We start from the raw sequence: 56,573 nt of genomic DNA, 5'->3' as shown, positions 1-56,573 counted from the left end.
AGTTCTTGTTTTCGATGAGGGAAAGGGCGAAATCGAGGACTGCAGCGCCTTTTTGCATGCCGTAGTCCATCATATTGATGGGTTCGACGCGGATACCGTATTTATCCGCCTGTTTTTGCAGATCCTGTTGCATGTATTTCACCTGCGGCCCCAGCAGCACCACCTGGTAATGGCCGACCTGTTCGGCGAACTCCGCTACGCCATAGGCGTTGATCTCTACCGGCAGGCCCCGCTGTTCGGCTTCGGCAATCATTTTTTTCATCAGCAGGCTGGTGGACATGCCTGCCGAACAACACAACATAATTTTTTTCATAAGTACCGCTCCTGATGAGGTTGGATGTGCGGACTATAGTCAAAACGGATGCATTACGGAAAGCGCTTTCCGTTTGTGGATTTATTAATTGTGACCATGATCACCTATGGCAGGCTTTCACTTTCCGGTGTTGTGGGCGATCATCCCGGCGAGACAACCATTCGCAAAGGTAGGAGTATGAACATTCAGTTAATGAATGTGGCCGTGGACATCATCGAGCAGCGGCTGGCGCCGCTGGCGAATGTTCTGACGCGCAACAACCACATTACGGCGATGCGCGATAGCTTTGCGCTGGCGATGCCCTTTGTGATTGTTGGCAGCCTGTTGGTTCCCATTTTGTTTCCGCCCGTTTCCATCGACGGCGCCTCGCGTTTCGGCCAGGTCTATTTGCTGCTGCGGCCTATCCTGCTGCCGACCTTTCAGCTAACCATTGGCCTGGTGGCGCTGATTGTCGCCTTCGGCGCCAGCGCCAGTCTCGCCAAGCAGTACCGTCTGCCGGAACGGCTCTGCGGTTTAACCGGGTGTCTGGCTTTTCTGCTGTTTATCGGCTTTCGCGAGACTGCGGTGAGCAATGTTTATCTCGGCGGTATGGGGATATTTACCGCCCTGATATCCAGCACCTATTCCATTGAGATAATTCGCTTTTTCTACAAAAAAGGCTGGTGTATTCGCTTGCCTGATGAAGTGCCGCTGATGACCCGCAATGGCTTTCAACTGCTGATCCCGCTGCTGGTGGTGATGCTGTCGATAAGCGTGATGAATGCCATACTGCTGCAGACCACCGGACGCATCGTACCGGAGTTGATCAGCGAAGCGGTGCGGCCGCTGGTGCTGGCGTCCGACACGCTGATGGCGGTACTTATCTCTTTATTTATCTGTAACTTACTCTGGTTTATCGGTATCCATGGCGCGCTGATCGTCACCGGGATCATGAACCCCTTCTGGATGACCTATCTGTTTGAAAATCAGCAGGCGCTGGCGGCGGGTTCGCCAACGCTGCCGCATATTTATCTGCAGGGGTTCTGGGATTTTTACCTGCTGATCGGCGGTATTGGCTCCACTTTGCCGCTGGTGCTGATGGCGATGCGCAGCCGCTCGCGGCAGCTGAAAAGCGTGGCAAAAATTGGCCTGCTGCCGTCGCTGTTTAATATCAACGAGCCAATACTGTTTGGTTTTCCGGTAATCATGAACCCGGTTTTTTTACTGCCGTTTCTCTTTGTTCCGCTGATAAATGCCTGTATCGCATGGTATTTAACTCAGCTGGGCATCCTCGATCGCGCGGTGGCGATGCTGCCATGGTCGATGCCTTCCCCGCTGGGGGCGGCATGGTCGGCGAACGGCAGCTGGAAAAATTTGTGCATGAGCCTGTTCGCGATGTTTAACGCCTGGATGCTCTATCGCCCCTTCTTCAAAGTGTACGAACGCCAGCTCGCGGAAACCGAACGCTGACCCCCTCGCCGTCGGCGGCTTATCCCCCGACGGCACCTGTTCACTTTCTCTTTCTTCCGCTCTGCTGCCGGCTTCCGGCGGTATTCTTGTTATTTTATGTGATCAGTCTCACGAATATATTCGTCGCAGAGCGAATTTTGTGAACCAGATAGGCAATTATGGAAAGCGCTTTCCATTGGTGGATGTACATTTCCATTTTTGATCCGTAAATTTCCCCTCCGTTATCGGTTCGTGTTAACAAACATAACGTGGGAAAAAAATAATGATAAAGCTGAAACACTCAATACCTCTGGCTCTCCTCTCGCTGGCCGGGACCAGCAGCCTGGCCTGCGCCGATCCGAAGTATGATTTTGCGCTGCATGGCTATATTCGCTCCGGGATCCTTGCCAATTCTGATGGCAACCGCGCGGACTCCGTCGGCCTGATGCCGGACGGCAAGTGGCGACTGGGCAACGAAGAAGACACCAAGATCGAACTGATCCCCACCGTAACGCTGACGGCGGACAGCGGCGTGGTGGCGAAAGTGCAGGCCAACCTCACTCACCAGTCGAAATGCACCTCCGACTGGAACTGTCAGGATGACGATGGCCATGATGTGCAGTTTCGTGAAGGGTTCGCCGAGCTGAGCAATCTGGATTTTGCGCCGGAGATGACCTTCTGGGCCGGTAAGCGCTACAGCAGCTCCAACACTTCCAGCCATCAGTTTGACTGGGAGTACATTCAATACAATGGCACCGGCGGCGGCTTCGATAACATGGATCTGGGCTTCGCCCGCTTCGACGCCGGGGTCTACGCCTTTTCGCCCACCGATGAAACCAAAGCCTACCCGGTGGATAAGGGAGATCAGGGCTACCCGGATGATTACTCCCTCAACCTGTGGCTGAAAAAGATCGCCGGGACAGGCTTCGATCTGGAGCTGATCGGCCACCACATGAACCGTAACGAAAAGCATCCGACTTCCGCCGAAAAGGGCTATGGCGTGACCGGTATTTATAACTTTGACGGTTTTTATGGCCTCACCGGGGGGTACTCCCGCCTCGCATTGCAGTACGGCAAAGGGCTGGCGGCGGGCGACTCGCTGGGTAAAAACGGCTGGGGCTGGGCCAATCTGGAAAACACCCAGTCCTGGCGGGTGGTGCTGGATAGCGTGGCCTCGATGGGCGACCTGGAAATCTCCACCTTTGCCTTCTGGCAGAAGGATAAAAACTACCGCTGGTGGACGGAAGATGACAATGGCTGGGGACGCTCGATGTGGGTCGCCGGTATCCGCCCCTATCATCAGATCACCCGCAACTTTGCCATGCAGTACGAGCTGGGCTACGAATACCTGGATGACAAAAACTACAAAGGGGTTAACGGCAAAGGCAAAGGCGGCCTGACCAAAGTCACCGTTGCGCCAACGCTGACTTTTGACTCCGGCTTCTGGGCGCGCCCGCAGCTGCGTTTCTTCGTCACCTACGCGAAGTGGGACAAAGGTGTCTCCGATGCGCTGGACGGCAACTACAACTGGGATACCAATACCATCACCGCCGGCGGTTATTCCCGCAGTGGCTCAACCGACACCGTTAACTTCGGCGTACAGGCCGAAGTCTGGTTCTAAGGAGAGACAGCGATGAAGCCGATGAAAAACCTGCTGCTAATGGGGCTGCTGTCCGCGCTGGGGGCCGGCGGGGCGCTGGCCGCCGAGCGCTCGCATTTTGAACACTTTATCACTCGCGACGGCGCCGCTCTCAAGGATGGCGATAAGGTGTTTCGCTTCGCCGGGATCCACGCGCCGGAGCTGCACCGCATTGAAGACGACGCCCGCGGCCCCTGCAGGGCAGACCCGCGCGGCTGGGGGCAATACTTTAAATGGCCGACGGCCCAGGAGCAGCAAAACTGGATCCAGGCGATGGTGCAAACGGGGGCGAAAGCCCAACGCGTCTACGTGCTGTCGGTGCAGCAGGAGTTTGACAAGGCCTGCGGCCGCGAGACCCATATTCTCGCGCCGGAAACGGCGGACGGCATGCCGCGGCTGAATGAGAAAGCCATGCGGGTGTATGACAACATGATTGCCGAAGCGGATAAACAGGGATTGCGTCTGATCCTGCCCTTTATCGACCACTGGTGGTGGTGGGGCGGGCGCGAGCAGCTGGCGGCGTTCTACCACGAAAAAGCGGAAGACTTTTATCGTACCGATAGCAAGACCTTCAAAGCCTATCTGGATGTGATCCGTCAGGTCATCACCCGGACAAATACCGTCACCGGCCGCGCCTACTTTGATGAGAAGGCGATCATGGCCTGGGAGACCGGTAACGAGCTGGAGGATACCAATGCCGATTTTCTGCAGCAGACCGCGGCGTGGATTAAAAAGTGGGCTCCCAACCAGCTGGTGATGGATGGCACCTATAAGAAAATCAATTCCTTTGCGTTGACTGACCCCAATGTGGATATCGTCAGCAATCACTATTACACCAACGCCGATAATAACCATCCCGGGCAGGTGACGCAGGATCTACGCGCCGTCGGCGGGCAAAAAGTCTATCTCGTCGGCGAGTTTGGCTTGCTGCCGGCGGATCAGCTGAACGCCATTATGCAGTCGATTGTTCACAGCGAGGTCAACGGGGCGCAAGCCGCCGGGGGGCTTATCTGGGGCTTCCGCGGCCATCGTCACGACGGCGGCTTCTACTGGCATAAGGAGTCGACCGGACACTACAGCTACCACCTGCCGGGGTTTGCAAAAGAAGGCGAAGCGAACCAGGAGCAGGCGGTGGTCGATCTGGTGCGCACCGCCGCAGCGCAGATGGCCGGACAGCAGAGGATGGCGCCGCTGCCGAAGCCGGACGCGCCTCTGCTGCGCGAGACCACCTCGCCCTTCGCGATCAACTGGATGGGTGCCGCGGTAGGACGTAGCTACGATGTCGAACGCGCTGGCTCGCCGACCGGGCCGTGGACGGTGGTGGGCCGGGATATATCCGATGGCGTTAACGAATGGAACCCGGAAACCATGGTTCTGTTCCGCGACGATTATCGTCAGCTTCAGCTCGGGCGGACGTACTACTACCGGGTGACGGCGAAAAACGAGAGCGGTCGTTCTGCCCCTTCCAATGTGATTAGCGTGAAGCATAGTGAGGTGAATCAGCCGCCGGCTATCACGCTGGAACCCGCCTTAACTACCACTCAGGACCAGGGCGTCGAGCTTACGGCCAACTGGCAGGACGATGGCCTGCCGTCGCGAGAGGTGAAAGTGGGCTGGCAGCACGCCGGCGACGGACAGGTACATTTCTGCCATGCCGATCGGCCGCAAACCCGGGCCTGGTTCACGGCGCCAGGCACCTATGCGCTGACGTTCACTGCCGACGATGGGCTGCTGAAAAGCAGCAAAACCGTGACCGTGACGGTGGGCGAGGCGACGGGGAAGGCGCCGGCGGATTTCTGTCGTTATCACGGCAAAGTCTATGGCGTGGCTGAGGGGCGCCTGACGGTAATGAAGAGTGATAAAGACGCGCTGGCAGTTGGCGAGGACGGTTTTCTCGGCCCATTTGCCAGCGAGGGGGATAAGATCAGCTGGCAGGTGCAGGCGCCGTGGAGCGGTCAGTTCCAGCTCAACGTAACCTTCAACGGCAAATGGGGCGGCAAGCAGAACTCCTTTGTCGTCAACGGGGGCGCTCCGCAGGCCGTGGCCTTCCCGCAGACGGATGAGCAGGGCCAGCAGCTGCGGATACCCGTAACGCTGAAAGCGGGGAGCAATCAGGTTGACTTCGGCCGCTTCGCCGGCGACTGGGGCTATATGTTTATTAAATCGATCGAAGTGGTCGCGGAGTAGTACGCTCAGGCTGCGCCAGACGGGCGCAGCCTTTTTTCGAAAGGAGAGGTTATGCAGCAGTATCAGTTTCCGCAAGGGTTTCTGTGGGGGGCGGCGGCGTCCGGCCCGCAAACGGAAGGGGTCACCAATAAGCGCCATCGTTCCATCTGGGACAGCTGGTTTGCTGAACAGCCGGAGCGATTTTATCAACAGGTAGGGCCGCAAACCGTGTGTGATACTTATCATCAGTATCCGCAGGACGTGGCGCTGATGAAACAGACCGGCTTCAACTCGTTTCGAACCTCGATTCAGTGGTCACGACTGATCGCGGATTTTGAAACCGGGGCGCCGGACCCGGACGCGGTGCGTTTTTATCACGCCTATCTTGATGAGATGATCGCCAACGGCATTGAGCCGATGATCAATCTCTACCATTTTGATATGCCGGAGGTGCTGCAGAAACAGTACGGTGGCTTTGAATCGGCGCACGTAGCAGAGCTGTTTGCCCGCTTTGCCCGCACCGCCTTTAACCTGTTTGGCCATAAGGTTAAATACTGGATAACCTTCAACGAGCCGATTGTACCGGTTGAGGGAGGCTACCTGTACGACTTCCACTATCCGTGTAAGAAAGATGGCCGGCTGGCGGCGCAGGTGGCGTTTAACATTATGCTGGCGCATGCCAAAGCGGTAACGGCTTATCGTGAACTGGCGCTGGCGGGCGAGATCGGCGTGGTGCTCAACCTGACTCCGAGCTATACGCTCACCGACAGCGACGCGGATAAAAAGGCCGCCTGGTATGCCGACCTGTTTTTTAACCGCAGCTTCCTTGACCCGCTGGTAAAACATGAATTCCCTAAAGCGCTGTGCGAGATCCTCGCCGCCCACGACTGCCTGCCGACGACCAGCAAAGACGACGTGGCGTTGATCCTCAGCGCGGAGATCGATTTTCTTGGGGTGAACTATTACGTGCCGCGGCGGGTAAAAGCGCGTGAGAGCGAATATGACCTCGATTATTTCACCCCGGAATACTATTTCGAAAACGCGGTGAACCCTCAGGGCCGCTTTAACCCCTATCGTGATAACAACGAGATCCTGCCGCAGGCTATTTACGACATTGCCGCCAATATTCGTGAAAACTACGGCAATATTAAATGGTATCTCGCGGAAATCGGTATCGCGATGGATCGACAATCAGAGGGAGAGCCCACGGCGGACGGGGTCATAGACGATACTTTCCGCATTCAACTGATGGAAGAGCATCTGGTGCAGCTGCACCGCGCTATTGCCGACGGCGCGAACTGCTTTGGGGTGCATCAGTGGACGTTTATCGACAACTGGTCGTGGATCAATGCCTTCAAACGGCGCTACGGCTTCTGGCGACTGGATCTGGAGACTGGCGAGCGACAGATAAAACGCAATGCGCTGTGGTTTGCCGAACTGGCGACCAGCAACGGTTTTACCCGCGACAAATAGCGCGCTGCGCCAGCGCTCCCTCCTGCCGGCGCGCAAAGAGGGAGCGTGCGAGGCTACACCAGTTCGTCTTTATTAATGCCCAGCCGCTTCATGCGCGACAGGAGCGTGGTGCGCTTCAGCCCCAGCCGCTGGGCGGCGCCCTTCGGCCCGGCCACCACGCCGTTGCTCTCCTTCAGCACCCGGACGATCAGCTGATATTCATCTTCGCCTTCTTCAGGCAGGACCTCTGGCGACCGCGGAGGCTCGACGATATCCCGCTCCGGCAGGGAGAGCTGCAGCACGTTGCCGCGGGTCAGCAGGACCGCCCGTTCGATGACGTTTTCCAGCTCGCGCACGTTGCCCGGCCACTCCATGCGCGTCAGGGTGCGCAGGGTTTCCGCCGGGATGCTGTCGATATTGCGTCCCATGCGGCGGGCGATTTTGAAGGTAAACGCCTTCACCAGCAGCGGGATGTCGTCGGGACGCTCGCGCAGCGGCGGCAGGTGGATCGGGAACACGTTGAGCCGGTAGTAGAGATCGCTGCGGAATTCCCTGTCGATAACCATTTGCTTGAGATCGCGGTTGGTGGCGGCGATCAGTCGGACGTCGGTCTGGATCAGCTTGTTGCTCCCCAGGCGTTCGAACTCCTGCTCCTGGAGGACGCGCAGCAGCTTGGGCTGCAGCTCCAGCGGCATATCGCCCACTTCATCAAGGAACAGGGAGCTTTTGTCCGCCAGTTCGAAGCGGCCGATACGCTGGGCGCTGGCCCCGGTAAACGCGCCGCGTTCGTGGCCGAACAGATCGCTCTCCAGCAGCCCGGCGGGCATCGCGGCGCAGTTCATCTTCACCATCCGCCGACTGTTTCGTCCGCTGAGGTTATGAATGGCGCGGGCGATAAGCTCTTTACCGGTGCCGGTTTCGCCGAGGATCAGCACGGTGCTGTCGCTGTGAGCCACCATCTCGACCTGCTTGAGCACATTGTTCATCGCCTCGCTGCGGCCGATGATCTCCCCGAATTCGCTCTCGACATTGTTGAGCTGCTCGGTGAGGGCGAGGTTCTCATCCACCAGTCGCTCTTTCAGGCGCTGAATTTCGCGGTAGGCGAGGGCGTTATCGATAGCGATCGACACCCGCTCGGCGATCTGCCGCAGCAGCTTGAGATTGGTGGTGGTAAACACCTGTTCGTCGCACTGCGCCAGCTTCAGCACGCCGAGCAGGGTGTTGCCGGACATCAGCGGCAGCAGGCACAGGGTCTGGATCTTGTTGCCCCACATCTCGAAGAGCATTTTCTCGTACGGCGCGAGAGTGTCATGCTCGTGCAGGTTAAGCAGCAGCATCTCTTTGCTTTTGAACACCCGCTCGGTGAGGGTGCCGGCTTCATCCACCTCGCTCTGGTCGTGAACCGGATGGCTGGCGTCAAGATAGTGGGTGGAATAGATGTTGAGCTTCCCTTTGCGGTTGCTGCGCAGCACTACGCTGATGGCATCGATCCGGAAGTAGCGATGGATCTCTTTCGCCACCTCGCTGACCAGCTCGTCGATATCCAGACGCGAGAGGACCGCGTTGGTGATCGCCACCAGGATGCGAAAGTTGTCGCGCTCGTGGCACAGCAGATCGTAATCGACGTTGTTGCTGACCCGGTTCTGAATCTGCTCGGTGACCACGGCGACGATCTGCGCAAAGGTATGCAGCCGCTGGAACTCTTTCTCGCTCCATGGCCGGTTGTCACGACGCAGAAATTCGCAACCGCCGAAGATCCGCCCGTCGGCCGCCAGCGGCAGCAGCGAGTAGTACCCGAACGGGCGATAGATCCCGCTGCGGATAAGCTGCGGCCAGGTGTCGGCAAAGGTCTCATGATCGCAATGCAGGGCATCCGGCCGGGAGAGTAAGCGGCGTACAGGGCCGTGGGCGAGCACGGTTTCATCTTCGTAGCTCACCGGCTGGCCTGCCTCATCGCAGGCGTATCTGGCCGCGCGGTGGTTGCCTGCGTTCCACAGGATAATGGCCGCTTCGTCGGCCAGCGCGGACTGTTGCACCAGGCGGGTCAGGGTTTCGCTCAGCGCAGCCAGATCGGGCTGCTGTAATAAAAGCCGGGTGATATCAAACAGACCCTGCTGGCCGAGATCGCTCATCGGTGTATACGACATGGCTTACATCCAAAACGCGCCGGCAACGCGGCGCATAAGAAAATGATGGTACAAATAATAGTATGTTAATAAGGCGGTTGTGACCGCCGTTAACCCATCCGTGGGCGCCCGCTGGTTTGGGCGGGATACTCATGCTGGCTTTTCCCGGCTTACGCTGCGCTTCGCCGGGCTACAAGTGCGCGGAGTTTTGTAGCCGGATAAGGCGCCAGCCGCTATCCGGGCCCCGACGCCGTCGTTAACAAATTCTCGGCAGCGGCTCGGCGTGGGGAAGATCGAGCGTCCGCTTCACGCCGTACAGCCCGACGGAACGCACGCCCGGTCGGGCGACCACCTCGCCGATTATCGCCGCCTCGCATCCCAGGGCGTGAGACCGTAGATGCGTCAGCACATTTTCCGCTTCTTCGCGGGCGACGGCGATCACCAGCTTGCCTTCATTGGCGAAGTTCAGGGCGTCCAGCCCGAGCAGCTCGCAGACCCCGCGCACGGTGTCGTTGACCGGCAGCTTCGCCTCGTGCAGTTCAATGCCGCAGCCGCTGGCGACGGCGAACTCATGGGCGACGGCGTTGACGCCGCCGCGGGTGGCGTCGCGCAGGGCTTTTACGCCGCGCAGCGGCCGCAGGGTTTGGATCAGCGGCGTCAGCACCGCGCAGTCGCTGGACAGCGCGCCGTCGAGCCCCATCTGCTCACGCAGATTAAGGATGGTGGCGCCATGATCCCCCAGCGTGCCGCTGACCAGCAGCACATCGCCGGCGCTGATCTGCTGCGTCCCCCAGCGAACGTCCGCCGGGATGGCGCCGATGCCGGCGGTGTTGATAAACAGCTTATCCGCCGCGCCGCGCGGCACCACTTTGGTATCGCCGGTGACGATGGCGATCCCTGCCGCCCGAGCGGTATCGGCCATGCTGGCGACCACCGCTTCCAGGGTAGTCATCTCCAGCCCCTCTTCGAGAATAAACCCGCAGGAGAGATAGCGCGGGATGGCGCCGCTGACCGCCACGTCGTTGGCGGTACCGCAGACGGCCAGCTTGCCGATATTGCCGCCGGGAAAGAACAGCGGGTCAATCACATAGCTGTCGGTGGAGAAGGCGAGGCGATCCCCCTGAGCGGCAAGCGCCGCCAGATCGAGGCGCGCCTGATCCTCCTGCTCCGCCAGCCAGGGGTTGGCGAAAGCCTGCATAAACAGGTCGCCGATCAGCTGCTGCATTGCCTGACCGCCGCTACCGTGGGCTAACTGGACGCTTTTCATGCTTCATATTCCTGACTGCGATATTGATACCAGGCGGCGCAGGCCCCTTCCGAGGAGACCATCAGCGCGCCAAAGGCGCTTTGCGGATTGCAGGTGCTGGCGAAGAGCGGGCACTGGTGCGGTTTACAGCGACCGGTCAACACCTCGCCGCAGCGGGCGCGCGGGTCGTCGCACACGCGCTGCGGCGCCGGGCGGAAATGGGCCTCGGCATCGAAGCGCTGATAGGCCGGCGTGAGGCGCACGCCGGAGTCGCTGATGACCCCCAGACCGCGCCATTCGCTGTCGCCATCAAGGCAAAACACGTCGGCCATCGCCGCCTGCGCCAGCGGGTTGCCGGCATCCGGCACCACGCGACGGTACTGATTTTCCACTTCGCTACGCTGCGCTATTGTCTGCTCAACCAGCATCACCGCGCCTTGCAGTAGATCAAGCGGTTCGAAACCGGCGACCACTAACGGGCGATGATAGTTGCTGGCGATAAAGCCGTAGGCTTCGGTGCCGATCACCATACTGACGTGGCCGGGGGCGAGAAAGGCGTCGATACCGTTGTCCGGCTGATCCAGCAGACTGCGCAGGGTCGGCAGCAGGGTGATGTGCTGACAGAAAAAGAAGAAGTTTTCGACGTTGCGCTCCCGCGCCTGACGCAGGGTGAGGGCGGTGGCGGGCATGGTGGTTTCGAAACCAAGACCGAAAAAGACCACCTCACGCTGCGGGTTTTGCTGCGCCAGCCGCAGGGCGTCCATCGGCGAGTAAACGATGCGAACATCGGCGCCGCTGGCTTTCGCCTGCAGCAGTGAGCCGTTTTTGCCCGGCACGCGCATGGCGTCGCCGAAGGTACAGAAGATCACCCCCGGGCGGCTGGCAATCTCAATGCAGGCGTCGATGCGCCCCATCGGCAGGACGCACACCGGGCAGCCGGGCCCATGAATAAATTCAATATTCTCCGGCAACAGCTGGTCGAGACCGAACTTAAATATGGCATGGGTATGGCCGCCGCAGACCTCCATAATGCGCAGCGGACGCTGCGCGGTGTGCGGCAGCAGATGGGCACGCTGCTGAAGATGGGCCACCAGCTGCATGACCTGCTCGGGGGCGCGGTATTCGTCAACGTAACGCATTATCGCTCCTCGCCGTACAGCAGGGCGCCGACGTCCGGCTCCACGTCAAACATATTTTGCAGCGCCTCGAGAGTATCGCGCGCTTCGTCTTCATTAATCACGCTCATGGCGAACCCGACGTGCACCAGCACCCACTGGCCGAGACGCGGCTGACCCTGGTCGTCAACGGCGCCCACCAGCGTCAGGTCAACGTCGCGCTGAATGCCACAGACTTCCACCTTCGCCAGCACGCCGTCGATGGCGCAAATTTGTCCCGGAATGCCTATGCACATCGTTGCGTCTCCAGCCAGGTGAGCCACTGGTCCATGCCTTCGCCGCTGGTGGCGGAGAGGAGGATAATTTCAATATGCGGATTGACCTCGCGGGCGCAGGCCAGGCATTTACCGACGTCGAAATTGAGATACGGCAGCAGGTCGACCTTGTTGAGCAGCATCAGGCTGGCGGCGGCGAACATATGCGGATACTTCAGCGGCTTGTCTTCGCCTTCGGTGACCGACAGCACCGCCACCTTATGGCGTTCGCCGAGATCAAAGCTCGCCGGGCAGACCAGGTTGCCGACGTTTTCAATAAACAGAATGCCGTGGTCAGCAAGCGGCAGGCGCGGGGCGGCGTCGGCGATCATCTGGGCGTCGAGATGGCAGCCTTTCCCGGTGTTGACCTGGATCGCCGGAGTGCCGGTGGCGCGAATGCGGGCGGCGTCATTGACCGTTTGCTGGTCGCCTTCGATCACCGCGCAGTCGGCACGCCCTTTCAGCCGGGTGAGGGTTTCGGTGAGCAGGGTGGTTTTGCCGGAGCCGGGGCTGGAAACCAGATTCAGCACCAGCTGCTGCTTTGCCGCAAAGCGCGCGCGGTTGCGCGCCGCCAGGCGGTTGTTTTTATCCAGCACGTCGATTTCCACTTCCAGCATCCGCCGCTGGCTCTGGCCCGGGGCGTGAGTCCCCGCTTCGCCATGGCCGTAATGCAGATCGCCCTCTGTCGTGCGGGTGGGGGCGAAGTGGTCAGTTTTGACGCCGGTGATGGTCATCGTCTGGCGTGGGGCGGGCGCGAAGGGGGCGCTGCGGAACGCGGAATGCGGGTTTCGTTCGTCTCCTTCAATATAGAGGTTGCCTTCGCCACAGCCGCATGTCGTACACATAATTTACTCCAATTCTAAACGCTGAATCTGTAAGCCGTCATCCGCCACGATCTGTAGCTGGTCGTTATTGCAGTGCGGGCAGCGGCGGACGTGCTGCGAGACAAGATGGACGTACTGCTGACAGCGTTCGCACCAGCATTCAGCCTGTTGTTCGGCGATATGCAGTTCACACCCCTCCGCCAGCGTGCCGCGGCAGACCAGCTCAAAGCAGAAGGTCAGGGCGCTGGCTTCGACGCAGGAAAATGCCCCGACCTTAAGCCACACGCCGGTCACCCGCCGCGCGCCGGCCTGCTGCGCCTGTTGTTCAATAATTTCCAGCGCCCGCTGGCTGAGGGTGATTTCGTGCATAGTCGCCTCCGTATCGCGATGCGCCTTTTATGCAATAACGATGCCAGAACAGACTCATGGCGGTGGGAAATGTCGATGACGACGCGCCGGGGCTGTCATCGACATGTCGCGTCGGCAGGAGATAAATATAAAAAAATAATTAAATCAAATAAATAAAATGTGGCACGGAAAATGCTTAAACGGTGCATCTCATGCTACGGAGAAACCGATATGACTATTTGGGAAATAAGTGAAAAGGCGGATTACATCGCCGACCGTCACCGGCAGCAGCAGGAGCAGTGGCATATCTACTGTAACTCGCTGGTTCAGGGGATCACCCTGTCGAAAGCCCGCCTGCATCACGCGATGAGCTGCGCGCCGGACAAAGAGCTGTGCTTCGTGCTGTTCGGCCATTTTCAGGTGTTCGTCGCCCTGGCGGAAGGCTTCAACAGCCACACCATCGAATACTACGTCGAAAACAAAGGCGGCGGTGATAAGTATCTGATTGCTCAGGCCACGCTCGCCGCGGATGGCACGGTGGACGGGCGGATCAGCAACCGCTCCCGCGATCAGGTGCTGGAGCACTATCTGGCGATTATCGCCACCGTCTATGACCGTCTGTACGACGCCATGGAGCAAGACCAACCGGTGGACTTAAGCCATCTGGCCCTGACCCACTGATCGCAAGGTGTCGACATGTGTCGAAAATGACACCTGCGCAACCTGATTTCGTCAAAAGTGACTTTCACCCGAGGATGACCCGGTGAACCGTTTTGTAATTGCTGACTCCACTGTCTGTATCGGCTGCCGCACCTGCGAAGCCGCCTGCTCTGAAACGCATCGCCAGCATGGCCTGCAGGCGATGCCGCGGCTGCAGGTGATGCGTAATGAAAAAGAATCGGCACCGCAGATGTGCCACCACTGCGAAGACGCCCCCTGCGCCGCTGTCTGTCCGGTTAACGCCATCCAGCGCGTCGATGGCGCTGTCCAGCTCAACGAGAGCCTGTGCGTAAGCTGCAAACTGTGCGGCATCGCCTGCCCGTTTGGCGCGATCGAATTTTCTGGCAGCCGTCCGCTGGATATTCCGGCCAATGCCAATACCCGACTGGCGCCCCCCGCGCCGCCGGCGCCGGCCCGCGTCAGCTCGCTGCTCGACTGGGTGCCTGGGGTGCGCGCCATTGCCGTGAAATGCGACCTCTGCCACTTCGATGACCAGGGTCCGGCCTGCGTGCGGACCTGTCCGACCAAAGCGCTGATGCTGGTGGATAGCCGTGATATCGCCCTGGCCAGCAAGCGTAAACGCCAGCTGACCTTTAATACCGACCTTGGCGACTTGTCGCTGTTCCAGGCGCAACAGGGGGAGAGGGAATGAGTGTAATTGGATTAGTCAATCAGGCGGTGACATGGTACGCCGCCAGCGCCGTGCTGGCCTTTGTGTTTGCCATGCGTAAACCGCTCAGCGGCGCCATTGCCGGGATCGGCGGCGCGGTGGCCAGCGCCATGCTGGTGGTTGCCGGCGGCGCCGCGCTGTTGATGCCGGATCGGATCCACGGCGGCATGCTGCAGTTTCTCCATCTGACGATGCGGGTGGGCGGCGTGAACGCCCTGTGGCTGCTGGCCATTGGCCTGTCGGCGCTGCCGGTGTCGCTGTTTAACATTAGCTGGCATCGCCACCCGCAGGTGAAGGCCAACGGCCTGCTGGTCAACCTGCTGCTGGCCGCCGCCACCTGTGCGGTGGTGGTGACCAATATCGGCTCGCTGGTGGTGATGGCGGAGATCATGGCGCTCTGCGCGGCGTTTCTCACCGGCTGCGCCGCCTCCGGCAAGCTGTGGTTTGCTCTGGGTCGTCTCGGCACGTTGCTGATGGCCTGGACCTGCTGGCTGGTGTGGTCGACCTACGGCACCCTCGAGCTGGCGCAGATCAATCTTCAGGCAGTGGATATGATGCAGAGCCCGCTGCTGTGGCTGCCGGGGCTGGCGGGGTTCGCCCTGCTGGCGGGGGCTATCCCGCTGCACGGCTGGGCGCCGCAGGCGCACGCCGGGGCCAGCGCGCCGGCCGCCGCGCTGTTTTCCACTGTGGTCATGAAGGTCGGTCTGTACGGCATGTTAACCGTTTCGCTGGCCGGCGGCGTGCCGCCGCTGTGGTGGGGCGTGATGCTGCTGGTGCTGGGGATGATCACCGCCTTTATCGGCGGGCTGTATGCGTTGATGGAACATAACATTCAGCGCCTGCTGGCCTATCACACCCTGGAGAACATCGGCATTATCCTGCTGGGGCTGGGCGCCTTCGTCACCGGCGTGGCCACCCGCAACAGCACGCTGATGGTGCTGGGTTTCATCGGTGGCATGTATCACCTGATTAACCACAGCCTGTTCAAAACTACGCTGTTCCTCGGCGCCGGGGCGGTGTGGTTCCGCACCGGCCATCGCGATATCGAGAAGCTGGGCGGCATCGGTAAAAAAATGCCGCTGATCTCCCTCGCCATGCTGGTGGGGCTGATGGCGATGGCGGCCCTGCCACCGCTGAACGGCTTCGCCGGCGAGTGGGTTATCTACCAGTCCTTCTTCAAAATGAGCACCAGCGACCTGTTTATTGGCCGTCTGCTGGGGCCGCTGCTGGCGGTCGGTCTGGCGATCACCGGCGCGCTGGCGGTGATGTGTATGGCCAAAGTCTATGGCGTCACCTTCCTCGGCGCGCCGCGGAGCAAAGAAGCGGAAAACGCCACCTGCGCCCCCTGGCTGATGACCCTGAGCGTGGTCATGGCGGCGGTCTTCTGCCTCGTTGGCGGCATCGCCGCGCCGTGGCTGCTGCCGCTGGTGAGCGGTGCCTTCCCGCTGCAGGCCCAGGTGTCGAGCGTGGTGTCGCAGCCGATGATCGCGCTGCTGCTTATCGCCTGCCCGCTGCTGCCGTTCTTGTTGATGATCTTCTTTAAAGGCGATCGCCTGGCGGCGCGCTCGCGCGGCGCGGCCTGGGTCTGCGGCTACGATCACGAACAGTCGATGGTGGTCACTGCCCACGGTTTCGTCATGCCGGTGAAAGAGGCCTTTGCGCCGCTGCTGAAGCTGCGTCACTGGCTGAATCCGGTGCGTCTGGTGCCGGGCTGGCAATCGGCCTCGGCGCCAGCGCTGCTGCGCGGAATGGCGCTGGTTGAGCTGGCGGTGCTGGTGGTGATTGTCATTTCGCGAGGAGCCTGAGAATGAGTTTGTTAATTGCATTGCTACAGGCGCTGGCGCTGTTTGCCGTCGCGCCGCTGTTATCCGGGATCGTTCGCGTCGCCCGCGCGCGGCTGCATAACCGCCGCGGTCCGGGCGTGCTGCAGGAGTATCGGGATATCCTGAAACTGCTGGGCCGCCAGAGCGTCGGTCCCGACGCCTCGGGCTGGGTGTTCCGCCTGACGCCGTACGTCATGGTGGGCGTGATGCTGACCATCGCCACCGCCTTGCCGGTGGTGACGGTGGACTCTCCGCTGCCGGTGCTTGGGGATCTCATCACCCTGATCTACCTGTTCGCCATCGCCCGTTTCTTCTTCGCGATTTCCGGTCTGGACACCGGCAGCCCATTTACCGCGCTGGGCAGCAGCCGCGAAGCGATGCTCGGCGTGCTGGTGGAGCCGATCCTGCTGCTGGGTCTGTGGGTCGCCGCACAGGTCGCCGGCTCGACGCACATCAGCACCATTACCGATACCCTTTATCACTGGCCGGCAGCGCGCAGCATTCCCTTGATTCTGGCGCTGTGCGCCTGCGCCTTCGCCACCTTTATCGAGATGGGCAAACTGCCGTTCGATCTGGCGGAAGCGGAGCAGGAGCTGCAGGAGGGGCCGCTTTCCGAGTACAGCGGTAGCGGCTTTGGCATCCTGAAGTGGGGCATCAGCCTCAAACAGCTGGTGGTGCTGCAGATGTTTGTCGGGGTCTTTTTCCCGTGGGGCCAGATGACCAGCTTCAGCGTCGGCGGCCTGCTGCTGGCGCTGGTGGTGGCCGTCGTCAAGCTGGTGGTGGGCGTGCTGATCATCGCGCTGTTCGAGAACAGCATGGCGCGTCTGCGTTTTTGTGCCACCTCCCGCGTCACCTGGGCCGGGTTTGGTTTTGCCTTTTTAGCCTTCGTCTCCTTGCTGGTGGCGTGATTTAAGAGAGTTTGAGCATGTCTGAAGAAAAAATCGGTCAACACTATCTTGCGGCGCTGCACCAGGCCTTTCCGGGCGTGGTGCTGGACGAAGCCTGGCAGACCAAAGACCAGTTAACCATCACCGTGAAGGTCAATTACCTGCCGGAAGTGGTGGAGTTTCTCTACTACCAGCAGGGCGGCTGGCTGTCGGTGCTGTTCGGCAACGATGAACGTAAGCTGAACGGCCACTACGCGGTCTATTACGTACTGTCGATGGAGCAGGGCACCAAATGCTGGATCACCGTGCGCGTGGAAGTGGACGCCAACAAACCGGAATACCCGTCGGTGACGCCGCGCGTGCCGGCGGCGGTGTGGGGCGAGCGCGAAGTACGCGACATGTACGGCCTGGTGCCGGTCGGCCTGCCGGACGAACGCCGGCTGGTGCTGCCGGACGACTGGCCGGACGAACTCTATCCGCTGCGTAAAGACAGCATGGACTACCGCCAGCGTCCGGCGCCGACCACCGACGCCGAAACCTACGAGTTCATCAACGAGCTCGGCAGTAAGAAAAACAACGTGGTGCCGATCGGCCCGCTGCACGTCACTTCCGATGAGCCCGGCCACTTCCGCCTGTTCGTTGACGGTGAGAACATTATCGATGCCGATTACCGTCTGTTCTATGTCCACCGCGGCATGGAGAAACTGGCGGAAACCCGCATGGGTTATAACGAAGTGACTTTCCTGTCTGACCGCGTGTGCGGCATCTGCGGCTTCGCCCACAGTACCGCTTATACCACTTCGGTGGAGAACGCGATGGGCATCGTGGTGCCGGAGCGGGCGCAGATGATCCGCGCCATTCTGCTGGAGGTGGAACGCCTGCACTCGCACCTTCTGAACCTTGGTCTGGCCTGCCACTTCACCGGCTTCGACTCAGGCTTTATGCAGTTCTTCCGCGTGCGCGAAACCTCGATGAAGATGGCGGAGATCCTCACCGGCGCGCGTAAAACCTACGGTCTGAACCTGATCGGCGGGATCCGCCGCGACCTGCTGAAAGAGGACATGATCCAGACCCGTCAGCTGGCGCAGCAGATGCGTCGCGATGTGCAGGAGCTGGTGGATATGCTGCTCAGCACCCCGAACATGGAGCAGCGCACCGTCGGCATTGGCCGGCTGGACCCGGAAATCGCCCGCGACTTCAGTAACGTTGGCCCGATGGTGCGCGCCAGCGGCCACGCCCGCGATACCCGCGCCGACCATCCGTTCGTCGGTTACGGCCTGCTGCCGATGGAGGTTCACAGCGAGCAGGGCTGCGACGTGATATCCCGCCTCAAGGTGCGGATCAACGAGGTTTATACCGCGCTGAACATGATTGATTACGGTCTCGATAACCTGCCCGGCGGTCCGCTGATGGTGGAAGGGTTCACCTATATCCCGCACCGCTTCGCGCTGGGCTTCTCCGAGGCGCCGCGCGGCGACGATATCCACTGGAGCATGACCGGCGACAACCAAAAACTGTACCGCTGGCGCTGCCGGGCGGCGACCTACGCCAACTGGCCGACCCTCCGCTACATGCTGCGCGGCAACACCGTTTCCGATGCGCCGCTGATCATCGGCAGCCTCGACCCGTGCTACTCCTGTACCGACCGCATGACCGTGGTCGATGTACGCAAGAAGAAGAGCAAAGTGGTGCCGTACAAAGAGCTGGAGCGCTATAGCATCGAGCGTAAAAACTCGCCGCTGAAATAAGGAATCGCCATGTTTACCTTTATTAAAAAAGTCATTAAGACCGGCACCGCGACGCACGCCTACCCGCTGGAGCCGATGCCGGTAGATAAAAACTTCCGCGGCAAGCCGGAGCATAACCCGCAGCAGTGTATCGGCTGCGCGGCCTGCGTGAATGCCTGCCCATCGAACGCCCTGACGGTCGAGACCGATCTGGCCACTAACCAGCTGGCGTGGCAGTTCAACCTCGGGCGCTGCATCTTCTGCGGCCGCTGCGAAGAGGTCTGTCCGACGGCGGCGATTAAGCTGTCGCCGGAGTATGAGCTGGCGGTGTGGAAGAAAGAGGATTTCCTTCAGCAGTCGCGCTTCGCTATCTGCCACTGCCGGGAGTGCCAGCGGCCGTTCGCGGTGCAAAAGGAGATCGACTACGCCATCGCGCTGCTCAAGCATAACGGCGATACCCGCGCCGAGCTGCACCGCGAAAGTTTCGAAACCTGCCCGGAATGCAAGCGCCAGAAATGTCTGGTGCCGTCCGATCGTATTGAACTGACCCGCCACATAAGGGAGGCCAGCTGATGAGCACTTTACTTGGCCCGCGCGATGAAAACGGCATTCCGGTGCCGATGACGGTGGATGAATCCATCGCCAGCATGAAGGCCTCGCTGCTGAAGAAAATCAAACGTTCCGCCTACGTTTATCGCGTCGACTGCGGCGGCTGTAACGGCTGCGAAATCGAAATCTTCGCCACCCTTTCGCCGCTGTTCGACGCTGAACGCTTCGGGATTAAGGTTGTGCCTTCGCCGCGCCATGCCGATATCCTGCTGTTTACCGGGGCGGTGACCCGCGCGATGCGCTCCCCGGCGCTGCGCGCCTGGCAGTCGGCGCCGGATCCGAAGATCTGTATCTCCTACGGCGCCTGCGGCAACAGCGGCGGCATCTTCCACGACCTGTACTGCGTCTGGGGCGGTACCGATAAAATCGTACCGGTCGATGTCTATATTCCGGGCTGCCCGCCGACGCCCGCCGCCACCCTGTACGGCTTCGCCATGGCCCTCGGCCTGCTGGAGCAGAAAATTCACGCCCGCCTGCCGGGCGAGCTTGACGAACAGCCGACCGAGCTGCTGCACGCCGATATGGTGCAACCCCTGCGGGTGCGCATCGACCGCGAAGCGCGGCGTCTGGCGGGCTATCGCTATGGCCGGCAGATTGCTGACGACTATATGCGCCTGCTCGGCCAGGGCGACAGCCAGGTGCTGCGCTGGCTGGAGGCGGAGAAAGATCCGCGTCTGACCGAGATCGTCACCCATCTCAACCAGGTGGTCGAGGGGGCGCGTATCCGATGAGCGAGACGGTGGTGTTCAGTCAGCTGAGCCGTAAATTTATTGATGAGAACGACGCCACGCCGGATCAGGCGCAGCAGGTGGTCTATTACAGCCTGGCGATTGGCCACCACCTCGGCGTTATCGACTGTCTTGAGGCGGCGCTGAGCTGCCCGTGGGAGGCGTATCTGGCGTGGATCGCCACCCTTGAGGCCGGCAGCGCCGCGCGGCGCAAAATGGAGGGGGTGCCGAAGTATGGCGAGATCGTCATCGACAGCAGCCACGTGGCAATGCTGGCCAACGCCTTTGATAAAGCGCAGTCCACGCAGACCCCGCAGCAGCAGGCGTGGAGCAAAGCGATGCTCAGCATGCTGCATGATATTCACCAGGAGAGCGCCATCTATCTGATGGTGAGGAGATTACGTGACTAACGTTTTACTCTGTGTTGGCAACAGTATGATGGGCGACGACGGCGCCGGACCGTTGCTGGCGGAGATGTGCGCGGCGAACCCGGCCGGCCAGTGGGTGGTCATCGACGGCGGCAGCGCGCCGGAAAACGACATCGTGGCGATCCGTGAATTACGCCCCGAACGCCTGCTGATTGTTGATGCCACCGACATGGGCCTTAACCCCGGCGACATTCGCGTCATCGACCCCGACGACATCGCCGAGATGTTTATGATGACCACCCATAACATGCCGCTCAACTATCTGGTCGATCAGCTGAAAGAGGACGTCGGCGAGGTGATCTTCCTCGGCATTCAGCCGGATATCGTCGGTTTTTATTATCCGATGACCCAGCCGGTGAAAGAGGCCGTTGCCCGGGTGTACCAGCAGCTGGCAGACTGGCAGGGCCACGGCGGCTTTGCCCGGCTGGAGGCCGCAGACGATTAACCCTGCGGCGATCAGGGCTCCCCGACGGCGCGCGACTGGCCTGCCGGGAGCCCCGTTACCGGCGGCGCCAGCTCAAGATTCTCTATCACTAATTTACCGGGCGACACCGAGACTCTGACCTGCGTGCCGACCGGAAATCCCGCCTGCTCCAGCCAGTCGCCGTTCAGGCTCAGGGCCGCGTGGCGGGTGTAGCGCCGCGTCTCCCGCGTTTTGCGGTTCTCATGGCGTTTTCTGACATAACCCACGGTTAACTGGCGAATGGCCCTGACGATCCCTCTGGCTGCGGGGGGCTGCTGTGCGTTCATGATCTGCTCCTTGCTGAAGATACCCCTGAAAATATACTGGATAAAATACCAGTTGTTGTGAACGGGAGGCAAACCAGAAACTGGAATCAGGCTCGAGAAAAAAACATGTAATGGATGCAACAGAAAGCAGACGCCCGTCCCCCGGTCAGCGCAGGGAGACGGGCGAGCGCCGGAGACGCGCTTAGTCGAGGTCGGCGCCGTTGCTGGCTATCACCTTCTGGTACCAGAAGAACGACTTTTTACGCTTGCGCGCCAGCGTGCCGTTGCCGGCGTCGTCGCGATCGACATAGACAAAGCCGTAGCGTTTGCTCATCTCGCCGGTTGACGCCGAGACCAGATCGATACAGCCCCAGCTGGTGTAACCCAGCACCGGAATACCGTCGCCGATGGCGTCGCGCATCGCCTTGATGTGCTCGCGCAGGTAGCTGATGCGATAGTCGTCATTGATCTCGCCCCTGGCGTCGATCTCGTCCCGGGCGCCGAGCCCGTTTTCCACCAGGAACAGCGGCTTCTGATAGCGGTCGTACATCATGTTCATGGTGATACGCAGACCCAGCGGGTCGATGCCCCAGCCCCATTCGCTGGCCGGAATGTGCGGGTTCTTCAGCGACTTGACGATATTGGCGGCATTGGTGTTGCTGGCGTTCATCTCCGCCGAGGCGCAGCGTGAGGCGTAGTAGCTAAAGGAGACGAAATCGACGGTGTTTTTGAGGATCTCGTCATCGCCCGGCTGCTTCGCAATGGTGACCCCCTTTTCCCGGAACACCCGCGCGGCCCACACCGGGTAGGCGCCGCGCGCCTGGACGTCAATAAAGAACAGATTTTCGCGGTCCTTCTCCAGCGCCATCCAGACATCTTCCGGCTTGCAGGAGTAAGGGTAAAAATTACCGCCCGCCAGCATGCAGCCGACCTGATTTTGCGGGTTTATCTCGTGGGCGATTTTTGTCGCCAGCGCGCTGGCCACCAGCTCGTGATGCGCGGCCTGGTACTTCACCTGCTCCTGGTTTTCTCCCTCTTCAAACACCAGACCGGCGCCGGAGTAGGGGCTGTGCAGCATGATATTGATTTCATTGAAGGTGAGCCAGTATTTCACCAGACCGTCAAAAGCTTCAAAGCAGGTGCGGGCGTAGTGGCTAAAGAAATCGACCATTTTGCGGTTGCGCCAGGAGCCGTACTCCATCACCAGGTGCATCGGCACGTCAAAATGGCACAGCGTGACCAGCGGCTCGATACCGTGCTTTTTGCACTCTTCGAACAGCGAGCGATAGAAGGCGATGCCCTGCGGATTCGGCTGCTGCTCGTCGCCGCGCGGGAACAGGCGGCTCCAGGCGATGGAAGTGCGAAAGACGCTGAACCCCATCTCCGCCATCAGGGCGATATCTTCCTTGTAGCGGTGGTAGAAATCGATCGCCTCGTGGCTGGGGTAGAATTCGTCTTCGCGAAGCGTGAAGCGCTTCTCCAGGCCTAATTTTACCGGCAGACGGTGGGCGCCGTGGGGGAGGGTATCCACGGTGGCCATCCCTTTCCCCCCTTCGCGCCATGCGCCTTCAGACTGGTTGGCGGCCAGTGCGCCGCCCCATAAAAATCCCTGTGGGAAACTCGCCATGCGTTACCTCGTTATCAATGATGTGTTCAGGCGTGGGTTGCCTGGGCCTGGGCCTGGCGCGCTCGGGCGTCGGCGGCGGCCTGTTCAACGGGAATATCTTCAAAGCCGAGGATCAGCGTCAGGGCAAACGACAGCACTACCGACAGCGCCATCACGCCAAACACCCAGACGATGGTCATTGGATTGGCTGGATCGAAAAACTGCACGCTGGTGAACAGCCCCGGCGCCGCCATCGAGTGGCTGGCCAGTCCGGCGATACCCGCCACCGCGCCGCAGATAAAGCCGCTGATCAAGCTGGCGATCAGCGGGCGTTTCAGGCGCACCGCCACGCCGTACAGCGCCGGTTCGGAAATCCCGGCCAGAATCGCCGATGCCGCGGCGGCCAGCGCCGTCTGGCGCAGTTCCGGGTTTTTGGTTTTCCACGCCACCGCCAGCGAAGAGCCGCCGAGCGACAGGTTGGCGCCGATCTCCGACGGCATTACCATGCCCTCTTTGCCGGTTTCGGCGATGGTCTGAATGATGGTCGGCGTAAAGACCCGGTGCATGCCGGTCATCACCAGCAGCGGCCACAGCCCGCCCATGATCGCCACCGACAGCCAGCCGAGATAGCTGTGGATCGTATAGACCAGCGCGGAAATGGCGCTGCCGATCCAGATGCCGAGCGGGCCAATCAGCAGGATCGCCAGCGGGGCGGCGATCAGCACGATCAGCATTGGCTTAAGGAAGTTTTTCGTCACCGCCGGGGTAATGCGATCCACCCAGCGTTCGATATACGACAGGCACCAGGTCATCACCAGCGCCGGGATCACCGTGTAGGTGTATTTCACCGCGGTCACCGGGATAAAGGCAAATTCAACGTGTTCGCCCTGAGCGGCTTTGGCCATTAATTCGATAAACCCGGGATGCACCAGCACCCCGGCGATAGCGATGGCCAGCGACATATTGGTTTTGAATTTCACCGCCGCGGAGGCGGCCACCATCAGCGGCAGGAAGAAAAATGCGCCGTCGCCGATAAGCGTCAGGAGGGTCAGCGTCGGCGAGCCTTTCGGCAACGCGCCGCTCATCTCAAGGATCATCGCCAGCAACTTGACCATCGATCCGCCGATAATCGCCGGGATCAGCGGCGACATGGTGCCGATCAGCGCGTCAAGGATCCCGGCGCCGATGCGTTTCAGGGTGACCGGCGCTTTGCCCTGCGGCTCGACCGGGCGCAGGTCGCCGGGCAGCAGATTCACCACCTCGCGATAGGCCTGTGAGACCGTGTTGCCGATGATCACCTGGCACTGGTTATCGCTGCGCACGACGCCGAGCACCCCGGTCAGGCCTTTCAGTGTAGGGCTATCGACCTGTTCGTTGTCTTTGACCACGAAGCGCAGACGAGTCATGCAGTGGGTCACGGCGACGACGTTATCGACTCCGCCTAATGCCGCGACTATCTGTTGCGCCAGGGCTGCATAATTTTTCGACATCGGATTTTATCCTGTTTATCAATAGGGTACTGATCTGTTACCGCGCCGCATCGCCGGGCGATACCATGTTTTATAGGAAACCGGTTCCACAAAATCATGGTTAGTTTCATTTGATTTCACAAGAAATAAAAAAATATGATCTCAATTTTGTGATTTTGATCGCTAATCGTCGCGGTGAACAGGGGAGTGCTGTAAAAGCGGGAAACGTGCAGTACACTGCCTGCAACTTTTGCAACAGGAAGAATCACATGGCAACGATGCTGGAGGTCGCTAAGCGCGCGGGGGTATCGAAGGCGACCGTGTCGCGGGTGCTGTCGGGCAACGGCTATGTCAGCCAGGAGACCAAAGACCGGGTGTTTAAGGCGGTGGCGGAGAGCGGCTACCGACCGAATCTGCTGGCGCGCAACCTGGCGACCAAAACCACGCAAACCCTCGGCCTGGTGGTGACCAATACCCTGTACCACGGCGTCTATTTCAGCGAGCTGCTGTATCAGGTGGCGCGGATGACCGAGGACAAGGGGCGGCAGCTGATCCTCGCGGATGGCAAGCACAGCGCGCAAGAGGAGCGGGAGGCGATCCAGTACCTGCTGGATCTGCGCTGCGATGCGATCATCATCTACCCGCGTTTTCTCACTGTCGACGAGATGGATGAGATCGTTGAGAACCACTCGCAGCCGATCATGGTGCTTAACCGCCGCCTGCGCCGCCACGCCAGCCACTGCGTCTGGTCCGATCAAAAAGCGTCGGCGATGCGGGTGGTGGAGCGGCTGATTGCCCTGGGCCACCGCGATATCGCTTTTATTACCGGCTCCCTTGACTCGCCCACCGGCGTTGAGCGTCTTGCCGGCTACAAAGACGCGCTGGCTGGCCACGGCATTACCCTGAACGAGGCGCTCATTGCCGAAGGGCGCTGGACGCCGGAAACCGGCGCGGCGGCAGTGGAGAGCCTGCGTCAGCGCGGGGTGACCTACAGCGCGCTGGTGGCAAGCAATGACGATATGGCCATCGGGGCGATGAAGCAGCTTCACCAGCTGGGCATTAAGGTGCCGGAGCAGGTCTCGGTGGTGGGGTTTGACGATATTGTGCTGGCGCCGTACATGGTGCCGTCGCTCGCCAGCGTCCGGGTGCCGGTGACGGAGATGATTAAAGAGAGCATTAATCGCCTGATATTTATGCTCGATGGCGGGGAATTCAATGTTCAGCAGAGCTTCCCAGGGGCGCTGATCGAGCGTGAGTCGCTGGTGGCGGGTCCCTGCGCCTGACGTCGTCAGCTGTCATCGTCACTACTGACGATGACAGCGCATCACCGATTAAAATCTATTTATTATCAATAATATAAGAATTGGAACGTATTATGCATACTCCGGCGCCTAACCCTCTTACTGCTGGAGAAATGGATGAACCGTTTCATTATCGCCGATGCGAGCAAATGCATCGGCTGTCGCACTTGCGAAGTGGCCTGCGTGGTGTCCCATCAGGAACATCAGGACTGCGCCTCCCTGACGCCGCACACCTTTCAGCCGCGTATTCATGTGATAAAAGGGGTCAATGTCTCCACGGCCACCGCCTGCCGTCAGTGTGAGGACGCCCCCTGCGCCAACGTCTGCCCGAACGGCGCTATCAGTCGCGATAAAGGCTTTGTTCACGTGATGCAGGAGCGCTGCATCGGCTGCAAAACCTGTGTCGTCGCCTGCCCGTACGGGGCGATGGAGGTAGTGGTGCGGCCGGTGATCCGCCATAGCGGCGCCGGACTGAACGTCGTGGCGGAAAAAGCCGAAGCCAACAAGTGCGATCTCTGCTTCCACCGCGACAGCGGCCCGGCCTGCATGGAGGTCTGCCCGACGCACGCCCTGGTCTGCGTAGACCGCAACAAGCTGGAGCAGATGAACCAAGAGAAACGTCGCCGCACGGCGCTGGCCTGGTAACCTTTGGCATGAACGGGGTGCAAATCCGCATTCGCGGTAAGGTGCAGGGGGTGGGGTTCCGCCCCTTTGTCTGGCAGCTGGCTCAGAGGCAGGCTCGCTGCGGCGATGTCTGTAACGACGGCGAGGGCGTTCTGGTGCGGCTGGCCGGAGGCGATGACGGTTTTACTGCCGCCCTCGCTGCCCACTGCCCGCCGCTGGCGCGAGTCGACAGCGCCGACTGCGCCCCTTATTGCTGGGCGGCTCCGCCGCAGGGCTTCACCATCCGCGAGAGCGGGGCGGGGCGGATGCGCACCCAGATCGTGCCCGATGCCGCGACCTGCCCGGCGTGCCTCGCGGAGATGAATGATCCCCGGGCGCGCCGCTATCGCTACCCCTTTATCAACTGCACCCACTGCGGGCCGCGGTTGACCATCATTCGTGCCATGCCTTACGACCGGCCTTTTACCGCGATGGCGCCGTTTCCGCTCTGTCCGCCCTGCGAGGCGGAATACCGCGATCCCGCCGATCGCCGCTTTCACGCCCAGCCGGTGGCCTGCCCCGACTGCGGGCCGCGGCTGGAGTGGCGGGCCCAGGGTGAAGTGCGGCGCGGCGAGGCGGCGCTGCAGGCGGCTATCGCCCGGCTGGCGGCGGGCGACATCGTGGCGATAAAAGGCGTCGGCGGCTTTCATCTGGCCTGCGACGCCGGCAACCCCGCTGCTGTTGCCACGCTGCGGGCGAGGAAACACCGTCCGGCGAAACCGCTGGCGGTGATGCTGACCTCTGCGGCGGGGTTACCTGCCGACGCCGTGGCGCTGATGGACTCCCCGGCGGCGCCCATCGTACTGATTAGCAAAGCGCAGGTCTCCGGCCTGTGCGACGAGATTGCGCCAGGGCTTGCGGAAGTTGGGGTGATGCTGCCGTCTAATCCGCTGCAGCATTTGCTTCTGCAGGCGCTGGCGCGCCCTATCGTGATGACCTCCGGCAACCTTAGCGGCCGCCCGCCGGCGTTAAGTAATACTGAAGCACTCAACGACTTAGCCGACATCGCCGACGGCTTTTTGCTCCATAACCGCGACATCGTGCAGCGGCTGGATGATTCTCTGGTGCGCTCGAGCGGAGAAATGCTGCGCCGCGCCCGGGGCTACGTCCCGGATGCGCTGGCGCTGCCGCCGGGTCTGGACAAGGTGCCGCCGCTGCTGGCGCTGGGCGCGGACATGAAAAACACCTTCTGCCTGGCGCGCGGGGGCGAAGCGGTTCTCAGCCAGCACTTCGGCGATCTTGGCGAGGAGGGCGTCGAGCAGCAGTGGCGCAGCGCGCTGCAGCTGATGCAGAACATCTTCGCCTTTGCGCCGCAGCGGGTGGTGGTTGACGCCCATCCTGGCTATCGATCGACGCAGTGGGGAGCGGCTCTGCCGCTGCCGGTGGAGACCGTGCTGCATCACCATGCTCACGCTGCGGCGTGCCTGGCAGAGCACCGCTGGCCGCTCGACGGCGGAGACGTTATCGCCCTGATCCTCGACGGAATCGGCATGGGGGAGAACGGCGCGCTATGGGGAGGGGAGTGCCTGCGGGTTAACTATCGCCAGTGCGAACATCTCGGCGGGCTGCCGGCCGTCGCCCTGCCGGGCGGCGACCTGGCGGCGCGTCAGCCGTGGCGTAATCTGCTGGCTCAGTGCCTGGCTTTTGTCCCTGACTGGCAGGATTACCCGCAGACCGGTACGCTGCGCCAGCGCAACTGGCCGCTGCTGGCGCAGGCCATCGACCGCGGTATTAACGCGCCGCGCGCCTCGTCCTGCGGACGGCTGTTTGATGCCGTCGCCTGCGCGCTGGACTGCGCCCCGGAGAGCCTGAGCTATGAGGGGGAGGCGGCCTGTCGGCTGGAGGCGCTGGCCGCCAGCTGCCCCGGCGTCAGCCATCCGGTCACGCTGCCGTGGCGCGGCAATGCGCTGGACCTGGCCACCTTCTGGCGGCAGTGGCTGCGGTGGCAGGCGAGCCCGGCGCAAAAAGCCTGGGCATTTCATGACGCCCTGGCCTGCGGACTGGCGGCGATGGCCCGCGACTGTGCGACTGCCCGCGGCATCGACACGATTGTCTGCAGCGGTGGGGTGCTGCATAACCGTCTGCTGGCGGCGCGATTGACCTTTTATCTGGCGGATTTTACTCTGCTGTTTGCGCAGCAGTTGCCGGCCGGCGACGGCGCAATCGCCTATGGTCAGGCGGTGATCGCCGCCGCTCGCGTTCAGGCTCAAGGAACACAACAATGATAATGACAGTTTTACGCCAGCAGCCGCGCGCCGCGGGCCTGGTGTTGGGGTTGATCGCGGCGAACTTACTGGCCTGGTGCTGGGCGCTGCAGGCCTTTGGCGACAGCGGCGCGCTAATGGCCGCCAGCCTGCTGGCCTGGGGCTACGGCCTACGCCACGCAGTGGACGCCGATCATATCGCGGCGATTGATAACGTCACCCGCAAGATGATGCAGCAGGGGCGGCGGCCCTTCGCCGTCGGGGCCTGGTTCTCGCTGGGCCACTCGTCGATTGTGGTGCTGGCCTCGGCAGCGATTGCCGCTACCGCCACGGCCTTCAGCGCGCAGATGAACTGGCTGCACGACACCGGTAGCGTCATCGGCACCGCTGTGTCGGCGCTGTTTCTGCTGGCGATGGCCTTTATCAACCTGGTGATATTGCGCAGCGTCTGGCGTAGCTTTCGGGCGTGGAAGCGGGGTGAGCCGTTGAGCGACGAGATCGTCAGCGGCGGCGGGGTGATGAGCTGGCTGTTTGGCAAAACCTTTCGTCTGGTCAGCCGTAGCTGGCAGATGTACCTGGTCGGTTTCCTGTTCGGCCTCGGGTTTGATACCGCCACCGAAATCGGCGTGCTGGGCATCTCCGCCGCCGGCGCGTCGAGCGGGATTTCCGTCTGGTCGATTATGGTCTTCCCGGCGCTGTTCGCCAGCGGCATGGCGCTGGTGGACACCCTCGATAACGTGCTGATGGTCGGCGCCTACGGCTGGGCGTTCAGCAAGCCGCAGCGCAAGCTTTACTACAACATGACCATCACCGGCACTTCGGTGGTGGTGGCGCTGTTTATCGGCGGCCTGGAAGCGCTGGGTCTGCTGATGGATAAGTTTGCGCTCAGCGGCGGAATATGGCGCTGGGTAGGGGCGTTAAACGACAACCTCGGCGACGCCGGGTTTGTGGTGGTCGGGCTGTTTGTCGCCTGTTGGGCGCTGTCGGTGCTCAATTATCGCTGGCGCGGCTACGATAATCTGGCGCGTTAGGTTCAGCATTTTCCCGGCTTGCGCTGCGCTAAGCCGGGCGATCATCACTCTCTGGCGGCGCTTCTCTGCGCAGGTTCCCACCGGTCGTCACGAACCATCGCTCTACGTTAATCAGCTCACTTATTTAACTCATTGAAAAATTATTATTTTTATCAAATCTTCATTTCTCTTCGTTTTAACGACCCGCAGCATCTGTGATTCACCTCTTATTTACATCATTTAAACCATTCGTTAACTGGATAAAAACACGGCAGCCTCGTTATAGTAGTTTTGTAAAATAAAACACTGTTGTACAGGGTAAAACAAAACGAGGTATTCATGGAGATCGTTACCGCGCCGCACCTTGCGGTCAGAAACGAGTGGCTTGCGTTACATCGTGAAGCGCCATTACAACCCGAGCTGCCCATCATTGATGCGCATCATCATCTTTGGGATCGGCAAACCGGCCGCTATCTCACCCATGAGTTCAGCGACGATATCCAGACCTCAGGGCATCGCGTTGTCTCATCGGTCTACGTGCAATGCCGCTCCATGTTGCGTCGCGACGGGCCGGAGACGCTTAAACCGCTTGGTGAAATCGAGTTTGCCAGCGGTATCGCCGCGATGTTCGCCAGCGGACATTATGCAAACGCGCTCGGATGCGAAGCCGTCATCGGCGGCCTTAGCTTGCTGGCGGGCGATGCGATGCAGCCTGCCATCGAGAGCGCGATAGCGTTATCCGGCGGGCGGCTGCGTGGGATGCGCAATCCGTTGGCCTGGCATCCCGATCCGCGGGTCACGTCCAGCCCGGTTACGCCACCGCCAGGACTGGCGCTGAGCGATCCGTTCCATCGGGGCGCTCTCTGCCTTGCGAAAAATGGATTGTCGCTTGATGTGTGGGTTTACCACACGCAACTGGATGAAATTGCCGAGCTGGCGCGGTACATACCAACGCTTCAGATTGTGCTCGATCACTGTGGCGGGCCAGTCGGCGTTGGACCCTATTCAGAACGGGATCCAGACATGTTTCAGCAGTGGCGAAACAGTATGCGACATCTGGCGGAACTGCCGAACGTATGCGTAAAAATTAGCGGATTTGGTATGACGGTCAGGGGATTTCCCTTCGCAGCGGCAGAAACACCGCCGGATTCGCAAATGCTGGCACAGGCCTGGCAACCGTGGTTTGAGACCATCGTTTCGCTTTTCGGTGCGGAACGCTGCATGTTCGCCAGCAACTTTCCGGTCGATAAAGGCATGTTCAGCTACGGCGTTTTCTGGAACGCCTGCAAACGCCTGGCGCAACAGATGTCCCCTGGCGAACAGGCGCAGTTGTTCTGGCGCACTGCCGCAACCTGTTATCGGTTAACCTCTGTGGAGAAGATCAATGACCAGTAAAAGCGAGCTGAATCAATTTACTGCGACTAAAGCGACGCCTGACACATTGCCACAGCGCGTTGCTGAGAGGCGGACGCTGGCGCTGGGCGGCCTTGGCTGGACATTTGAAAGCTATGACTCCTTTCTGCTTTCATTGCTGTTGCCAGTACTGGGCGTGGTGTTCGGTATTAATAAAACCGAGCTTGGGCTGTTTATCAGCGTCACGGCCGGGGGGCAGATTATTGGCGGGATCCTGTTTGGTTTTATCGCCGACAAAATTGGCCGTGTAAAAACGGCGCTGACCTGTATCGCCATCTATTCACTCTTTTCCGGCCTGTTAGCCTTTACGCACGATCAACAACATTTCGCGCTGTTACGTTTTTGCGGCGCGCTGGGTATGGGCGGAATGTGGACATCGGGCGCGGCGCTGATTGCGGAAACCTGGCGGCCAGAGCGGCGCGCGCGCGGCGGCGCGCTGATGCAAATGGGGTTGCCCGTTGGCGCGATTCTGGCCATCAGCCTGACGGCAATCGTCAGCTCGGTTAATGGCGGCCTGGAGCAGGGGGCATGGCGCTATCTGTTTATGATCGGCGCGCTGCCGGTGTTCATTATGAGCGTGGTGGCCTGGTTCACACCGGAATCGCAGGTTTGGCTTGCTCGTCAACAGGCGAAGGCGACGAGTAGTCAACCTGCCGCGAAGCTGGGGAAACACAATCTGCGAGGTCTGCTGCTGGCCTTTGTCTTTATCTTTTTTATTCAGTATCTGTTCTGGGGCGTATTTACCTGGACACCCACCTATCTGCGAGAAGTCAAACACCTGGATTTTCTGCACAGTCTGAAATTTGTACTTGCGCTGCAGGCTGGGGCCATCGCGGGGTTTCTGGTGTTTTCGGTGCTGGCGGATAAGTGGGGACGCCGTCCAATGTTCCTGATTTATCTGTTAACGGGCGCGATTGCCGTCGCGCTTTACCTTGTGACCACTCAACCCATCATTCTGATGGTGGCGATTTTCATGGCCGGTTTCGGGGTTAACGGTATTTTTGCGGGCTCCGGACCCTTCCTGGCGGAAATCATCGGGGACACCTCTTCCCGGGGCTTCCTGATGGGGCTCGCCTATAACGGAGGCCGTCTGGGCGGATTTATTGCGCCGCTACTGATTGGCGCTGTCGCCAATGCCGGCGGTTTCACCGCGGGACTGGCGACGACCGTGGTTGCTTTCCTTGCGGCGATGCTGGTGGTGTGGCGAGCGCCGGAAACCAGAGGCATCAAGCTGAAGTAACGTATTTCATCTCTACATCGTTTTCCTGATAAACATAATGAAACCCTGCGAGGAAACCATGACCGATCAATTACCGAACCGCGCGACCGATAACGACGCGCTGGAAAAAGAGACCATGCGGCGGGTTATCTGGCGCATCCTTCCGTTCCTGGTGGTGAGCTACCTGGTGTCGATTATTGACCGGGGCAATATAGGTATGGCTGCGCTGCAGATGAATGAGGATCTGGGGCTAAGTAAGGCGGCTTTTGGTTTCGCCAGCAGTTTGTATTTTGTCGCCTACTTTATTTTTGAAGTACCCAGCAATCTGGCGATGCAGAAGGTGGGCGCACGCTTGTGGCTGCCGCGCATTATGATTAGCTGGGGAGTGGTATCGATGTGTATGGCGCTGGTGCAAAATACCACCTCACTGTATATCGTCCGTTTTTTACTGGGTGCCGCCGAAGCGGGTTTCTTCCCGGGCGTGGTGCTCTATCTTACCTGGTGGATCCCGTCGCGCTACCGTGCGCGCATCATTGCCTCTTTTATGGTGGCCATTCCGCTGGCTAACTTTATCGGTTCACCGCTTTCAGGGTTGATCCTGACCCTGGATGGCTGGTTAGGGCTGCGTGGCTGGCATCTGTTATTCATTATTGAAGGGCTGCCGGCGGTACTGCTGGGAATAGCCGCGTTTTTTATTCTGCGCGACCGCCCTCACCAGGCTGGCTGGTTAACCGAGCGGCAAAAAACGTGGCTGGAAAACACCCTTCAGGCAGAGCGGCAACAGCAGACACAGATCGGCCACACCACGACATGGCAACTGTTGAAGCATCGCCAGATCTGGCTTATGGCGCTGATTTACGCTGGCGCTTCTTCTGCCGGCACCACGCTAAGCGTCTGGTCTCCACAGCTGCTGAAGTCGTTCCATCTTGATAACCTGACCACCGGGCTGCTGAATGCCATCCCCTATGGCCTGGCCTCGGTGCTGATGATTGTATGGGGACGCAGTTCGGACCGGAATAATGAACGCCGCTGGCACACGGCCCTTGCCCTCTTTATGATTGCGGCTGGCGTGTTCGCGGCATTTATCAATCTATCGCTGCCGGCCACCATTATGATCCTCAGTACCATACTGATTGGCGCATATGCGGCGAAGGGCCCCTTCTGGGCGCTGGCATCGGGCTGGATGAGCAGCACGTCAGCTGCCGCCGGGCTGGCGGCCATCGGCGCGATCGCCAACCTGATTGGCGGCGCGGTGATGGTGAATGCCTATGGCATTATTAGCGAACGGACAGGAAGCTATACGCTGGCGATGCTGCCGCTGGCCGCCTTGTGTCTGGCAGGCGGCATTGCGGTGCTGGCGATGGGGCGCCGTTACTCGCAGTCTGCCAGGCAGGAAAAACAGGTGACCCATTAATAAGCAAAGGCGGGATTTTTCCCGCCTTCTCAGCAAAGCTACTCTTTCACACCGTAAAACGTTTCGCAGAAAGGCTTGCTGGCCCCTAGCTTGAGCGACAGGCGGTTGGCCGTCTCCTGCATGAGCTGGCTGATGCCGCTCGTTTTACGATCTTCCGTCAGACGCGATGCCGGCCCGGTCAGGGCCAGCGCCGCGATCAGTCTATCGTGGACGCCAAAAACAGGCATTGCGAAGGCCGCAGTGTGCGGGTCGCGCGCGCCGGAGGTATAGAACGGCAGCGTCGACTCGTCTTCCGGCAACGATTCACCCAATCCCCAGTGGCGTAAAACCTTGCTGATAGCGGAACCATCCAGCGGGAACTGGCTGCCGGGCAGGTTGCTGTGGCGTAATCCCTGGGAGGCTTCGGCGCGGAACAGGCACAGGCGTTGCCCACCCTCAATCACATACCAGCTTGCGCTTTCGCTGGAGGCCTGCGACAGCGCCTGCAATTCCGGCTGTACGACTCTGGCAAGTTCAAATGATTGCTCATAGAGCTTGCCGAGATAGAGCAAACGGTGGCCGAGCGTATAGGTGCCATCGTCGTGCCGGATGATGTAGTTCATTCGCTCAAGCGAATTCATCAGGCGATAAACGGTTGTTTTGTGATATCCCGAAAGCTGGGCCAGCTCGGTTAACGTCAGACTGTCATTACCGGGACGGAAGCAGTCAAGTAAAGCCAGCGCCTTTTCAACGGCAATTACGCCTTCATTCCCCATCATGTTCTCCTTTTTGCCGACCAAAATTGTACCTGAATTTTGTGAGTAACTTCGTGTTTACATCACAAACAACTTCGCAACACTGGCGAAAAGCGACGCAATGCTCGTATAGTTGTTTTATATAGTACACACAAGTTGTACCTAGTAAAACAAATGGAGAGTCACCATGCCTGCTTCACAACAGAAACTCATCAATCTTGATATTGCGCGTGTTGACGCGGAAGAGGTCCGTCAGGCTGCCGAATTTCAGGCCGCCATCCTGGCTGACGTAGCCGGACGCCGTGGCACATTACATGGCCGCATCAAGCCGCTGGCGCCGCATATGACGGTTGCCGGGCCGGCGATTACCGTAGAGGTACGCCCAGGGGATAATCTGGCTATTCACGCCGCAATGGCCGTCGCCAAACCTGGCGACGTGCTGGTCATCGACGGGAAGGGCGATCTCTCCTGCGCGCTGCTGGGAGAGATCATGGCAACGCAGGCGCAGGCCAGCGGTATCGCCGGGATCGTCATCGATGGTGCTGTTCGTGATGCGGAAACCTTAAGTAAACAACGCTTTCCGGTTTTCGCAGCCGGCCTGAATCCGTGCGGTCCCACCAAGTTCATTCCTGGCCGGGTCAATCATGCCATTTCGGTCGGTGGCGCCGCGGTGCAGGCAGGTGACTTAGTGGTAGGGGATATTGACGGCGTGGTTGTTATCCCGCGCGATGAAGTCCGCACTATCATCGAGCTGGCGAAAGGTAAACTGGAAATGGAATCAAAACGTCTGGTTGCTATCCGCGACGGCGACCTTCGTCCGCACTGGCTGGAGAGCGCTCTGCGTCAGGCGGGGATGCTGAGCGAAGGGGAGACACTGCCATGAGCGCTAAAAAAGTCATACTGATTACCGGCAGCGATTTGGCTGACGCGGCGCTGGGGATGCTGGAAGATTACGAACTTGTCTTTGCCGGCCGCCAGCCTACAGAGGCCCAGCTGATCGCGCTGTGCCAGCAGCACAATCCCGTCGCCATCCTGGTGCGCTATGGCCACATCACTGCCGCCGTTATGGATGCCGCCCCGGCATTGAAGGTGATTGCCAAACATGGCAGCGGCATCGATGTCATTGACGTTGAGGCGGCTGCCGCGCGCGGCATTCTGGTTCGCGCGGCGACCGGGGCGAATGCCGCCGCGGTGTCCGAACACACCTGGGCGTTAATTCTGGCCTGTGCTAAGTCGGTCATTCCGCTTGATCGCCGCCTGCGCGAAGGGCACTGGGATAAATCAACGCATAAATCGCTTGAGCTTGAGGGCAGAACGCTGGGACTCATCGGCCTCGGCGCCATTGGCAGCCGGGTGGCGAAGATTGCCTGTGCCTTTGGCATGAAGGTTCTGGCTTACGATCCCTATGCGAAAGCGGTTCCGCCGGAATGTGAACGTGTTGCTGAACTTAGCGAGCTGCTCATGCAGGCCGATGTGCTGTCGCTTCATTGCCCTTTGACGCAACAAAACAGGGAAATGATCAATGCCGCCACGCTGGCGCAGTGTAAGCCGGGCGCCATCCTCGTGAATACCGCGCGCGGCGGGTTGATTGACGATGCGGCGCTGGCCGCGGCATTAAAAGCGGGGACCTTGCGCTGGGCGGCGCTTGACAGCTTTAATAGTGAACCATTAACCACGCCGCATATCTGGCAGGCGATCGATAATGTCATTCTCTCTCCGCATGTGGGCGGCGTTAGCGATGCCTCTTACGTGAAAATGGGGACCGCCGCCGCGGCCAACATTCTGCAGGTGCTGCAGGAGTTGGCTCAGACAGAAACAACGTATTAAGTGTTAACCGAACCTGCGCTCCCGGTTAATTATTCTGCCCTTATGCACTTACGGGCGGCGTCCGCAGGCCGGGTAAGCGTAGCGCCAGCCGGCGAAATAACCGCGCAACAGGGCTGCGTGGGAGGTAATCAATGCTTGCCCGGCGGCGCTGCGTGTATTGCAGATACGGTTATCGGAATGCCACTTTGTCACTCCGGCAACAGCGTCTGTCGCCTGTAACTTCAGCGTACATTGCGCTCCCGGTTAATCTTCTGCGTTATGTCTTTCATGGCGCAGGGAGCGCACAGGGGGCGGCCAGTCGCCGCCGCCCCCTGTACCCCCGGGCTCCGGCCAGCAAAATCGCCGCTGCGCGGTCCCTTCGACTTATCCCTGCAGGCTTCGGGTCGGGCCGAGGCAGCGTCCGTGCAAAACACGGCCCTCAGCCCGCATCCATGCGGGCTGCCCCGGCCTTCCGGGAATGTCTCAGCGATTTTGAGGCCGTCAGCACCGGCAGTTTCAGCGACCCCAGCGCCAGCGGTGATTTGGGGCTGTAGGCCGGGTAAGGTGCAGCCGCCACCCGGCGAAATCAAGGATACCGTGCCTGATATCTTGCCCGGCGGCGCTGCGCTTGCACGGGCCTACGGGGTGTGAGCCTGTGAGTGGATCCTGTAGGCCGGGTAAGCGTAGCGCCACCCGGCAAACTAACGGCGCAACAGGGCTGCCTGGAAGGTCATCAACTCCCCAGCTGTTTGAGCAGGGCAAAGGCGTCTTTCATCTTGTCTTCGCTGACCACAAAGGCGCGCAGCTGCTTCTCACCATCCAGCCCTTTCGCCACCAGCCCCTCTTTGGCGGCCACGATGTTCCACGTCAGATCCTCGCGACGGGTATCGCCGGCCAGATGCAGCGGCAGATCCGGGGTCTTCACCTTCACCAGCATCGGCGGCAGTTTCAGTTCTCCCGTCTGCGCCAGCAGGTTTTTACTCAGGCACATGGCGCTGAGTAAAATCGGCTGCAGGAACGGCAGTACCGTACCGTTGATTTCCGCACAGTCGCCGAGGGCGTAAATCGCCGGGTCGCTGGTTTGCAGCTGGCTATTGACCACCACGCCGCGGTTAATCTGCAATCCGGCGTGGCGCGCCAGCGAGGTTTCCGGGCGCAGGCCGGCGGCGGCCACCACTGCATCGACGGTTATCACGCGCTGGCGATCGAGGCTAACGCGGATGCCGTCGGCGGTATGCTCAAGCCCTTCCAGCTGCGTTTTTAACATCAGATGGACGCCCATCCCGGTGAGGCGATGCTGCAGACGGCTGCTGACCTCCGGCGGCATCAGCGCCGCCAGTACGCTGGCGGCGTTATCAACCACCGTCACCGCTTTACCGGCGCGACAGAAATCCATCGCCAGCTCGCAGCCAATCAGGCCGCCGCCGACGATCAGCACCCGCCTGGCGTCGCGGAGCTGGCTCTGCGCGGCGCCATATTCGCGCTGGCTGTTCAGCGTCAGCATCAGCTCGCGGCCCGGCACCGGGGGGATAAACGGCGTGGCGCCGGTGGCCAGCACCAGTTTGTCGTAGCGCCACTGCTTATCCAGGCTTTTCACCCGATGGTTTTCAGCGTCGACATCGTTCACCCAGGTATGGGGAAACAGGCGCAGATTGTACTGCTCGGCGAACTCGCCGGCGCTTTGCAGGGTGAGATCGTCGGCGTGCTGTCCGCGGCTGATGACGTGGCTGAGATCGGGCTTGTTGTACTCATCCATGCTATCGGCGGCGATGAGGGTCAGCGGGATTCCGGCATCCTGCTTACGAATATTTTTCACCAGCTGGCGGGCCGCGAAGCCCGAGCCGATGATGACGATACCATCACTCATTTTGCCTCCGTCGCCAGGACGTCAAAGACATCTTTGCCAAGAGAACACTCAGGACAAAGGAAATTGTCCGGCACTTCACTCCAGGGCGTGCCCGGCTGGACATCCTGGTTAGGTTCGCCTTTCGCCGGGTCATAGACCCACTGGCAGACGCTGCACTGCATCATGGGACCGAGATCGGCGGCCGTGGCGGCGGCACAGGCGTAGTCCTGTTGTTCCGGCGTGACTGTCGCTTCAGCAACCGGCAGCGGGGAGAGAGCCCACTGGCGGGCGATGTCGCGACCGTGTTGGCGGCACAGTTCGAGCGCGTCGATATCCGGGCGCCATTTGGCTTTCAGGCTCAGGGACATCTCAAAGCCGGCATCCTGCAGGCGGGTGGACAGGCGGTCTACCGCGCCGCCGCTCCAGCCGTGGGAGCCAAAGGCGCTGGCGCGTTTGTTGCGAAAACGCAGCCCGGTCATCTCTTCCACCAGCCCGGCGATTTTCGGCATCATCACGTTGTTCATGGTAGAGGTGCCCACCAGCACGCCCTTCGAGCGGAAAACATTGGTGAGGATGTCGTTTTTGTCGCTGCGGGCGACGTTAAAGATTTTCACCGCCACCCGTGGGTCGACCTCAGTGATCCCCTGGGCAATGGCGTCCGCCATCATGCGGGTGTTGTTGGACATGGTGTCGTAGAAAATCGTGATGCGATCTTCCTGATAATCCGCCGCCCATTCGAGGTATTTCTCAACGATTTGCGTCGGGTTATCGCGCCAGACCACGCCGTGGGAGGTGGCAATCATCGCTACCGGCAGATTGAAGCCGAGGATTTCGTTAATTTTCGGCGTCACCAGGCGGCTGAAGGGCGTCAGGATGTTGGCGTAGTAGCGCTGGCACTGTTCGTACAGTTCACTCTGGTCCACTTCATCGTTGAACAGATGTTCGTCGCAGTAGTGCTGCCCGAAGGCGTCATTGCTGAACAGCACCGCGTCGCCGGTCAGGTAGGTCATCATGCTGTCCGGCCAGTGCAGCATTGGCGTTTCGACGAAGATCAGCTGCTTACCGTTGCCGATATCGAGAGTGTCGCCAGTTTTCACCACGTGGAAGTTCCACTCCGGATGGTGGTGATGACCGTTGATGGAGTCGATGGCGTTGGCGGTGCAGTAGATCGGCGTATCCGGGATCTGCATCATCAGCTCAGTCAACGCGCCGGCGTGGTCCTCTTCGGCGTGGTTAATAACGATGTAGTCGAGGTCGGCGAGGTCGATTTCGCGGCGCAGGTTCTGCACGAACTCGCGGCTGAATTTGTGATCGACGGTATCGATCAGCACGTTTTTCTCTTCGCGGATGAGATAGCTGTTATAGCTGCTGCCGCGCAGCGTTTTATATTCGGTGCCGTGGAAATCACGCACTTCCCAGTCACGTTGGCCAACCCAAAGAATGTTATTTTTCACCACAATAGACATAGCAACCTCAATCAATACAGTGTGTTTAAACTCAGTTGCCTGGCGTATTACAAGTTGCGTGCCAGTTTTTTAAGGTATTGAATAAAAAGAATTTTTAAATTTTCATGATTTTCGTTGTTGTCAAAATGACAATGATTAAAATAGTCGATATGACTATTAAGGTTGTCAAAATGACAATGGAGCGATGATGAGTTTTTCCGTTGAGGCGCTGGCGAGAATCGCCATTGATTTACAAAGCGATATCGGTCACGTCGACCGCTTTTCGCGCCTGATCGCCACCCTGCGGCAGATCCTGGGCTGCGACGCCTCGGCGCTGCTGCGCTATGAGGCCCATCAGTTTGTGCCGCTGGCGATCGATGGCCTGGCGCAGGATGTGCTTGGCCGGCGCTTTGCGCTGGATGGGCATCCGCGGCTGGAGGCGATCGCCCGCGCCGGCGATGTGGTGCGCTTCCCGGCGGACAGCGACCTGCCGGACCCCTATGACGGCCTGATCCCCGGCCAGGAGAGCCTCAAGGTTCACGCCTGCGTGGGGCTGCCGCTGTTTGCCGGGCAAACGCTGATCGGTGCACTGACCCTTGACGGTATGGATGCCGACCGCTTCGACAGCTTCAGCGATGAAGAGCTGCGGCTGATCGCCGCCCTGGTGGCTGGGGCGCTGAATAACGCGCTGCTTATCGCCCGCCTTGAAGCGCAAAACGTCCTGCCGCCGCAGGTGGTGAATTACCCGCAGCCGGAGCGCCAGGAGCTCATCGGCCTGTCGGCGCCGATGCTGCAGCTGAAAAAAGAGATCGAGATTGTCGCTGCCTCGGATTTAAACGTGCTGATCAGCGGCGAAACGGGGACCGGCAAAGAGCTGGTGGCGAAGGCGGTGCATCAGGGTTCGCCGCGGGCGGCTAACCCGCTGGTGTACCTCAACTGCGCGGCGCTGCCGGAGAGCGTGGCGGAGAGCGAGCTGTTCGGTCACGTGAAAGGGGCGTTTACCGGGGCTATCAGCAACCGCAGCGGCAAATTTGAGATGGCCGATAACGGCACGCTGTTCCTCGACGAAATCGGCGAACTGTCGCTGGCGCTGCAGGCGAAGCTGCTGCGCGTCCTGCAGTATGGCGATATTCAGCGTGTCGGCGATGACCGCAGCCTGCGGGTCGATGTGCGGGTGCTGGCGGCGACCAACCGCGATCTGCGCCAGGAGGTGGTGGAAGGGCGCTTTCGCGCCGATCTCTATCACCGGCTGAGCGTTTTCCCGCTGTCGGTTCCGGCGCTGCGCGAGCGGGAAAATGACGTGGTGCTGCTGGCAGGCTATTTTTGCGAGCAGTGCCGCCTGCGGATGGGGCTGGCGCGGGTAATTTTAAGTGAGGCAACGCGTAACAGGCTGCAGCAGTGGTCGTGGCCGGGCAACGTGCGCGAACTGGAGCATGCCATTCACCGGGCGGTGGTGCTGGCGCGGGCTACCCAGGCTGGCGATGACGTAGTACTGGAGCCGCAGCATTTCCAGTTTACAGCGGCTGCGCCGACGTTGCCGACCGAGGAGATGGCAGCGGCGCCGGCGATGGGCAACGTCAATCTGCGCGAAGCCACGGATAACTTCCAGCGCGAGGCGATTTCCCGCACGCTGGCGGCGCATCAGGGCAACTGGGCGGCGACCGCCCGCGCGCTGGAACTGGACGTCGCCAACCTGCACCGGCTGGCGAAACGTCTGGGGCTTAAAGGATCCCGGCCTGGTAAAAGTTCTGCAGGTTGATGGCGCCGACCAGCAGGCCGTTTTCATCCACGACCGGCGCGGCGCTGATTTTATGTTTCATCAGCCGCTCTTTGGCTTCCACCGCGCGGCTCTCCGCCTGCAGCGTCACGCCGTTGCGGGTCATCGCCTGCGTGACACCGTCGTTTAAGGTGCCGCCGCCCACCAGCCAGCGGCGCAGGTCGCCGTCGGTGAAGACGCCCTGCACGCGGTTGGCCTCATCGCAGACCGCCACCAGGCCGAGCCCGGTGCGGCTCAGCTCGAGCATCGCGTCCATGACGTTGGCGTCTGTACCGACGCGCGGCACTTCGTCGTCGCGGCGCATCAGATGATGCACTTTGTTCAGCAGACGCGCGCCGAGCGCCCCCGCCGGATGGGAGCGAGCGAAATCCTCTTCACTGAAGCCGCGGGCTTGCATCACCGCCATCGCCAGCGCGTCGCCGAGCATCAGGGTGTTGACGGTGCTGGAGGTCGGCGCCAGATGCATCGGACAGGCTTCGCGCTCCACGGCGATATCCAGCACTGCTTTCGCCGCCAGCGCCAGCGGCGAGGTGGATTTGCCGGTCATCGCCAGCAGGGGTATCCCTTTTTCCTCCAGCCGCGGCACGATCAGATCCAGCTCTTTCGCGCTGCCGGAGTAGGAGATAAACAGCATCACATCGCGACCGTCGAGCATGCCGAGATCGCCGTGCAGGGCTTCCGCCGGGTGGACGAAAAAGGCCGGAGTGCCGGTGCTGGCGAAGGTCGCCGCCAGCTTTTTGCCGATATGACCGGATTTCCCGATACCGGAGACAATCAGTTTGCCCTCGCAGTGGATGATGGTCTCCGCCGCGCGGATGAAGTCATCGCCCAGGCGTTCCGGCAGGCGGCTCGCCTCCTGTAGCTCCAGCATCAGGGTCTGGCGTCCGGCCTCTAACAAAAAGTTACTCATGATGTTCTCCAGTAATGATGACTTCTATGCCTTTGGCTTCCAGCGCCCGCTGGAATGCAGGGTCAATATCGGCATCGGTAATCAGTTTATCCACGCGCTCCAGGCCGCAGACAATATTGGGGCTTTTACGGCCAAACTTTGACGAGTCGGCCATCAGGATCACTTCGCGGGCGGCGTTGCACATCGCCTTGCTGACGGTATACACCTCATTGAAGGTGGTGACGCCGGCGTTCAGATCGATGCCGTCGGTGCCCATAAACAGCTTGTCGAAACTGAACTGTTCGAAAGCGTTTTCCGCCAGCTGGCCGTGAAAGGAGGCCGATTTTTTGCGGAAGGTGCCGCCGGGCATCAGGATAGTCTGTTCATTATCCAGTTCGGCAAGGGCATTGACGATATGCAGGCTGTTGGTCATCACCGTGATGTTATTGAAGCGGCTGAGCAGTGGGACCATCTGCAGCACCGTGCTGCCGGCATCGAGGATGAGGGAGTCGCCATCATGAATAAAACGCACCGCCGCTTCGGCGATGCGCGCTTTCTTATGGGTGTTGATCAACGTCTTATGATCGATCGGCGGATCGGCTTCATCCTTGTTGAGTACCACGCCACCGTAGGTGCGAATGACGGTGCCGGCGTTTTCCAGCGTGACCAGATCCTTACGGATGGTGGTGCCGGTCGTATCGAAATGTTGCGCCAGCTCTTCGACCGAGCATTTTCCCTGCGACTGCAGGAACTCGAGAATGGCTGCCTGGCGCTGACGTGGTTTCATAGGCGTCTATCCTGCGTTTAAGTTTCGAAGTGATAATTTCGCAAGATATTTACTTTTACAACGAAATTATCCATGTTTCGGATTAAGCGCTAATGATAGTGCATTCTGACAGCGCGGATCATGGGGAAAGATCACATCAGGCTGCAATTCCGCGATATGTTTGCCGTCCAGCGCGGGGATTTTTTGCGGACGGGCGAAAATGGTGAAGCCTTTCATCAGCAGCGTGTCGCAAATGCGGTTGTCATCATCAACGGCGATAGCGACGATGGCGCGCGGTTGAAAGCGTCCGGCGGAGCGGCCGACCCCCACCCGACCCTGCTGGCACAGGCTGTCGAAAGCGCGATTGAAACGGCGGATCTGCCAGCCGCCAAAGGCCATTTGGGTAAGCCAGGCGATGGCGGCGACGGTGATTAATGCGCTAACCATAGGTATCTCCTTAAGGGGGGCGGGAACAACCCGGGTCGTGGCGCGAGCGCCTAACCCGAGCGATCCGCGGTGCCTTTTCGTCGGGTAGCGGCTAACGCCTTACCCGACCTACAGTTTTGTAGCCCGGATAAGCGCGGCGCCATCCGGGATCCCTTTAAAACATCACCTGACCGCCGGTAATGTTGATCGACTGACCGGTGCAGTACGACGCCTGCGGGCTGGCGTAAAACATTAATACGTTCAGCACATCCTGATATTCGCAACCGCGCTTCAGGGGCACCTTGTCGATGTAGTACTGCTCGACCTCGCTCTCATCGATACCGAGCTTGGTGGCGTACTGCGGCAGCAGCGACTGGAACATCGGCGACTTCAGCAGATTGCCGAGCATCAGTGAGTGTACGGTAATGCCGTATTCCGCCAGATCCAGCGCCAGCGACTGGGTCAGTCCGACGCCGCCGAACTTCGCCGCGCTGTAGCCGGAGTTGTGCTTGCTGCCGACTTTGCCGGATTTCGAGTTGATCTGAATGATGCGTCCCTTAATGCCGTCGCGGATCATCAGCCGGGAGAATTCGCGGGCGCAGAGGAAGTAGCCCACCAGATTGACCTGTAGCGAGCGGTCGAAATCCCCCAGCGCAAAGTCGCTAATAAACGCCGCTTTGGCGATGCCGGCGCTGTACACCAGCAAGTCGACGCGCGAGAAAATCTCATCCACCCCATGGGCCAGCGCGGTGACGCTGGCCTCGCTGGTGGCGTCGGCGCCGAAGCCATACGCCATGCCTTCGCCATATTCAGCGTTAATCTCCTGGGCGACGCGGCTGGCTTTTTCGCTCTGAATATCGACCACCGCCACGCGGTAGCCCTCGGCGGCCAGCCCGCGGCACAGAAACTCTCCTAAGGTTTGTCCACCGCCAATGACAACAGCAACCTGATTCATCTTTCTCTCCTGTTAAGCAACAAATTTCAGTACGCAGCCGGGCGCAATGGCGTCCGGCACCGGGCCCGCCACGTGGACGGTCCCCGGAAACTCCGCGTCGCGATGGCCGTCAAAGCGCAGGGTGATATGGCCCAGCTCGCGCAGATTTTGCTCGGCAACGTCGCCGACGGCGGTCACCGGGTAGCGCAGCTCGCCAAGCTGCAGCTCTGCACCCGGCTGCAGCGAACCGGCAAGCTCGCCGTGGTTGTGAATAAAGCAATATGCTTCGATATCCGCCGGGGCGCCCTCGCGGAAGGTGATCAGCATTTGCTCTTCCAGCGCCATCGCCGCGCAGGCGCCGATGTGCGTAATGGTGGTCTGGTAAATCACGGTCATGTTCTGGCCCCTCTTACTGGTAAATAAATCCGGAAACGAACCACGCGATCAGCACCGTTGGCGCGCCGGTCAAAAAGCGGCTGACCAGCACTGACGGCACGCCGACGCGCACGGTATCCTGGCGAGCTTCGGCCAGCGACAGGCCAACCGGGATAAAATCGCAGGCGGCCTGGGCGTTAATGGCGAACAGCGCCGGCAGGGCGAGGTGCGGCGGAATATTGCCGAGGCCGATCTGCACGCCGATCAGTACGCCAATCACCTGGGCGATAACCGCGCCGGGGCCGAGAAACGGCGACAGCAGCGGGAAGGAGCAGATCAGCGCCAGGGTCACCAGACCCAGCGGATGGCTGGCGAGCGGCGCCAGGCCATGGGCGATCCAATCGCCGATGCCGGAGGCCATGATGATGCCGATCAGCGCCGAGACGAAGGCCATAAACGGCAGGATCGTCTTCAGCACCGTATCGATGGTGTCGCGTCCGGCCTGGAACAGCACCGCCACCACCGAGCCCATCCCCATCCCGACCTTCGCCAGTAGGCCATCGCTCTGTTCAGTGATCTTTTTGCTGGCGTCGTAGTCGCGACCCGCGCGGTTGTTCTCCGCCGGTGGCTCGGGAGCTATCGTGCCGCCGGTCGCGATGCGCTGAATGTTCTCCTCCTTGACGCCGGAGACGTAGATATCTTCTGTGATGTACTGGGCCAGCGGCCCCGATTTGCCGGTGGCATGGATATTCACCGTCGGGATGCGGCGCTTGGGATAGAGCCCGCAGCGCAGGGTGCCTCCGCAGTCGATAATCGCCACGCCGATGTCGCTTTCCGCCGGTTCGCCCTCTTTAAAACCGTCCACCGCCTGCCAGCCGGTCAGGCTGGCGATACGGTCAACGATCGCCGGGCGGGTGCCGGCGGTGATATAGACGATCTTTTTGCCCTCGACGACGTCGAGCTCAAGGGGGCCGCCCCAGCCGCCGGTGCCTTTCTCAATACGAATCCGGGTCATGATGTCGCTCCTGACAGATGCACTTTCTGAGCCAGCTGAATCGCCATTTTTCGCTCGAAAATCGAGGTGGTCAGGTCGGTAACACAGCCGCGGAAGAAGTTGGTCACCAGCCCGACCAGCAGATAGCTCACCGCCAGCGGACCGAGCGGCAGGCCGAGGGTGGTGAGGCCGTTGGCGATGCCGAGATAGACGAACAGTTCGCCGGGGTTGATATGCGGAAACAGACCGTTCATTGAGTGGCAGCTATAGGACGCCGCCGCGTAATAGCTGGGCTTGTACTTCTCTGGCATAAAGCGGCCCAGGCTCAGGGTCATCGGGTTACAAAACACAAAGGTACCGATGCAGGGCAACAGCAGGTAGCGGGAGATCGGGTTCCCGGCGCAGCGCTGCGCCAGTTTTTCGATCCGCTGCTGGCCAATAAAGTTGATCAGCGCGTTCATGATCACCAGCAGACTGATCAGCAAGGGGAGGATCCCGGTCACCATGCCGGTAAACACCTCGCCGCCTTTCTGAAACAGGCCGATAAACCACTCCGCGCCGTGGGTCACGACGTCAATCATTGTTCTCTCCTTCAGCATGTTATTTTTCTTGCTAACTGCAGACTAATTTTAATCATTTTGAAAGGTTTTAAAGTGTTAAATGGATCGCAAAATGAAAGATAAATATTTTATTTTGAAAGATTGGCGCTGAGAGGATGAAATAACGAGGGGCATGACAGCATGCAGGGAAGGGGGCGGTGAAGGACTATTTTGTCTACAAACGGATTGTCGCTTTCTTGTTGGTCGTCGCATGCTTTACCATAATTATCCCTTGCTGAATTTGTTAAACGGAATTCCCATGTTGAAGCGTCGCTCTCTGGCTTTACTTCCCCTTTGTGTGCTCCTCGCTGCCTGCAGCAGCAAACCCAAGACTCCCGCGGAAACGGAGATGGCGAGTGGAACCGGCGGCTTTTTGCTGGAACCGCAGCATAACGTGATGCAGATGGGCGGCGACTTCGCCAACAACCCGGCGGCGGCGCAGTTCATCGATAAGATGGTGGCGAAGCACGGCTTCGACAGGCAGCAGCTGCAGGAGATCCTGTCGCAGGCGAAGCGTCTGGACTACGTTCTGCGGCTGATGGATCGTCAGGCGCCGACCGGCTTGCCGCCGACCGGGCCAACCGGCGCCTGGCTGCGCTACAAGAAACAGTTTATTACCCCGGATAACGTGCAGAACGGCGTGGTGTTCTGGAATCAATATCAGGACGCGCTCAACCGCGCTTATCAGGTCTACGGCGTGCCGCCGGAAATCATTGTCGGTATTATCGGCGTGGAGACCCGTTGGGGACGGGTGATGGGCAAAACCCGCATCCTCGACGCGCTGGCGACCCTGTCGTTTAGCTATCCGCGCCGCGCTGAATACTTCTCCTCCGAGCTGGAAACCTTCCTGCTGATGGCGCGCAGCGAAAGCGACGACCCGCTGGATCTGAAAGGCTCTTTCGCCGGGGCGATGGGGTACGGCCAGTTTATGCCGTCGTCCTATAAGCAATACGCGGTGGACTTTAACGGCGACGGCCATATCAACCTGTGGGACCCGGTGGATGCTATCGGCAGCGTGGCCAACTACTTCAAACAGCACGGCTGGGTGAGCGGCGATCTGGTGGCGGTGCAGGCGCTGGGCCAGGCGCCGGGGCTGGAGAATGGTTTCAAAACCAAATACAGCGTGTCGCAGCTGGCGGCGGCGGGGCTAACCCCAACCCAGCCGCTGGGTAACCATCAGCAGGCCAGTCTGCTGCGCCTGGACGTCGGGACCGGCTATGAGTACTGGTACGGGCTGCCGAACTTCTACACCATCACCCGCTATAACCACAGCACCCACTACGCGATGGCCGTCTGGCAGCTTGGCCTGGCGGTTTCGCAGGCCCGCGGCGGTTATTAATACTGTCATCCGGCTGACAGTATCCGAGCCTCCCCGGATAACGGCGCGTAGCGCCTTATCCGGGCGACGGTCTGTTATCTGGTTGGTGGCCCCGTAAGCGCAGCGCGACCGGGGGATTTCCCGGAAAGGCCGCGCTTATCCTGCTGTTTCTTCCCGTCGGCATGCTTCCTGTCTACCTTTGTTACATTTACGCTCACCGGCTCTGATTTACAATCTAATTTCGCCTCTGTATTGTTATGTTATAACATTTAATAAAAGGGGTAAGGATATGTTCGCATCGGTTTTTATGGCATCCGGCGCGGCGCGCCTGGCCATCGCTGGAACGCTGCTGGCGGCGCTATGGCTGGCGACCTGGTGGGCGGTGACGCTGCCATGATTGAACTGGAACAACTGGTAACCGGCTATGGCGGGGCGGCGATCACCCCTCCGCTGAGCGGGATGATATGTCCCGGCAGCCTGACGGCAATCGTTGGTCTCAATGGCTGCGGAAAATCGACCCTGCTGAAAACCCTCGCCGGGTTTCTTCCGCCGGTCAGCGGCCGCCTGCGCTGGCAGGGAAAGCGGCCGGTGATTGGCTGGCTGGCACAGCGCCATGCCCTCGAGTCACAGTTTCCTCTCAACGTGCAGGATGTGGTGAGTCAGGGCGCATGGCCCGGCGTGTCGCTGCTGCGCGGTCTGAGCGGCGATACCCGGCGACGCATCGGCGCGGTGCTGGAGCGGGTCGGGCTGGCGAACCTGGCGAAAACCCCGATCGAAGCGCTCTCCGGCGGCCAGTTTCAGCGCATGCTGTTTGCCCGGGTGATGGTGCAGCGGGCGCCGCTGGTGATGCTCGACGAGCCCTTCACGGGTATCGATGAAGCGACCAGTCGCGAACTGATGGAGCTGATCCTCGACATGCACCGGCAGGGGCAAACCATCCTGGCGGTGCTGCATGATAACCAGCGGGTAGCCGACTTTTTTCCGGAGACGCTGCTTTTAACCCGCCAGCGCGCCTGCTGGGGTGCCACCCGGGCGGTTCTCCCGGCCTTCAGCCAGGCGAGGTCAGCATGATCTGGCACACCTTCTTTCAACCTTTTATTGAATTCGGCTTTATGCGCCGGGCGCTGGTGGTCTGCCTGGCGCTGTCGCTAAGCACCACCATGCTGGGCGTCTTCCTGTTGCTGCGGCGCATGAGCTTGATGGGCGACGCGCTGTCGCACGCCATTCTCCCCGGCGTGGCGGTGGGCTATCTGCTGAGCGGCATGTCGCTGCTGGCCATGACCGTGGGCGGCTTTGTCGCCGGCATCGCGGTCGCGCTGGTGGCGGGATGGGTGAGCCGGCGGACGCCATTAAAAGAGGACGCCAGCTTTGCTGGATTTTATCTGGGATCGCTGGCGCTGGGCGTCACTCTGGTGTCGCTGCGCGGCTCCAGCGTCGACCTGCTGCATCTGCTGTTTGGCTCCATTCTGGCGGTGGATCGTGACGCGGCGCTGTTTGTCAGCGGCGTCGCCAGCCTGACGCTGTTGTGCATCGCGCTGTGCTACCGCGGTCTGGTCAGCGAGGCGTTCGACAGTGCCTGGCTGCAGGTGAATAACCGCCGGTTGCCCGCGGTGCTGCATGGGCTTTTTCTGGCGCTGCTGGTGCTTAACCTGGTGGCGGGATTTCAGGTGCTCGGCACGCTGATGGCGGTAGGGGTGATGATGCTTCCGGCGGTTGCCGCGCGCTGCTGGGCGCGAACGCTGCCGGGCATCCTGCTGCTGGCGGCGCTCTCCGGCGCGCTCTGCGCCTGGCTGGGTTTGAGTCTCTCCTGGGCGGCCAGTCTTCCCGCCGGGCCCGCCATCGTGCTGACCGCCAGCGCGCTGTTTTTTATTTCGCTGTTTTTTGGCACGCGCAGCCGACTGCTGTTCGGCTGGCGCAAATTGATGGGGTAAGGAAATGATGAAACGTAGTGCAATAGTGGTCGCGCTGGCCTTCGGCCTGATGGCGCAGGGGGCGATGGCGAAAACGCTGAATGTGGTAAGCAGTTTTTCAGTGCTGGGTGATATGGTGCAGCAGGTTGGCGGGGAGCATGTCCATGTGGATACCCTGGTCGGCCCGGATGGCGATCCGCACACCTTCGAGCCGTCGCCGAAGGATAGCGCGCTGCTCAGCAAGGCCGACGTGGTGGTGGTTAACGGCCTGGGACTGGAAGGCTGGCTGGATCGCCTGATTAAGGCCTCTGGTTTTAAGGGCGAGCTGGTAGTGGCGTCGAAGGGCGTCAAGACCCATACCCTCGATGAAGACGGCAAAACGGTGACCGATCCCCACGCCTGGAACAGCGCAGCGAACGGCGCATTGTATGCGCAGAATATCCTCGATGGTCTGGTGAAAGCCGACCCGGAAGATAAAGCGGCGTTGACCAGCAGCGGCAAGCGCTATATCGACCAGCTGACGGCCCTCGACGGCTGGGCGAAAGGGCAGTTCAGCGCCATTCCGCTGGCCAAGCGCAAGGTCCTGACCAGCCATGACGCTTTCGGCTATTTTGGCCGCGCTTATCACGTAACCTTCCTCGCGCCGCAGGGGCTCTCTTCAGAGAGCGAGGCCAGCGCGGCGCAGGTGGCGGCGCTGATTAAGCAAATCAACGCGGACGGCGTCCATACCTGGTTTATGGAGAACCAGCTTGACCCGCGGCTGGTGAAGCAGATTGCCAGCGCCACCAGCGCGCAGCCCGGCGGAGAACTCTATCCTGAGGCGCTCTCCGCCCCGGGGGGCGTCGCGGATAGCTATGTCAAAATGATGCGTCATAACGTGGCGCTGATCGCCGCCAGCATGAAGTAAGCGTGCGATTTCTCATCCCGGCGCCGCCGGGATGATTCATTTTGGATGTCCCCTCGTAAATTCCACACCTCGTCCCCATATCTCTGTGGAAAGTGCTATCTTTGATGGCCTCTTTATCCGGAGCAAAGCGGGGCGATAATGACCGATTCAGAATTAATGCAGCTAAGCGAGAAGGTCGGCCGGGCGCTGCAGGCGCAGGGCGCGACGGTGACCACGGCGGAATCCTGCACCGGTGGCTGGATAGCGAAAGCCATCACCGATATTGCCGGCAGCTCAGCGTGGTTTGAACGCGGTTTTGTGACTTACAGCAACGAGGCCAAATCGCAAATGATCGGCGTCAGCGAAGCGACGCTGCGGGACAACGGCGCGGTGAGCGAACCGGTGGTGGTGGAGATGGCGATCGGCGCGTTGCGCGCCGCGCGCGCGGACTATGCCATCTCGGTTAGCGGCGTCGCCGGGCCGGATGGCGGCAGCGACGAAAAGCCGGTCGGGACGGTGTGGTTTGGCGTCGCCAGCGTTAGCGGGCAAGGGGTGACGCGGCGGGAATGCTTTGCCGGAGACCGCGAAGCGGTACGTCGTCAGGCGACGGCCTACGCGCTCAATCTGCTCTGGCAACAATTTCTACAAAAGACTTGATACTGTATGACTATACAGTATAATTGCCTCAACTGAACAAATATTAACGGCGAAGCGAACACGCTTCACCCTGCATGATTAGGAGTAACAATGGCGATCGACGAAAACAAACAGAAAGCGTTGGCGGCTGCACTGGGCCAGATCGAAAAGCAATTCGGTAAAGGCTCCATCATGCGCCTGGGTGAAGACCGTTCTATGGACGTAGAAACCATCTCCACCGGCTCGCTTTCTCTGGATATCGCGCTGGGCGCCGGCGGTCTGCCAATGGGCCGTATCGTCGAGATCTACGGGCCGGAATCCTCCGGTAAAACCACCCTGACGCTGCAGGTTATCGCCGCAGCGCAGCGCGAAGGTAAAACCTGTGCGTTCATCGATGCGGAACACGCGCTGGATCCGGTCTATGCGCGCAAGCTGGGCGTGGATATCGACAACCTGCTGTGTTCTCAGCCGGATACCGGCGAGCAGGCGCTGGAAATCTGTGACGCGCTGGCGCGCTCCGGCGCGGTTGACGTTATCGTCGTCGACTCCGTCGCGGCGCTGACGCCGAAAGCGGAAATCGAAGGCGAAATCGGCGACTCTCACATGGGCCTCGCGGCGCGTATGATGAGCCAGGCGATGCGTAAACTGGCGGGTAACCTGAAGCAGTCCAACACGCTGCTGATCTTTATCAACCAGATCCGTATGAAAATCGGCGTGATGTTCGGTAACCCGGAAACCACCACCGGCGGTAATGCGCTGAAGTTCTACGCCTCCGTGCGTCTGGATATCCGTCGCATCGGCGCGGTGAAAGAGGGCGACAACGTCGTCGGTAGCGAAACCCGCGTCAAAGTGGTGAAGAACAAGATTGCGGCGCCGTTCAAACAGGCTGAATTCCAGATCCTCTACGGCGAAGGCATCAACTTCTTCGGCGAGCTGGTTGACCTCGGCGTGAAAGAGAAGCTGATTGAGAAAGCGGGCGCCTGGTACAGCTACAACGGCGACAAAATTGGTCAGGGCAAAGCGAACGCTATCACCTGGCTGAAAGAGAACCCGGCGGCGGCGAAAGAGATTGAGAAGAAAGTGCGCGAACTGCTGCTCAACAACCAGGACTCTACGCCGGACTTCGCCGTTGACGGCAACGATGCAGAAGAAACGGAACAAGATTTCTGATATCGTCTAACAGAGTGATAAAGGGCTGCTTATGCGGCCCTTTTGCTTTTCTTAGATTATTGAGGTGCCTGTGACTGAACCTTCATCACGCCGCTCCGGCTACGCCCGCCTGCTGGACCGCGCTATCCGCATTCTGGCGATGCGCGACCACAGCGAACAGGAGTTGCGGCGCAAACTGGCTGCTCCGGTAATGAGCAAAAACGGCCCCGAGGCGCTGGACGTCACCCCTGAAGAGCTGGAGCAGGTGGTTGCCTGGTGTATCGAAAACCGTTATCTCGACGATAATCGTTTTGTCGGCCAGTTCATCGCCAGCCGGAGCCGCAAAGGCTATGGCCCCGCGCGCATTCGTCAGGAGCTCAGCCAGAAAGGCATTGCGCGCCAGGCCGTGGAACAGGCGATGCGCGAATGCGATATCGACTGGGTGAGCCTTGCCAGGGCGCAGGCGCAGCGTAAATACGGTGAACCGTTACCCTCCGCCTTTGCTGAAAAAGTGAAAATCCAGAGATTCCTGCTGTACCGTGGCTACCTGATGGAAGATATCCAGGAAATCTGGCGAAATTTTGCAGATTGACCCATCCGGGATTTTACTTCGCCGTAAAGAAAACTTATCTTATTCCCACTTTATTCCGTCGGGCCGCTGGTTGTGACAGTGCAGGCAGCGTCCTGGGCGATTATTCCTTTACACAAAATCATTCAAGCTGCATCAGGGCGGCAAGAGAGACTATCTTCCGCAACGCACGTCAGTTCGGTGCCGGAAGAGCAAGCGCAGCCAGGACAGAGGCGACTTGAAGGATGACGTGTAGCTTGATTTCAGGATAATTATGAGCAAGAGCACCGCTGAGATCCGTCAGGCGTTTCTCGACTTTTTCCATAGCAAGGGACATCAGGTAGTTGCCAGCAGCTCCCTGGTGCCGCACAACGATCCGACCCTGCTGTTTACCAACGCAGGGATGAACCAGTTCAAGGATGTCTTCCTTGGTCTCGACAAACGTAATTATTCGCGTGCGACCACCGCGCAGCGTTGCGTGCGTGCGGGTGGTAAACACAACGATCTGGAAAACGTCGGTTACACCGCGCGTCACCACACCTTCTTTGAAATGCTGGGCAACTTTAGCTTCGGCGACTACTTCAAGCAGGATGCCATCAAATACGCGTGGGAGCTGCTGACCGGTGAGAACTGGTTCGCGCTGCCGAAAGAGAAGCTGTGGGTCACCGTTTACGAGACCGATGACGAAGCATTCGACATCTGGGCCAATGAAGTAGGCGTCCCGCGCGAGCGAATCATCCGCATCGGCGACAACAAAGGCGCGCCGTTTGCTTCAGACAACTTCTGGCAGATGGGCGACACCGGTCCGTGCGGTCCGTGCACCGAGATTTTCTTCGACCATGGCGATCACATCTGGGGCGGCCCTCCGGGAAGTCCGGAAGAAGACGGCGACCGCTACATTGAGATCTGGAACATCGTCTTCATGCAGTTCAACCGTCAGGCTGACGGTACCATGGAGCCGCTGCCGAAGCCGTCCGTCGACACCGGTATGGGCCTGGAGCGTATTGCCGCGGTGCTGCAGCACGTTAACTCAAACTATGACATCGACCTGTTCCGCGATCTGATCGCCAGCGTGGCGAAAGTCACCGGCGCCACCGATCTGACGAACAAGTCGCTGCGCGTTATTGCCGACCACATTCGCTCCTGCGCCTTCCTGATCGCTGACGGCGTAATCCCGTCGAATGAAAACCGCGGCTATGTGCTGCGCCGCATCATTCGCCGCGCGATCCGTCACGGCAACATGCTGGGCGCGAAGGATACCTTCTTCTGGAAACTGGTTGCCCCGCTGATCGCCGTGATGGGCTCCGCCGGCGAAGAACTGAAGCAGCAGCAGGCTCAGGTTGAGCAGGTGCTGAAAACCGAAGAAGAGCAGTTCGCCCGTACTCTGGAGCGCGGACTGGCGCTGCTGGATGAAGAGCTGTCGAAGCTGAAAGGCGACACCCTGGATGGCGAAACCGCCTTCCGTCTGTACGACACCTACGGCTTCCCGGTCGACCTGACCGCGGACGTCTGCCGCGAGCGCAACATCAAGGTTGACGAAGCCGGCTTTGAGGCCGCCATGGAAGAGCAGCGCCGTCGCGCGCGCGAGTCCAGCGGTTTCGGCGCTGACTATAACGCGATGATCCGCGTTGACGGCGCCTCTGAATTTAAAGGTTACGATCATCTGGAGCTGAACGGCAAAGTGACTGCGCTGTTCATCGATGGCAAAGCGGTGGATAACGTCAGCGCGGGTCAGGAAGCGGTAGTGATCCTCGACCAGACCCCGTTCTATGCGGAGTCCGGCGGCCAGGTGGGCGATAAAGGCGAACTGAAAGGCACGGGCTTCTCCTTCGCGGTCAGCGACACGCAGAAGTACGGCCAGGCCATTGGTCATATCGGTAAAGTCGCCAGCGGCTCCCTGAAAGTGGGCGACGCGGTGCAGGCCGATGTGGACGAGGCTCGCCGTCAGCGTATCCGCCTGAACCACTCCGCGACGCACCTGATGCACGCGGCGCTGCGCCAGGTGCTCGGCACACATGTGGCGCAGAAAGGCTCGCTGGTCAACGATAAAGCGCTGCGCTTTGACTTCTCGCATTTCGAAGCGATGAAGCCGGAAGAGATTCGTGCAGTGGAAGATCTGGTCAACGCGCAGATCCGTCGTAACCTGGCTATCGAAACCAACATTATGGATATCGATGCCGCGCGCGCATCCGGCGCCATGGCGCTGTTCGGCGAGAAATACGATGACCGCGTCCGCGTGCTGCGGATGGGCGACTTCTCCACCGAACTGTGCGGCGGGACTCACGCGGCGCGTACCGGTGATATCGGCCTGTTCCGTATCACGTCTGAGTCCGGTACCGCCGCTGGCGTGCGCCGTATCGAAGCGGTGACCGGTGAGGGCGCGATGGCCATGCTGCACGCGCAGAGCGATCAGCTCAGCGATATCGCACAGCTGCTGAAGGGCGACAGCCACAATCTCGGCGAGAAAGTTCGCGCCGCGCTGGAGCGTACCCGTCAGCTGGAAAAAGAGCTGCAGCAGCTGAAAGAGCAGGCTGCGGCGCAGGAGAGCGCAAACCTCTCCAGCAAAGCGGAAGAGATTAACGGCGTTAAGCTGCTGGTCAGCGAGCTGGCCGGCGTGGAGCCGAAGATGCTGCGCACCATGGTTGACGATCTGAAGAACCAGCTGGGTTCGACGGTTGTGGTGTTGGCTACGGTCGCAGACGGTAAAGTTTCCCTGATTGCCGGTGTGTCTAAGGATGTGACAGATCGCGTCAAGGCTGGGGAGCTGGTTGGTATGGTCGCTCAGCAGGTGGGCGGTAAAGGGGGCGGTCGTCCGGATATGGCGCAGGCCGGTGGTACCGATGCGTCTGCTCTCCCTGCAGCGTTAGCCAGTGTGAAAGGCTGGGTCAGCGCAAAACTGTAATAACTATAAACGCATATACCCTAAATAATTCGAGTTGCAGGAAGGCGGCGACACAGCGAATCCCCAGGAGCTTACTCAAGTAAGTGACTGGGGTGAGCGAGGAAAACCAACACACATGCAACTTGAAGTATGGCGGGTTTAGGTGCCGTAACCTCAGGGAAATGGCACCTTGCGCGAGAAACACCGATAACGATAAAGTCGGGTTGAAATTGTGTATATCGGCTAAACTTAGGTTTAACAGAATGTGATGCCATGACTGCTTATACCGTAAGGTATTTGTCATTGCTTACTTTTTGGCGTTATATGATGGATAATGCCGGGATACGAGAGACCCGACTCTTTTAATCTTTCAAGGAGCAAAGAATGCTGATTCTGACTCGTCGAGTTGGTGAGACCCTCATGATTGGAGATGAGGTCACTGTGACAGTTTTAGGGGTGAAGGGTAACCAGGTTCGTATTGGCGTAAACGCCCCTAAAGAAGTATCTGTACACCGTGAAGAGATCTACCAGCGTATTCAGGCTGAAAAATCCCAGCAGTCCAGTTACTAAGGTTTCCGCGCCTCGCTGTTCAGTGAGGCGCATCACTTATCGCCGCTTTTTCCCTTTTTCTGTTTCTTCCCCCTGCACCATACCGCTTTTCATTACCCTTTGCCGCTTTGGTTGTTTGACATTATGCCAGCGTCAGGGCTGATTTCCTGTTGATAAATTGCCCTTTTTGCCGTTTTTGCACGCGAATTGCGTGCGAAGTGTGCAAACGAAAAAAGGTCTCGAAAAAGTGTTTGACTTATAAGTACCAGAAAGTAATATGTGCGCCATCGCAGCGACGAAGAGCAGAAACAAGTTCTTCGAAGCACTCGAAAGAGGCGTGTGTGGTGAGGTGGCCGAGAGGCTGAAGGCGCTCCCCTGCTAAGGGAGTATGCGGTCAAAAGCTGCATCCGGGGTTCGAATCCCCGCCTCACCGCCATTTTGCATCCGTAGCTCAGCTGGATAGAGTACTCGGCTACGAACCGAGCGGTCGGAGG

The 56,573-nt window shown here is 60.0% G+C and carries 52 protein-coding genes and 1 tRNA gene (1 of these 53 running past the window's edge); 33 read left to right on the top strand and 20 right to left on the bottom strand.

Annotated elements, in window-relative coordinates:
• Positions 1–313: the 5' portion of a PTS sugar transporter subunit IIB gene (locus tag ABLV64_RS11240; RefSeq protein ID WP_002914979.1), read on the bottom strand. Its footprint begins 2 nt before the window's first position; only the first 313 of its 315 coding nucleotides appear in the window; it begins with the start codon at positions 311–313; its stop codon straddles the left edge of the window (only 1 of its three bases is visible, at position 1).
• A gap of 177 nt (positions 314–490) precedes the next feature.
• On the opposite strand from ABLV64_RS11240, the gene ABLV64_RS11235 reads away from it, so the two are divergent.
• From ABLV64_RS11235 to ABLV64_RS11220, 4 genes are all read left to right on the top strand, one after another.
• Positions 491–1,762 carry a PTS transporter subunit EIIC gene (locus ABLV64_RS11235; RefSeq protein ID WP_101976227.1) on the top strand — a complete coding sequence of 424 codons (1,272 nt, stop codon included), beginning with the start codon at positions 491–493 and terminating at the stop codon, positions 1,760–1,762.
• 262 nt (positions 1,763–2,024) lie between these two features.
• Positions 2,025–3,362: a carbohydrate porin gene (locus ABLV64_RS11230; protein ID WP_004205637.1), complete on the top strand. Its 1,338-nt coding sequence runs from the start codon at positions 2,025–2,027 to the stop codon at positions 3,360–3,362.
• Positions 3,363–3,374: 12 nt separating this feature from the next.
• On the top strand, positions 3,375–5,567 hold the full coding sequence (locus ABLV64_RS11225) for a CBM35 domain-containing protein (protein WP_043520719.1): 2,193 nt from the start codon (positions 3,375–3,377) through the stop codon (positions 5,565–5,567).
• A gap of 51 nt (positions 5,568–5,618) precedes the next feature.
• A complete protein-coding gene (locus tag ABLV64_RS11220; RefSeq protein WP_100098393.1) occupies positions 5,619–7,019 on the top strand; it encodes a glycoside hydrolase family 1 protein in 1,401 nt (466 codons plus the stop codon).
• 53 nt (positions 7,020–7,072) lie between these two features.
• Here the strand turns inward: ABLV64_RS11220 and flhA are convergent, their stop codons facing one another.
• From flhA to hypA, 6 genes are all read right to left on the bottom strand, one after another.
• A complete protein-coding gene (gene flhA, locus ABLV64_RS11215) occupies positions 7,073–9,145 on the bottom strand; it encodes a formate hydrogenlyase transcriptional activator FlhA (protein WP_004205639.1) in 2,073 nt (690 codons plus the stop codon).
• 235 nt (positions 9,146–9,380) lie between these two features.
• Entirely contained in the window at positions 9,381–10,391 is a 1,011-nt protein-coding gene (gene hypE, locus ABLV64_RS11210) for a hydrogenase expression/formation protein HypE (RefSeq protein WP_043520715.1), read from the bottom strand.
• Complete coding sequence (gene hypD, locus ABLV64_RS11205; RefSeq protein WP_048325494.1) at positions 10,388–11,509, bottom strand: hydrogenase formation protein HypD; 1,122 nt, start codon at positions 11,507–11,509, stop codon at positions 10,388–10,390. Before hypD ends, hypE begins: the two co-directional genes overlap by 4 nt.
• Positions 11,509–11,781 carry a HypC/HybG/HupF family hydrogenase formation chaperone gene (locus ABLV64_RS11200; RefSeq protein WP_043520714.1) on the bottom strand — a complete coding sequence of 91 codons (273 nt, stop codon included), beginning with the start codon at positions 11,779–11,781 and terminating at the stop codon, positions 11,509–11,511. Before ABLV64_RS11200 ends, hypD begins: the two co-directional genes overlap by 1 nt.
• A complete protein-coding gene (gene hypB / locus ABLV64_RS11195) occupies positions 11,772–12,644 on the bottom strand; it encodes a hydrogenase nickel incorporation protein HypB (RefSeq protein WP_017899634.1) in 873 nt (290 codons plus the stop codon). Before hypB ends, ABLV64_RS11200 begins: the two co-directional genes overlap by 10 nt.
• Before the next feature lie 3 nt (positions 12,645–12,647).
• On the bottom strand, positions 12,648–12,992 hold the full coding sequence (gene hypA, locus ABLV64_RS11190; protein WP_004205644.1) for a hydrogenase maturation nickel metallochaperone HypA: 345 nt from the start codon (positions 12,990–12,992) through the stop codon (positions 12,648–12,650).
• A gap of 210 nt (positions 12,993–13,202) precedes the next feature.
• Between hypA and hycA the strand changes: the two genes are divergently transcribed.
• The 9 genes from hycA (at position 13,203) to hycI (ending at position 21,008) form a co-directional block, all read left to right on the top strand.
• Positions 13,203–13,652 carry a formate hydrogenlyase regulator HycA gene (gene hycA / locus ABLV64_RS11185; RefSeq protein WP_004205645.1) on the top strand — a complete coding sequence of 150 codons (450 nt, stop codon included), beginning with the start codon at positions 13,203–13,205 and terminating at the stop codon, positions 13,650–13,652.
• Between the two features lie 82 nt (positions 13,653–13,734).
• Entirely contained in the window at positions 13,735–14,343 is a 609-nt protein-coding gene (locus tag ABLV64_RS11180; RefSeq protein ID WP_004205646.1) for a 4Fe-4S dicluster domain-containing protein, read from the top strand.
• Positions 14,340–16,166, top strand: a complete 1,827-nt coding sequence (hycC, locus tag ABLV64_RS11175; protein ID WP_348843260.1) for a formate hydrogenlyase subunit 3 — start codon at positions 14,340–14,342, stop codon at positions 16,164–16,166. The genes ABLV64_RS11180 and hycC overlap by 4 nt, the downstream gene beginning before the upstream one ends.
• A gap of 2 nt (positions 16,167–16,168) precedes the next feature.
• On the top strand, positions 16,169–17,092 hold the full coding sequence (locus ABLV64_RS11170; RefSeq protein WP_004205648.1) for a respiratory chain complex I subunit 1 family protein: 924 nt from the start codon (positions 16,169–16,171) through the stop codon (positions 17,090–17,092).
• 17 nt (positions 17,093–17,109) lie between these two features.
• A complete protein-coding gene (hycE, locus tag ABLV64_RS11165) occupies positions 17,110–18,819 on the top strand; it encodes a formate hydrogenlyase subunit HycE (RefSeq protein WP_004205649.1) in 1,710 nt (569 codons plus the stop codon).
• A gap of 9 nt (positions 18,820–18,828) precedes the next feature.
• Positions 18,829–19,371: a formate hydrogenlyase complex iron-sulfur subunit gene (locus ABLV64_RS11160; RefSeq protein WP_004205650.1), complete on the top strand. Its 543-nt coding sequence runs from the start codon at positions 18,829–18,831 to the stop codon at positions 19,369–19,371.
• Positions 19,371–20,138, top strand: coding sequence for an NADH-quinone oxidoreductase subunit B family protein (locus ABLV64_RS11155; RefSeq protein ID WP_002914891.1), 768 nt, complete (start codon positions 19,371–19,373; stop codon positions 20,136–20,138). The genes ABLV64_RS11160 and ABLV64_RS11155 overlap by 1 nt, the downstream gene beginning before the upstream one ends.
• A complete protein-coding gene (locus tag ABLV64_RS11150; RefSeq protein ID WP_004205651.1) occupies positions 20,135–20,545 on the top strand; it encodes a formate hydrogenlyase maturation HycH family protein in 411 nt (136 codons plus the stop codon). Before ABLV64_RS11155 ends, ABLV64_RS11150 begins: the two co-directional genes overlap by 4 nt.
• Positions 20,538–21,008 carry a hydrogenase maturation peptidase HycI gene (gene hycI / locus ABLV64_RS11145; RefSeq protein WP_032456503.1) on the top strand — a complete coding sequence of 157 codons (471 nt, stop codon included), beginning with the start codon at positions 20,538–20,540 and terminating at the stop codon, positions 21,006–21,008. The genes ABLV64_RS11150 and hycI overlap by 8 nt, the downstream gene beginning before the upstream one ends.
• A gap of 11 nt (positions 21,009–21,019) precedes the next feature.
• Here the strand turns inward: hycI and ABLV64_RS11140 are convergent, their stop codons facing one another.
• The 3 genes from ABLV64_RS11140 to ascF all read right to left on the bottom strand — a co-directional run bounded on the left by ABLV64_RS11140 (position 21,020) and on the right by ascF (position 24,388).
• Positions 21,020–21,313: a SymE family type I addiction module toxin gene (locus ABLV64_RS11140; protein WP_004205653.1), complete on the bottom strand. Its 294-nt coding sequence runs from the start codon at positions 21,311–21,313 to the stop codon at positions 21,020–21,022.
• A 181-nt stretch (positions 21,314–21,494) separates the two neighbouring features.
• A complete protein-coding gene (locus ABLV64_RS11135) occupies positions 21,495–22,919 on the bottom strand; it encodes a 6-phospho-beta-glucosidase (RefSeq protein WP_023318986.1) in 1,425 nt (474 codons plus the stop codon).
• 26 nt (positions 22,920–22,945) lie between these two features.
• A complete protein-coding gene (ascF, locus tag ABLV64_RS11130) occupies positions 22,946–24,388 on the bottom strand; it encodes a PTS cellobiose/arbutin/salicin transporter subunit IIBC (protein ID WP_048295440.1) in 1,443 nt (480 codons plus the stop codon).
• 248 nt (positions 24,389–24,636) lie between these two features.
• Here ascF and ABLV64_RS11125 point away from each other — a divergent pair, with 248 nt between their 5' ends.
• The 7 genes from ABLV64_RS11125 (at position 24,637) to ABLV64_RS11095 (ending at position 33,591) form a co-directional block, all read left to right on the top strand.
• Entirely contained in the window at positions 24,637–25,650 is a 1,014-nt protein-coding gene (locus tag ABLV64_RS11125) for a LacI family DNA-binding transcriptional regulator (protein WP_017899639.1), read from the top strand.
• Positions 25,651–25,785: 135 nt separating this feature from the next.
• Positions 25,786–26,313 carry an electron transport protein HydN gene (hydN, locus tag ABLV64_RS11120; RefSeq protein ID WP_004205658.1) on the top strand — a complete coding sequence of 176 codons (528 nt, stop codon included), beginning with the start codon at positions 25,786–25,788 and terminating at the stop codon, positions 26,311–26,313.
• A gap of 8 nt (positions 26,314–26,321) precedes the next feature.
• Positions 26,322–28,556 carry a carbamoyltransferase HypF gene (gene hypF, locus ABLV64_RS11115; RefSeq protein ID WP_348843259.1) on the top strand — a complete coding sequence of 745 codons (2,235 nt, stop codon included), beginning with the start codon at positions 26,322–26,324 and terminating at the stop codon, positions 28,554–28,556.
• Positions 28,553–29,566, top strand: coding sequence for a HoxN/HupN/NixA family nickel/cobalt transporter (locus tag ABLV64_RS11110; RefSeq protein WP_017899641.1), 1,014 nt, complete (start codon positions 28,553–28,555; stop codon positions 29,564–29,566). The genes hypF and ABLV64_RS11110 overlap by 4 nt, the downstream gene beginning before the upstream one ends.
• A 318-nt stretch (positions 29,567–29,884) precedes the next feature.
• Positions 29,885–30,940, top strand: coding sequence for an amidohydrolase family protein (locus tag ABLV64_RS11105; protein ID WP_004205661.1), 1,056 nt, complete (start codon positions 29,885–29,887; stop codon positions 30,938–30,940).
• Entirely contained in the window at positions 30,930–32,198 is a 1,269-nt protein-coding gene (locus ABLV64_RS11100) for an MFS transporter (RefSeq protein ID WP_043520692.1), read from the top strand. The genes ABLV64_RS11105 and ABLV64_RS11100 overlap by 11 nt, the downstream gene beginning before the upstream one ends.
• 58 nt (positions 32,199–32,256) lie before the next feature.
• Positions 32,257–33,591 carry an MFS transporter gene (locus tag ABLV64_RS11095; RefSeq protein ID WP_032456500.1) on the top strand — a complete coding sequence of 445 codons (1,335 nt, stop codon included), beginning with the start codon at positions 32,257–32,259 and terminating at the stop codon, positions 33,589–33,591.
• Positions 33,592–33,629: 38 nt separating this feature from the next.
• Here ABLV64_RS11095 and ABLV64_RS11090 read toward each other — a convergent pair whose 3' ends face one another.
• Positions 33,630–34,346, bottom strand: a complete 717-nt coding sequence (locus ABLV64_RS11090) for an IclR family transcriptional regulator (RefSeq protein WP_004205664.1) — start codon at positions 34,344–34,346, stop codon at positions 33,630–33,632.
• A gap of 166 nt (positions 34,347–34,512) precedes the next feature.
• Between ABLV64_RS11090 and ABLV64_RS11085 the strand changes: the two genes are divergently transcribed.
• Positions 34,513–35,208 (top strand): hypothetical protein, encoded by a 696-nt coding sequence (locus tag ABLV64_RS11085; protein ID WP_004205665.1) that lies wholly within the window; start codon positions 34,513–34,515, stop codon positions 35,206–35,208.
• On the top strand, positions 35,205–36,152 hold the full coding sequence (locus tag ABLV64_RS11080; RefSeq protein ID WP_348843258.1) for a hydroxyacid dehydrogenase: 948 nt from the start codon (positions 35,205–35,207) through the stop codon (positions 36,150–36,152). The genes ABLV64_RS11085 and ABLV64_RS11080 overlap by 4 nt, the downstream gene beginning before the upstream one ends.
• A 712-nt stretch (positions 36,153–36,864) precedes the next feature.
• On the opposite strand, the gene norW is transcribed toward ABLV64_RS11080, so the two are convergent.
• Entirely contained in the window at positions 36,865–37,998 is a 1,134-nt protein-coding gene (norW, locus tag ABLV64_RS11075; protein WP_004205667.1) for an NADH:flavorubredoxin reductase NorW, read from the bottom strand.
• On the bottom strand, positions 37,995–39,443 hold the full coding sequence (gene norV, locus ABLV64_RS11070; protein WP_348843257.1) for an anaerobic nitric oxide reductase flavorubredoxin: 1,449 nt from the start codon (positions 39,441–39,443) through the stop codon (positions 37,995–37,997). Before norV ends, norW begins: the two co-directional genes overlap by 4 nt.
• A 187-nt stretch (positions 39,444–39,630) precedes the next feature.
• Between norV and norR the strand changes: the two genes are divergently transcribed.
• Positions 39,631–41,181: a nitric oxide reductase transcriptional regulator NorR gene (norR, locus tag ABLV64_RS11065; RefSeq protein WP_043521289.1), complete on the top strand. Its 1,551-nt coding sequence runs from the start codon at positions 39,631–39,633 to the stop codon at positions 41,179–41,181.
• On the opposite strand, the gene gutQ is transcribed toward norR, so the two are convergent.
• The 7 genes from gutQ to ABLV64_RS11030 form a co-directional block, all read right to left on the bottom strand.
• Complete coding sequence (gutQ, locus tag ABLV64_RS11060) at positions 41,144–42,109, bottom strand: arabinose-5-phosphate isomerase GutQ (RefSeq protein ID WP_004205670.1); 966 nt, start codon at positions 42,107–42,109, stop codon at positions 41,144–41,146. The two genes, norR and gutQ, sit on opposite strands and share 38 nt — an antisense overlap.
• The gene (locus ABLV64_RS11055) at positions 42,102–42,875 is read right to left on the bottom strand and encodes a DNA-binding transcriptional repressor (RefSeq protein WP_004205671.1); all 774 of its coding nucleotides are present in this window, start codon (positions 42,873–42,875) and stop codon (positions 42,102–42,104) included. Before ABLV64_RS11055 ends, gutQ begins: the two co-directional genes overlap by 8 nt.
• Positions 42,876–42,941: 66 nt before the next feature.
• On the bottom strand, positions 42,942–43,301 hold the full coding sequence (gene gutM / locus ABLV64_RS11050) for a transcriptional regulator GutM (protein WP_049004300.1): 360 nt from the start codon (positions 43,299–43,301) through the stop codon (positions 42,942–42,944).
• 154 nt (positions 43,302–43,455) lie between these two features.
• Positions 43,456–44,235 carry a sorbitol-6-phosphate dehydrogenase gene (gene srlD / locus ABLV64_RS11045; protein ID WP_085846540.1) on the bottom strand — a complete coding sequence of 260 codons (780 nt, stop codon included), beginning with the start codon at positions 44,233–44,235 and terminating at the stop codon, positions 43,456–43,458.
• A 12-nt stretch (positions 44,236–44,247) separates the two neighbouring features.
• Positions 44,248–44,610: a PTS glucitol/sorbitol transporter subunit IIA gene (srlB, locus tag ABLV64_RS11040; RefSeq protein ID WP_004205674.1), complete on the bottom strand. Its 363-nt coding sequence runs from the start codon at positions 44,608–44,610 to the stop codon at positions 44,248–44,250.
• Between the two features lie 13 nt (positions 44,611–44,623).
• Positions 44,624–45,604: a PTS glucitol/sorbitol transporter subunit IIB gene (locus ABLV64_RS11035; protein WP_004205675.1), complete on the bottom strand. Its 981-nt coding sequence runs from the start codon at positions 45,602–45,604 to the stop codon at positions 44,624–44,626.
• On the bottom strand, positions 45,601–46,164 hold the full coding sequence (locus ABLV64_RS11030; RefSeq protein ID WP_348843256.1) for a PTS glucitol/sorbitol transporter subunit IIC: 564 nt from the start codon (positions 46,162–46,164) through the stop codon (positions 45,601–45,603). Before ABLV64_RS11030 ends, ABLV64_RS11035 begins: the two co-directional genes overlap by 4 nt.
• Before the next feature lie 277 nt (positions 46,165–46,441).
• Here ABLV64_RS11030 and mltB point away from each other — a divergent pair, with 277 nt between their 5' ends.
• From mltB to ABLV64_RS10980, 10 genes are all read left to right on the top strand, one after another.
• Positions 46,442–47,521, top strand: coding sequence for a lytic murein transglycosylase B (gene mltB / locus ABLV64_RS11025; RefSeq protein ID WP_043521292.1), 1,080 nt, complete (start codon positions 46,442–46,444; stop codon positions 47,519–47,521).
• A gap of 339 nt (positions 47,522–47,860) precedes the next feature.
• A complete protein-coding gene (locus ABLV64_RS11020; RefSeq protein ID WP_181962762.1) occupies positions 47,861–48,571 on the top strand; it encodes an ATP-binding cassette domain-containing protein in 711 nt (236 codons plus the stop codon).
• Entirely contained in the window at positions 48,568–49,431 is an 864-nt protein-coding gene (locus tag ABLV64_RS11015; protein ID WP_117263538.1) for a metal ABC transporter permease, read from the top strand. The genes ABLV64_RS11020 and ABLV64_RS11015 overlap by 4 nt, the downstream gene beginning before the upstream one ends.
• 7 nt (positions 49,432–49,438) lie before the next feature.
• Positions 49,439–50,317, top strand: coding sequence for a metal ABC transporter substrate-binding protein (locus ABLV64_RS11010; RefSeq protein ID WP_348843272.1), 879 nt, complete (start codon positions 49,439–49,441; stop codon positions 50,315–50,317).
• Positions 50,318–50,455: 138 nt separating this feature from the next.
• Positions 50,456–50,953, top strand: a complete 498-nt coding sequence (pncC, locus tag ABLV64_RS11005; protein ID WP_004205685.1) for a nicotinamide-nucleotide amidase — start codon at positions 50,456–50,458, stop codon at positions 50,951–50,953.
• Between the two features lie 90 nt (positions 50,954–51,043).
• A complete protein-coding gene (gene recA, locus ABLV64_RS11000; RefSeq protein WP_004205686.1) occupies positions 51,044–52,102 on the top strand; it encodes a recombinase RecA in 1,059 nt (352 codons plus the stop codon).
• A 70-nt stretch (positions 52,103–52,172) separates the two neighbouring features.
• Positions 52,173–52,673, top strand: a complete 501-nt coding sequence (recX, locus tag ABLV64_RS10995; protein WP_004205687.1) for a recombination regulator RecX — start codon at positions 52,173–52,175, stop codon at positions 52,671–52,673.
• 250 nt (positions 52,674–52,923) lie between these two features.
• The gene (alaS, locus tag ABLV64_RS10990) at positions 52,924–55,551 is read left to right on the top strand and encodes an alanine--tRNA ligase (protein WP_043521297.1); all 2,628 of its coding nucleotides are present in this window, start codon (positions 52,924–52,926) and stop codon (positions 55,549–55,551) included.
• Between the two features lie 363 nt (positions 55,552–55,914).
• A complete protein-coding gene (gene csrA / locus ABLV64_RS10985; RefSeq protein WP_000906486.1) occupies positions 55,915–56,100 on the top strand; it encodes a carbon storage regulator CsrA in 186 nt (61 codons plus the stop codon).
• 322 nt (positions 56,101–56,422) lie between these two features.
• A tRNA-Ser gene (locus ABLV64_RS10980) sits at positions 56,423–56,515 on the top strand.
• Positions 56,516–56,573: the final 58 nt, after the last annotated feature.

Origin of the sequence: Klebsiella sp. JB_Kp031, from assembly GCF_040064295.1 — a bacterium.
In the GTDB taxonomy this organism is placed as follows: domain Bacteria; phylum Pseudomonadota; class Gammaproteobacteria; order Enterobacterales; family Enterobacteriaceae; genus Klebsiella; species Klebsiella quasipneumoniae.
The sequence above is the reverse complement of the archived record's forward strand: the minus strand, read 5'-3'. Positions and strand labels throughout refer to the sequence as shown.

Bases quoted from the DNA above. Each gene is read 5' to 3' on its own strand.
- ABLV64_RS11235 (WP_101976227.1), top strand. From the start codon at position 491: ATGAACATTCAGTTAATGAATGTGGCCGTGGACATCATCGAGCAGCGG.
- ABLV64_RS11230 (WP_004205637.1), top strand. From the start codon at position 2,025: ATGATAAAGCTGAAACACTCAATACCTCTGGCTCTCCTCTCGCTGGCC.
- ABLV64_RS11225 (WP_043520719.1), top strand. From the start codon at position 3,375: ATGAAGCCGATGAAAAACCTGCTGCTAATGGGGCTGCTGTCCGCGCTG.
- ABLV64_RS11220 (WP_100098393.1), top strand. From the start codon at position 5,619: ATGCAGCAGTATCAGTTTCCGCAAGGGTTTCTGTGGGGGGCGGCGGCG.
- flhA (WP_004205639.1), bottom strand. From the start codon at position 9,145: ATGTCGTATACACCGATGAGCGATCTCGGCCAGCAGGGTCTGTTTGAT.
- hypE (WP_043520715.1), bottom strand. From the start codon at position 10,391: ATGAAAAGCGTCCAGTTAGCCCACGGTAGCGGCGGTCAGGCAATGCAG.
- hypD (WP_048325494.1), bottom strand. From the start codon at position 11,509: ATGCGTTACGTTGACGAATACCGCGCCCCCGAGCAGGTCATGCAGCTG.
- ABLV64_RS11200 (WP_043520714.1), bottom strand. From the start codon at position 11,781: ATGTGCATAGGCATTCCGGGACAAATTTGCGCCATCGACGGCGTGCTG.
- hypB (WP_017899634.1), bottom strand. From the start codon at position 12,644: ATGTGTACGACATGCGGCTGTGGCGAAGGCAACCTCTATATTGAAGGA.
- hypA (WP_004205644.1), bottom strand. From the start codon at position 12,992: ATGCACGAAATCACCCTCAGCCAGCGGGCGCTGGAAATTATTGAACAA.
- hycA (WP_004205645.1), top strand. From the start codon at position 13,203: ATGACTATTTGGGAAATAAGTGAAAAGGCGGATTACATCGCCGACCGT.
- hycC (WP_348843260.1), top strand. From the start codon at position 14,340: ATGAGTGTAATTGGATTAGTCAATCAGGCGGTGACATGGTACGCCGCC.
- ABLV64_RS11170 (WP_004205648.1), top strand. From the start codon at position 16,169: ATGAGTTTGTTAATTGCATTGCTACAGGCGCTGGCGCTGTTTGCCGTC.
- hycE (WP_004205649.1), top strand. From the start codon at position 17,110: ATGTCTGAAGAAAAAATCGGTCAACACTATCTTGCGGCGCTGCACCAG.
- ABLV64_RS11160 (WP_004205650.1), top strand. From the start codon at position 18,829: ATGTTTACCTTTATTAAAAAAGTCATTAAGACCGGCACCGCGACGCAC.
- ABLV64_RS11155 (WP_002914891.1), top strand. From the start codon at position 19,371: ATGAGCACTTTACTTGGCCCGCGCGATGAAAACGGCATTCCGGTGCCG.
- ABLV64_RS11150 (WP_004205651.1), top strand. From the start codon at position 20,135: ATGAGCGAGACGGTGGTGTTCAGTCAGCTGAGCCGTAAATTTATTGAT.
- ABLV64_RS11140 (WP_004205653.1), bottom strand. From the start codon at position 21,313: ATGAACGCACAGCAGCCCCCCGCAGCCAGAGGGATCGTCAGGGCCATT.
- ABLV64_RS11135 (WP_023318986.1), bottom strand. From the start codon at position 22,919: ATGGCGAGTTTCCCACAGGGATTTTTATGGGGCGGCGCACTGGCCGCC.
- ascF (WP_048295440.1), bottom strand. From the start codon at position 24,388: ATGTCGAAAAATTATGCAGCCCTGGCGCAACAGATAGTCGCGGCATTA.
- ABLV64_RS11125 (WP_017899639.1), top strand. From the start codon at position 24,637: ATGGCAACGATGCTGGAGGTCGCTAAGCGCGCGGGGGTATCGAAGGCG.
- hydN (WP_004205658.1), top strand. From the start codon at position 25,786: ATGAACCGTTTCATTATCGCCGATGCGAGCAAATGCATCGGCTGTCGC.
- hypF (WP_348843259.1), top strand. From the start codon at position 26,322: ATGAACGGGGTGCAAATCCGCATTCGCGGTAAGGTGCAGGGGGTGGGG.
- ABLV64_RS11110 (WP_017899641.1), top strand. From the start codon at position 28,553: ATGATAATGACAGTTTTACGCCAGCAGCCGCGCGCCGCGGGCCTGGTG.
- ABLV64_RS11105 (WP_004205661.1), top strand. From the start codon at position 29,885: ATGGAGATCGTTACCGCGCCGCACCTTGCGGTCAGAAACGAGTGGCTT.
- ABLV64_RS11100 (WP_043520692.1), top strand. From the start codon at position 30,930: ATGACCAGTAAAAGCGAGCTGAATCAATTTACTGCGACTAAAGCGACG.
- ABLV64_RS11095 (WP_032456500.1), top strand. From the start codon at position 32,257: ATGACCGATCAATTACCGAACCGCGCGACCGATAACGACGCGCTGGAA.
- ABLV64_RS11090 (WP_004205664.1), bottom strand. From the start codon at position 34,346: ATGGGGAATGAAGGCGTAATTGCCGTTGAAAAGGCGCTGGCTTTACTT.
- ABLV64_RS11085 (WP_004205665.1), top strand. From the start codon at position 34,513: ATGCCTGCTTCACAACAGAAACTCATCAATCTTGATATTGCGCGTGTT.
- ABLV64_RS11080 (WP_348843258.1), top strand. From the start codon at position 35,205: ATGAGCGCTAAAAAAGTCATACTGATTACCGGCAGCGATTTGGCTGAC.
- norW (WP_004205667.1), bottom strand. From the start codon at position 37,998: ATGAGTGATGGTATCGTCATCATCGGCTCGGGCTTCGCGGCCCGCCAG.
- norV (WP_348843257.1), bottom strand. From the start codon at position 39,443: ATGTCTATTGTGGTGAAAAATAACATTCTTTGGGTTGGCCAACGTGAC.
- norR (WP_043521289.1), top strand. From the start codon at position 39,631: ATGAGTTTTTCCGTTGAGGCGCTGGCGAGAATCGCCATTGATTTACAA.
- gutQ (WP_004205670.1), bottom strand. From the start codon at position 42,109: ATGAGTAACTTTTTGTTAGAGGCCGGACGCCAGACCCTGATGCTGGAG.
- ABLV64_RS11055 (WP_004205671.1), bottom strand. From the start codon at position 42,875: ATGAAACCACGTCAGCGCCAGGCAGCCATTCTCGAGTTCCTGCAGTCG.
- gutM (WP_049004300.1), bottom strand. From the start codon at position 43,301: ATGGTTAGCGCATTAATCACCGTCGCCGCCATCGCCTGGCTTACCCAA.
- srlD (WP_085846540.1), bottom strand. From the start codon at position 44,235: ATGAATCAGGTTGCTGTTGTCATTGGCGGTGGACAAACCTTAGGAGAG.
- srlB (WP_004205674.1), bottom strand. From the start codon at position 44,610: ATGACCGTGATTTACCAGACCACCATTACGCACATCGGCGCCTGCGCG.
- ABLV64_RS11035 (WP_004205675.1), bottom strand. From the start codon at position 45,604: ATGACCCGGATTCGTATTGAGAAAGGCACCGGCGGCTGGGGCGGCCCC.
- ABLV64_RS11030 (WP_348843256.1), bottom strand. From the start codon at position 46,164: ATGATTGACGTCGTGACCCACGGCGCGGAGTGGTTTATCGGCCTGTTT.
- mltB (WP_043521292.1), top strand. From the start codon at position 46,442: ATGTTGAAGCGTCGCTCTCTGGCTTTACTTCCCCTTTGTGTGCTCCTC.
- ABLV64_RS11020 (WP_181962762.1), top strand. From the start codon at position 47,861: ATGGCTGGCGACCTGGTGGGCGGTGACGCTGCCATGATTGAACTGGAA.
- ABLV64_RS11015 (WP_117263538.1), top strand. From the start codon at position 48,568: ATGATCTGGCACACCTTCTTTCAACCTTTTATTGAATTCGGCTTTATG.
- ABLV64_RS11010 (WP_348843272.1), top strand. From the start codon at position 49,439: ATGAAACGTAGTGCAATAGTGGTCGCGCTGGCCTTCGGCCTGATGGCG.
- pncC (WP_004205685.1), top strand. From the start codon at position 50,456: ATGACCGATTCAGAATTAATGCAGCTAAGCGAGAAGGTCGGCCGGGCG.
- recA (WP_004205686.1), top strand. From the start codon at position 51,044: ATGGCGATCGACGAAAACAAACAGAAAGCGTTGGCGGCTGCACTGGGC.
- alaS (WP_043521297.1), top strand. From the start codon at position 52,924: ATGAGCAAGAGCACCGCTGAGATCCGTCAGGCGTTTCTCGACTTTTTC.
- csrA (WP_000906486.1), top strand. From the start codon at position 55,915: ATGCTGATTCTGACTCGTCGAGTTGGTGAGACCCTCATGATTGGAGAT.